Raw genomic sequence first — 56512 nt, 5'->3', positions numbered from 1 at the left:
AGCCTGCCAACACCCTGACCCTGATGCCGTCGAAACTGATCACCCGCGAGAATGTCGGCCAGTATCAGGGCTGGTCAGCGCCACGCTCCTGATGCATAGAATGTTTCACGGCAGCGCCGGATCTTCAGCCGGCGCTGTTTTCTATCGGAGCGAAGCATGATCCTGGTTTGCGGCGAGGCCCTGATTGACCTTTTCGTCGGAGCGCCCTCGCCGACTGGGCTTCAGGCGAACGCGGTCGCCGGCGGATCGCCCTTCAACGTCGCCATCGGCATCGGACGTCTCGGGCGTTCGTCGGCTTTCCTTTCAACCCTTTCCGACGATGCCTTCGGCACCTTCCTCACCGCAAAACTCGTCGCAGCCGGTGTCAGCACGAGCTATGTTCAAGCGTGCTCCAAGCGGACGACGCTGAGCGTTGTGGCGACGAATACCGCAGGGCAGCCACAATATTCGTTCTATGCCGAGGAGAGCGCCGACCGCGCCCTTACGCCTGAAGCCCTGCCCTCACATTTGCCGTCGGATGTGCGCGCCATCGCCGCTGGCTCGTATTCGCTCGGCGTCGAGCCGATCGCGAGCGCCATTGAAACGCTCATCCGTCGCGAAGCTGGAACGCGCGTCATCTCGCTCGATCCCAATGTCCGCCCCCGCGTCGTCGGCGATCTGGCTGCCTATCGCGAACGCTTCGAGAGGCTCCTGACGCAAGCGACCATCATCAAGGCGAGCGATGAGGATATCGAGCTACTCTATCCATCCAAGGACATCGTGATTTTAGCGAAAGACTGGCTGAGAAGCGGCCCGGAGCTCGTCATCGTCACGCGAGGCGCGAGGGGGCCGCTGGCGGTATTTAAGGACAGCACCATCGAGCGCCCCTCTCCCTCCATCGATGTCGTGGACACGGTCGGGGCTGGAGACACCTTCCACGCAGCCCTACTCGCGTGGTTTGACGCCAAGTCACAATTGACGCCTGAGGCGATTGACGCGCTGACTCAGGAGGATGTGACGGCGGCTTTGGATTTCGCCTCCACGGCGGCAGCCATCGTCTGCACAAGGCGGGGCGCCAATCCACCGTCATGGGAAGAGGTCATGCACTTCCAGGCGGAAAGTTCTTAGTGTTTCAACGCAAGTCGATGAAAGAGCCGGCCGATGCACGGGTATGGCCGGCTCTTGAGTTTTACAGACCAGCGCGAGGGTCGTGCTTTGCGACACGGGACAACAGATAGTCGATCTCGGCTTTGGCGGCCTGCGTGAGACCGCTAGCGGGCTTGCGCTGTGCATCGCTTGCAATCGCACCGCGCTTCTGGAGCACGTACTTGCGAACGGCGAGACCGACGCCCTGCTGCTGCTCGTAACGCATCAGAGGAAGATGCGCATCGAAGAGGTCATGCGCCTCATCGCGGCGGCCCTCCTTCTGCAGCCTCACCACGTCTCCCAGCATGTCGGGGAACGCATATCCGGTCATTGCACCGTCCGCGCCGCGTTCCATCTCGAAATCGAGGAACAGGCCGCCATTGCCGCAGAGAATCGAGATCGGCTTCATCTCGCCGGCTTCCTGATAGGCACGCAGGCGCGATATCTTTTCGAGTCCCGGCCAATCCTCATGCTTGAGCATCACGCATGAGGCATGATCCATCACGATGCGGCGGATGACGGCGGGCGTCATCACGACGCTCAGCGTCAACGGATAATCCTGGATCATGAAGGGAATGTCATCGCCAATGGCCTCGACGGCCTGGGCGTAATAGCCGACGATCTGGTCGTCCGTGCGCAGCGACGGCGGCGGCGCAATCATCACGCCCGCCGCGCCGATATCCATCGCATTGCGCGCGAGAGAGCGCATGGCGGCGAAGCCCGGAGCCGACACGCCGACGATGATCGGAACGCCTGCCCGCTTCACAACCTGTCGGGTAATGGCAAGGGATTCTTCCGGCTCCAGCTTGGGCGCTTCGCCCATGATGCCGAGGATCGTCAACCCAGTGACGCCACAGCCGACATAAAAATCGGTGAGGCGATCGACCGATTCCGTATCCAGACGTCCATCGGGATGAAAAGGCGTTGCCGCAATGGCATAGACGCCAGCGGCCGTGTGATCGAGCTTCATGCTCCCTGCTCCTTCTTGAAGGCTTCGTAGCGCGCCTTGGTCTCGGCGTTCATCGGGTAGAGACCCGGCAGCGGCACATCACGGTCGACCTCTTCCATGATCCAGGCTTCCATGCGCTCCTGCTCTGGCGCCTCGGTCAGAACCTCGCTCAGGAGAGCAGCCGGGATCAGCACGGCGCCATCCTCATCGACCACGATCACATCATCCGGATAGACGGCCACGCCCCCGCAGGCGATCGGCTCCTGCCAGCCGACGAAGGTGAGGCCTGCAACGGATGGCGGCGCGGCAACACCGTCGCACCAAACCGGAAGCCCGGTTCCAAGCACGCCCGCAACGTCACGAACAACGCCGTCCGTCACCAGTGCAGCGACGCCGCGCTTAGCCATGCGTGCGCAAAGGATATCGCCGAAGATGCCGGCATCGACCATGCCCATGGCGTCAACCACGGCGACCACGCCTTCTGGCATGGCTTCGATGGCGGCACGAGTGGAGATGGGGGAGGCCCAGCTGGCCGGCGTCGCGAGATCTTCCCGCGCCGGAACGAAGCGGAGAGTAAAGGCTGGGCCGACGATCCGCGGTTGGCCCGGCCTCAAGGGCTTCGCGCCGCGCATCCATACATTGCGCAAGCCCTTTTTGAGCAGGATAGTCGTGATCGTCGCAGTCGAAACCTGCTTCAGGGTTTCGATGGCATTCTTGTCGAGTGTCATGCGGAGGCCTTCTGAATGAAGCTGCCATCGAAGGTGATGGCGGAATCGGTGATGCAGGATGCACGCCGGTCGGTAGGAATGGCAACCTGTTGCCCAACGCGGAAACCAACCGGCCTCCCCTTGTTTCGCGGGCAAATTGCATCAAATGGCAAGAAAATAAAATCTCGACTTCGCTATTTTCAAAAGATAGTTTTTCTATCGATGCGCACGCTTTCTAGACGTCGCTGCGGGATTGATCCCGCCATCTTGGTCAAGCCGCAATTCTCTCTGCTTATGGCCTATGACCAGCATCTCTCAGTGACTGGCCGATAATGCCCGGATGAATTTCCGCTACCGGTGCGGCCGCAGCGAGATTCCCGCCGGGACCTTCAGCTCACCCTCGCCTTTCTCCAAGTCGATGAAGCGGCTGTTCCTTGGAATCACGAGCCCCTCGCCAAGGCGCGGCAGCTTGCTCAGGCTCGCGCATGAAATGGATGACGTGATGCCGGAGACAACCTCGCGCCCGACGAGCCCGGCCCGCGCCCGCCTTGTGGACCTGACCGATCCGGAAATTTCCATCTGCTGATCCGGGAAACTCCAGCTGAATCGCTCCTTGGACTGGGTCCAACGGCCGGGCCATTCACCCTCCCGGGTCGTGGATGCGTCGTAGATGTACGGGCTGACCTCACCCTTCTCCAACTCACCTCCACCGACCCCACCTCCCGGATAGAACGTAATTACGAATTGCGAACGATCCGTATCACGCGTGCATCGCCACAGCGAGCCAGCCAGACTTGGGCTATCCGCGAGCGCAGCCGAGGACATCAGCAAGAGCGCAGCGGTAAAGCTCGGGAGAACTCTCATGGCGCAGAATCCGCGAAGCGAAATGGACTGGGACAGCAGAGATAAGCCGAGAATCTTATCAAAAGGCAATCGGCAGGAAGATATCCGCAGAAGCAAGGCGCGGCTGGATACCTAAAAGGAGAGCGATGGGGCCCTGCTTCTAAACGCGGTCCTTACCGCTGGCGCTTGTGAGGCTCCGAAGATTGGGCATCAGGCGCGGCCTCGTCCCCGAAAATCGAGCGGCCTCCATAGGAGTGAGACTTGGCTCGCTCGTGGTCGATATACTCTTCCATCGACCATAGGCGTAGGTTTCGAGCATAGCTCACCACGACGCCCAGACGCGTCATGCGATCAGCGAGTCACTTGGGAACATACCCGCTGTGCAGCGGCAGGTCCGCGCTTCCTGCTCTTCGCACCATCGGGTAAATGCCTCATCGGAATCGGTCGCCGTCAATCTTCAGTCAGCAATATTCCATGACACATTGCCACGCCAGGCTTTGCGGGCACCGGCAGATTGCCGCAAGATCACCTACTGAACGGAAGGAGCATTGCCGCCCGTGGCCCGCTTCATGGCCTCATTCTCGCGAGCCATGATGAAAGTATCGACAGCCTTCAATCCGCCCTGCTCCAGGTTTCTTGAATACCCCTCGCCTTCCAGGCGCAGGAAATGTTTCGGTTCCGAAGCTGCCTGGACCTGACGCAAGTCTGATAGCAACGCATCGAAGCCCGAACAATGCAGAAATGAAAAGGGAGAGGACGCTTGCCCTCTCCCTCGTATCATTCCAAGTGGGGATCAGCTGCGCTTGGGCGGCGAAGCAGGCCAGCTCTTGATCAGCGTGTCATAATCCACCGTCTCGCCTTTCGGCTTTTCATTGGCAAGCTTGGGCTGCGGCGCGATGGTGCCCGCAGCTGCAGCTTTCTTGATCCAATCCGCCTCCGAGGTCTTCGGGTTCAACTTCGGACCACACTCGCCCTGCACGTTGGCGCGCTCCAGACGGCCCAGCACTTCATCCTGAGCAGCCGCCAGCGAATCCATGGCCTGCTGCGGAGTCTTGGCGCCGGATGCCGCATCACCGATGTTCTGCCACCAGAGCTGTGCCAGCTTCGGATAATCCGGCACGTTGTTGCCGGTCGGCGTCCACTGCACGCGCGCAGGCGAGCGGTAGAACTCCACCAGCCCGCCGAGCTTCGGCGCGCGCTCGGTCATGGAGGGAGCCCAGATGTCACTCTCGCGAATGAAGGTGAGGCCCACATGGCTCTTCTTCAGGGACACCGTCTTCGAGGTGACGAACTGAGCGTAGAGCCAGGCCGCCTTGCGGCGGTCCACCGGAGTGGATTTAAGAAGCGTCCACGAACCGGCATCCTGGTAGCCGAGCTTCATGCCTTCTTTCCAGTACGAACCGTGCGGAGAAGGAGCCATGCGCCATTTCGGCGTACCGTCCTGGTTCACCACCGGCAGGCCAGGCTTCACCATGTCGGCGGTGAACGCCGTGTACCAGAAGATCTGCTGAGCGATATTGCCCTGCGCCGGCACCGGTCCCGACTCGGAGAAGTTCATGCCGTTCGCCTGGGGCGGAGCGTATTTCTTCATCCACTCGAGATACTTGGCGATCGAGTAGACGGCAGCCGCGCCGTTGGTGTCGCCCCCGCGGTCGACCGAGGAGCCGACCGGACGGCAGCCTTCCATGCGGATGCCCCATTCGTCGACAGGCTTGCCGTTCGGAATGCCCTTGTCGCCGTTGCCTGCCATGGACAGCCAAGCATCCGTGAAGCGCCAGCCGAGCGACGGATCCTTCTTGCCGTAGTCCATGTGGCCATAGACTTTGACGCCATCGACCTCTTTCACATCGTTGGTGAAAAATTCGGCGATATCCTCATAGGCCGACCAGTTCACCGGAACGCCGAGATCGTAGCCGTACTTGGCCTTGAACTTCTCCTTCAGGTCAGGGCGCTGGAACCAGTCGTACCGGAACCAATACACGTTCGCGAACTGCTGGTCCGGCAGTTGATACATCTTGCCGTCGGGAGCCGTGGTGAAGGACTTGCCGATGAAGTCGTTGATGTCGAGCGTCGGCGAGGTCACGTCCTTACCCTCGCCTGCCATCCAGTCGTCGAGGGCGATCGCCTGCTTGTAGCGGAAATGGGTGCCGATGAGGTCGGAGTCATTCACCCAGGCATCGTAGATATTGCGTCCAGACTGCATCTGCGTCTGGATCTTCTCCACTACGTCGCCCTCCTGGATGAGATCGTGGGTGAGCTTGATACCGGTGATTTCCGAGAAGGCCTTGGCAAGAGTCCTCGCCTCGTATTCATGGGTCGTAATGGTTTCGGAGACAACATTGATGTCCATGCCGGCGAACGGCTTCGCTGCATTGACGAACCACTCCATTTCCTTCATCTGCTCATCTTTGGAGAGCGTCGATGGCTGGAACTCGGAATCGATCCAGCGGCGGGCTTCCTCCATGCCTGCAAGAGCGGCGTTCGATCCGAACGCCAGCGCAAGCGCGCTTGCGGAAACAAGCAGCTTCAGACGCGACTTTGGCAACATAGGTTCTTCCTCCCATTGTCGGCCGGCCCTTTCGCCGGTCAGTCTCGTCGGCCCGATTGGGCCGCAGAGTCGTCTTGAGCCTTGCTCTCAAACGAAGCGGAACACGCTCGCTGCGTAGACGAGGGAAAGGCCGAAGGCCCACCAGAGCTGTTCCGGGCCGAAGAGGCCGAGCCAGGCGAGATGGATGAAGGCTGCGCCAAGCAGCGAAACGAAAAGCCGGTCGCCGCGCGTGGTGGGAATGCGCAGCACGCCCACACGCTCGGTCTCGGGGTAGTAGATTGCCAGCATCGTCATCACCAGGAGAAGGCTGGCGATGCCGGCGAAGAAGAGCAATGTCTGCCAGGTCCAGGCCATCCAGGCGAAATCGGGCATCGGCGCTCCCCTCACACTCTTCCCAGGGCGAAGCCCTTGGCGATGTAGTTGCGGACGAACCAGATCACGAGCGCACCCGGAACAATGGTGAGCACGCCCGCTGCCGCAAGGAGTCCCCAATCCATGCCGGAGGCCGAGACCGTACGCGTCATCGTCGCGGCGATAGGCTTGGCGTTCACGGTGGTGAGCGTGCGGGCGAGAAGCAGTTCGACCCAAGAGAACATGAAGCAGAAGAACGCCGCGACGCCGATACCGGAGGCGATGAGCGGCATGAAGATCTTAATGAAAAAGCGAGGAAAGGAATAACCGTCGATGGCGGCGGTCTCATCGATCTCGCGCGGAACTCCGGACATGAAGCCTTCCAGGATCCAGACCGCCAGCGGAATATTGAACAGGCAATGCGCCAGGGCAACCGCCCAGGGCGTATCGAACAGGCCAATGGCCGAATAGAGATTGAAAAACGGCAGAGCGAACACCGCAGGCGGCGCCATGCGATTGGTCAGCAGCCAGAAGAATAGGTGCTTGTCGCCGAGGAAGCGATAGCGCGAGAACGCGTAAGCGGCAGGCAACGCGAAGGAAATCGACAGAACCGTGTTGATGACCACGTAGGTGAGCGAGTTGATGTAGCCCGAGTACCAGCTCTCGTCCGTGAATATCTTGATATAGTTGTCGAAGGTGATCTCGCGGGGCCAGAGCGTGAGCCCTGACGTGATCTCCATATTGGTCTTTAGGCTCATGTTCACGAGCCAGTAGATCGGCAGCATCAGGAACAGGAGGTAGAGCGTCATCACCACGGCCTTGCCGTTGACTCTCGGCCCTGCGATGGCGCGGTTTACTGCAGCCGGGGCCGCCTTGGTGTCGGAAGGGCCGATGGCGACGGTATCGGTCATGCCTCGACCCTTTCGCGCTCGGAATCCACGTTGGTCATCACCGTGTAGAACACCCAGCAGATGGCCAGGATGATCAGGTTGTAGACGAGCGACATCGCAGCCGCCTTGCCGAGATCGAACTGGCCAAGCGCAAGCTTCACCAGATCGATGGACAGAAACGTGGTGGCATTGCCCGGCCCGCCGCCGGTGAGCACGAAGGGTTCGGTATAGATCATGAAGGAATCCATGAAGCGCAGCAGAACCGCGATCAGCAGGACACGTCGCATCTTCGGCAGCTGGATCGTCCGGAACACCGCCCAGCGGGACGCACCATCGATTCGCGCCGCCTGGTAATAGGCATCGGGAATGGATTTCAAACCCGCATAGCACAGCAATGCCACGAGGCTTGTCCAATGCCACACATCCATGACGACGATGGTCGCCCAGGCGTCGAGCGCATCGCCCGTATAGTTGTAGTCGATGCCGAGATGGTTCACGGCCCAGCCAAGCAATCCGATGTCACCGCGTGCGAAAACCTGCCAGATGGTGCCGACAACGTTCCACGGGATGAGCAGCGGCAGCGCCATGAGCACGAGGCAGAGCGCGACCGTCCACCCCTCGCGCGGCATCGAGAGCGCGACGAGAATGCCGAGAGGAATTTCGATGGCCAGGATGATGGCCGAGAACAGGAGCGTACGCCAGAGGGCTTCGAAGAAGCGCCCGCCGAGTTCTTTCGATGGATCGAGCAGTTCCTGAAACCAGCCGATACCGTTCCAGAAGAACTGGTTGTTGCCGAAGGTGTCCTGTACGGAATAATTCACCACGGTCATGAGGGGCAGCACAGCCGAGAACGCCACGAGGGCGAAGACCGGGAGCACCATGAGCCAGGCTTTGTTGTTGAGGGTCTTGTTCATCGCGCCTGGCCTCCGGCAGGTTCGCCAGGCACCAGATGCCCATCCGCGTAGATGTGCACCTGGCGAGGATCGAAAACGAGCGCGGCCTCATCGCCTTCGACGGTCACGTCCTCGGGCACGCTTGCGGTGAGCGCGCGGCCGCTCATCTCGACACGAGCCAACCGCGTGCGGCCGATATCGTCGATACGCTTGATCCGCACGGGAAGCCCCGTCCCTCGCTGCTGCAGCCGCAGGAACTCGGGCCGGATTCCGAGTTCGATCCGCTCGGTCTGGGGAAGCGCCCGGTAGGCGCGCGACAATGCTATAGTCTCGTTGCCGATATAGGCCGTTGCGCCCTCTACCCGGCAGGGCAAAATATTCATGCCTGGTGAACCGATGAAATGGCCCACGAAGGTGTGGGCTGGTCGCTCGAACAACTCTTCGGGTGTTCCAGTCTGCACGACGGCGCCGTCATGCATGACGACCACCTTGTCAGCGAAGGTCAGCGCCTCGGTCTGGTCATGTGTCACGTAGATCATGGTGATGTCGAGCGCCCGATGGATCTCCTTCAATGTCGAGCGAAGCTGCCACTTCAGGTGAGGGTCGATGACGGTCAACGGCTCATCGAACAGGATGGCCGCCACGTCGGAGCGCACGAGACCGCGTCCTAGGGAAATTTTCTGCTTCATGTCGGCCGTGAGATTGCTGGCCTTTCGGTCGAGAACGCGCCTCAGATCGAGCAGGCGCGCGATCTCCTCCACTCGCGCCTTGGTGCGTTCACGCGGAACGCCCCGGTTTTTCAGCGGAAAAGCCAAATTCTCGCGCACTGTCATGGTGTCGTAAACCACCGGGAACTGAAACACCTGGGCGATGTTGCGCGCTTCCGTGGGAAGTTCGGTCACGTCCCTGTCGTTGAAGAGAATCCGCCCGCGCGTCGGATGCACCAGACCGGAGATGATGTTGAGGAGCGTTGTCTTCCCGCAACCCGATGGGCCGAGCAGCGCATAGGCGCCACCCTGGCTCCAGACGTGGTTGATCTCCTTGAGGGCGTAGTCATGCGTACCTTGAGGATCGGGATGGTAGGAATGGGCGAGATGGTCGAGGGTGATACGGGCCATCTCGCGCTCCTTAAGCAACCAGCCGGGCTTTATCGGCAGAGGCCAAGCGTCCCGATCCGTCGAAAAGGAAAAGGTGACGCGGATCGAGATAGGTCATGACGGAAGAGCCGGGTTCGAGGCGTTTAACGCCCGGCACAAGCGCGATGAGCCGATGCTCGCCCACGTCCAGGTGGACGAAGCTTTCCGAGCCTGTGATCTCGGCAACCGACACGGTCGCGGGAATGGCGAAACTGTTGGCGCTTGATGGTTCCAGGCCTAGATGGTGCGCCCGAAACCCCACTGTGTATTCACCGTCCGGAACATTGGTGAAACCATCGACGGCACGAATTTCGCGACCGACCATAAGACCCAGGGCACCCCCGGACTTGTGCGCTTCGAGTTTGTTCAAAGGCGGATCGGAAAACACTCCTGCCGTGATCATGTCGTGCGGCTGGCGATAGACCTGCGCGGTCGGACCGAATTGCGTGACACACCCCTCGAAAAGGGTCGCGGTGTTGCCGCCGAGAAGGAGCGCTTCCGATGGCTCGGTGGTGGCATAGATGAAGATGGCGCCGGAAGCCGCGAAGATCCGCGGCAGTTCCTCCCGCAATTCTTCACGCAGCTTGTAATCCAGGTTCGCCAGGGGCTCATCGAGCAAAACGAGGTCGGCGCGTTTGACGAGAGCCCGGGCGATCGCAGTGCGCTGCTGCTGACCACCGGAGAGATGGAGAGGCTTCCGTTCCAGATAGGGCTCAAGCTTGAGGAGTTTCGCTGCATCCTTTACCCGCGCCGCAATCTCAGTGGACTTCAAGCCTGCGACCCGTAGGGGAGAGGCAATGTTTTCGTAAACGTTGAGGGACGGATAATTGATGAATTGCTGATAGACCATCGCGACGCTGCGTCGCTGAACAGGCCAGCCGGTCACATCCTGACCGTTGACGAAAACCCGTCCGGTTGATGGGATATCCAGGCCTGCCATAAGCCGCATGAGCGAGGTCTTGCCGGCCAGCGTGGCCCCCAGCAAGACATTGAGCGAACCAGGATTCAAAGTGAGCGTCACGCCTTGGATATGCGTCTCCGCACCAACGGTTTTGCCCACATTTTCCAGAACAAGTGTCACCAGGCTACCTCCCTGGTCGAACCGGGGATAACCTGCTTCATCAGCCGCTTGGGACAGCCAGCGATGACTTCATGTGAGAGCTTATGCCGTGGTTCACGGAACTCTGCTCCCATGAGCTCTTCTCCCTAAAGCCTTATTTACTGGCGTTTTGGTTCTTAGCTTTAGGCCAAGCCTACGTTGGCCACGAAAGGAGCGCAAGTACTTGTCTGGAGCTGAAAGATTTTATTGAAGACCTTACGGACTGGAAGCCTAGCCTGCCGAGCTGCTTCTGACGTAACTTGGAATGAGCAAGCAGTCCGACCAGGCTGCGCTTCCGCCGAGTACAGATCCCTAAGAGGGGCTATGGCAAAGCCAAGTTGCAAAGCCTGAACCAAGAAAACGGGAAAGAGTTACCCCTTCCCCGCTGATACGCAGCGCTGCGCCCATGAAGAATGCCTGCGAGATTTTCCGAAGCTATGTGGACAGTCCGTCCGCCAATTGACGCCAGACCGGATCCTCCGGGCTCTGTTCTTCGCGAACGCCAAAGAATTGCGCAATAAGGCTCCTGTCTTCGGCGTAAAGCTCGACAGACGTAATGATGCCGTACCGAGTCGGCTTCCGAACCAACCACGCCCCACTGACCAGATCCTGCCGTAGGTGAAGGTTGAAACCCGGATCGAGAATGTTCAGCCATGGACCCATGATCTTGATGTTCGAGACCGGACCATGATGAATCTGGATGCAGCCTTGATTGCCGACGAAGCACATGATCGGCAGGGCATCAGCCGCCGCCCGCTCCAGAAGTTGACGGGGTGCGTCCTCACCCAAGCGGCGGACGAAGTCACTCTCGAGCACATTGATGCTCTGCCGCCGGCTGAGATTGAAGCGCCTCAGGAGAGGGAAGAATTCATGGATATCGCGCATGGCCTGGAACGCCCTCCGAAAGCCATCGACATCGATATCGCTTAGGGACACCTCCGGTCTTGGAAGCGGCTTTGGCGTCGTTGAAAACTCCAAGGCCGAAGCGGCAAATCGGGCCCGAATGGCGTAGAAGGCATCGACATTGGATGCCGGCTTCAAGTGAACCTTGATGACAGCCTCACCCGACGCGTCGAAAATCTGAATGCTGCGCCTGGAGCCCTTCTCATCTGGAATCTCGACGGCAAAAGCAAAACACCAATGGTCGAGAAACAGCCGCAGATCGATGGCATCGTTAAGGACGAGACCAGTCTTTCCGCTCAATGTGATGTTTCCAAATGTGCCGACCTTCTCATGAACGGCGGCTTCGTTCCGCGTGAGCGACATCACTTCGCCGAGTTCGGGCAAGGCCCGGATCAGATCGGACATGTCTCCCGCAAGCCGAACGACTTCAGGACCATAGTGACCGGCCAGCAATTCAGCTTCGGAAATTCCAAGTTCTTTCGCCAGATCGCGGCTACGCTTGCCGCTCGCATAGAACGGTTCCGGTGCGACGTGAACTCGCGCAACATTCGACAGACTCATAAGCACCCTCAATACCCGTAACGCGGCATAGACCGCACTTCCTTCGACACGAAGTTGTTGCCCATCCTTCGCGCAATCGTCAACGATAAAAACGCAGTTTATAATAATTCTATACTTTACATTGATCTAATAATTTCTACTTTGTAATAATTATAATTAAAATAAAGCTTATTCATTCAGCTTATAGCTTTTCTAATATTTACATAAACTATGGACTCTGCTTGCTCGCTTAAGTAAAAGCCCTCCGCAACGGGGTCGCGACTGCCGACCCCATTACCATCCATCGAAGTCCCGTCTTGCGCGGGCATGCGAAGCAGCAAAGGGAGCTGACGTGTCCACACCCAATTCCATCACCATCGATGCATCTTCGGGTTCGAGCGGCATCAATTGGAACACCTACCTCTCGACCTTCGTGTCCGGAGCAGGAACCGAAAAATTCTACGGCGGAACGGCGGACAACGTCTTCGGCAGTACGGTCTATATGAACGGCAGCCAGCTCGACTTCAGCATTTCAGGCACCAGCGCCCACGTCGTGCTGGATGGCAGCAATCTCGCATATGACTGGATCCATTACGGCCCGACCGCTCCTCACGCCCTGTCCGGCGGATTCCAAAAGATCATCCTGGGGAATTGGGTCGAAGGCGTAACCACCGCAACCGAAGGAATAGGCGCAGCGGGGCGGCTTCAAGGATTGGACACCCAGGTGCTGATCTCCGGCTTTGACATCAACGTGGCGGCTCGCACCGGCGCCACGCCCGGCAACACGGTCATGAATATCTACAGTGGCCTGAAGGCTGGCAGCGCCACCGTGCTCTGGGACCTGCAGGCGCAATATGCCCAGAACTTCATCGGATCAAACGGCGACGACATCTATACCGGCACCCAGTTCGATGACACCATCACGGGCGGCGGCGGTAACGACATCATCGATGGCGGCGCCGGCAACGACGTCGCGGTGCTCTCCGGTCGGCGCACGGACTACACTGTTGTCGACAATGGCGACGGCAGTTTCACGATCAACGACAAGCGTACGGCAGGATCGGAAGGGAACAATCGCGTTACTGGCGTGGAAAGTTTCCAGTTTTCCGACGCTACCATCACTTCCGGCGATGTTGCATCCCAGGGCGCAATCGTTATCGATGCCAGCGCTGCCGACGGCATGGACTTCGAAGCCTTCATCCGTGGCGGTTTCATCTCGAATGTCGATGGCGGCATGCCCACATTCGACAACCAAACCCCGAATCCAGGCGTTCCATCGACCATGGCCGGAGAGGAAATGTTTCTGGGCTACGGCGCTGGAGCTGCCGACAAGTACGTCCTTGCTCATGGCGACGTCCGATACAACTTCGCAACGCACACCGCTGCCGGCACGATCAACACCATCGAGTATGGAACGCGTGGCAGCGGAAGCTTCGACGGCAACGGCTATTTCGGTGGAGGCAATGCTCAATTGAGGATCACCGGCCTCGAACTGCTCAACGCGGTTCCGACCAATTCCACCGAAGAAGCCGAGATCGAGGCCAATGGGCCGGTTCACAATTTCACGGCAGCCTATATGGCCGGAAAGATGGCGGACGCGGCTCGGCTGAATACGTTCGCCAACGCTCTCGATCAGTACGCGCAGCACTTTATCGGATCGGCCAAGACCGACTTCTATACGGGAACGGCCTTTACGGACACGATCAGCGGTGGCGGCGGCGACGATATCTTCAATGCGACGCACGGCAATGACGTGATCGACGGCGGCGCGGATTATGATCAAGTCCTGTTCGGCGGCAGCAGTGCCGATTACACGATCACACGGCTGGACGATGGCCGCTACACAATCGCCCGGAAGGATGGAAAGGGCATTACGACCCTGAAGAACGTCGAGGCCGCGACATTCTCGGATGTGACCCTCGACACAGTCCGCAATGTCCAACTTCCGGGGGCCCCTCCCAAAGACGTGAAGCTGTCGGTCGCTTCGGTCTTCGAGAATGCGAAGGTGGGCGATGTCCTCGGGGACTTTTCAGCATTTGACCCTGAAGAGAAGGCGCTCACATTCAGCCTCGTCAACGATGCCGGTGGACTTTTCGAGATCGCCGGAACGAAGCTGCGCCTGAAAGGCAATCTGGACTACGAGACCGCCAAGAGCCATACGATCCGCGTCAAGGTCGCGGACGCTGACGGCCATGTGGTCTTCAAGGAATTCTCGCTGGCCGTCGGAGACGTGAATGAGGCCCCGGGAGGCATTACGCTCTCGAAAACCGTGGTCTCTGAGAATGCCGAGGTCGGCACGCGGGTCGGCATGCTATCCGCGACCGACCCCGAGGGCAATGCCATCAGCTATAGCCTGATCGGTAATCCCGGCGGCTATTTCAGGCTGACGTCCGATGGCAAGATCACCCTTGCGAAAGCGCTCGATTACGAGAAGATCCAGAGCCACACTCTCACCGTGCAGGCAGCGGATTCGAGCGGCCATGTGTCCAGCCAGCTCATCACCATCGCTGTCGGTGACGAGCTGGAAGCGAAGTCGGGAACGGCCAGGAACGATGTGCTGCGAGGCAATATCGGCCGCGACAAGCTGTCCGGCGGCGCCGGCAACGACAAGCTTTACGGCAATGGCGGCAATGACCAACTCCTCGGCGGCAGCGGCAACGACAAACTGCAAGGCGGCCTTGGCGCTGACCGTCTGACGGGAGGTTCGGGAGCTGATACCTTCATCTTCAAGTCGGTCGCAGAATCCACCATGGGAACCTCCGGCCGTGACACGATCCTCGATTTCTCGACGAGGCAGAAGGACAAGATCGACCTTAGCGGCATCGATGCCAACACGACGAAGGCCGGCAATCAGGCGTTCCTCTTCATCGGAACGAAGGCATTCGGCGGCCGGGCTGGCGAGCTTCGCTACGAGAAAGCGAAGAGCGACACGTACATCCATGGCGACGTGAACGGCGACAAGATCGCGGACTTCACGATCCACCTCGATGACCGCGTCAACCTCTCGAAGGGATACTTCTTCCTGTAATGCATGAAAGGCCGGAGGCGTCATCTGCTTCCGGCCTGCTCATCCAAAACCCGTCCCCTATACAAGGCCGCTCGTCCTGTGTCTTCGTTCCGTTTCAGCCGCATCGAAATACCGGTGGCTCTGGCCATTCTCATTGCATCACCCTCCTCAGCCACGGCGCAGGAGGTTTCACCAAATGCCGCGGGAAGCGATGCAGTCATCAATCTCGATGAGATCACCGTGACAGCAACCAAGGCCGGCGAGAGAGTGTATGATTCCCTGTCGGCATCGAGCGTCATAGGCCGGGATCAGATCGAGACGCAGATCCAGCCGAGCAGCGTGTCGGATGTTCTCCGGCTCATTCCCAGCGTAACGACCCAGTCGGCACCCGGAGATCCCGGCGTAGGCGTCAATGTCCGCGGATTGCAGGATTTTGGCCGCGTGAACATGCTGGTCGATGGAGCGCGGCAGAACTTCCAGCGGGAGGGACATTCCGCGAAGGGAACGTTCTACTTCGATCCCGAGATGATGAAATCCGTCGATGTGACGCGAGGACCCGCCTCGTCGATCTATGGATCGGGCGCCATCGGCGGTGTGGTCAGCTTCACGACAATCGATGCCGGCAATGTTCTTCCCGATGGCGTCACTGTGGGAGGCCGGATCAAGGGATCGTGGGAGACGAACGGCAACACCCCTCTCCTGCATGGAGCGGTGGCGGCCCGCCCGAGCGACAAGTTCGACATCATGGGAGCCGCGACCTGGCGCTCCGCCGGCGACTATTATTCCGGCGACGGCACGCTCATCGAGGACACGGCGCAGGATCTCCTCTCAGGCCTCTTCAAGGCCCGCATTCGTCCTGAGGCCGATCAGGAAATCACCCTGTCGGCCCTGCGTATCGGAAACGACTTCTCGAACGGCCTTGCGACGCTTTACCGGACAGAAGCCATCGCCGATACATTCACCGCCGGCTATCGGTGGACACCGGCGTCCTCGATCTGGGATCTGAGCGCCAAGGTCTATTACAGCGGCACGAATGTGAAGCAGAGTACGTTGGAAGGGTTCAACTTCGGAGCAACCAAGACCTTCGATATCGGCACGCTCGGCCTCGACATCTTCAACACCTCGCGCTTCGAGACAGGCCACATCCAGCACGAGATCACCTACGGAGGGGACCTGTTCCGTGACAATGTGGAAACAAAGGATTCCCTTGGCATCAGCGATCAGCTCACCCCCTCGGGGGAGCGCCTGGTCTCCGGCGTATTTCTGCAGGATCGCGCGACCTTCTTGGACTGGCTTGAGGTGATCGGCGCCCTGCGCTTCGACTCGTATCGCCTGACGGGCGATGATATCGAGAACGACGGCACCCGCCTTTCACCAAAAATCACAGTGGGAATCACGCCCTGGCAGCCTGTGACCTTCTACGCGAGCTATGCGGAGGGTTTTCGAGCGCCTGCATTGACCGAAACCCTGATCGACGGATTCCATCCGCCGCCGTTGAGCGCGGGTCGGTTCTTCCCCAATCCCAATCTGAAGCCCGAGATCGCCTATAACATTGAGGGCGGCATCAATCTGCGGTTCGACAATGTCGTTATCGAGGAAGATCGCCTGCGCATGAAGTTCGGCCTCTTTCAGAACCGTATCGAGGATTACATCGAACAGGTCTTCACGCGCTTCCCCATCCCCGGCGGATATCAGTATCAGAACATCACCGAGGGCATAATCACGGGCTTTGAGGCTGAGGGGATCTATGATGCCGGAACCTATTTCATGGGCCTTTCCGGCCATGTTCTTCATGGCGTGAACAGCCGCACCGATGAGACCCTCGTCAAGGTACCGCCAAACAGGCTGACGGGCACATTCGGCATTCGCGCCTTCAATAACCGACTGGAAGTCGGCACGCGCGTGTCGCTGGTCGGGACCAAGGACGAAGCGGAAAATTTCGGCTTTACCGGCGATGCCTACAGCCTGGTCGATTTGTTCGCGACCTGGAACGTCAATGAGCGCGTCACGGCAGGGCTCATCGTCGAGAATATTTTCGACAAGGAATACACCGTCTATCTGAACGGCAATCCAAGCCCTGGCCTGAATGCCAAGGCGTCGCTGTCGGTCAAGCTGTATTGAAATGCGATAGAGGAGGGAGCGATATGGCCATCACGATCAGACTGACTGCGGACAGCGCCAAAAAGGGCGTGAACTTCAACTCTTATATGAAAACCTATTTCAGAGATTTCTCCTTCGAGGGGTGGCCCTACATCCTGGGCGGCCCGGGCGAGTTCAAGGGAACGCAGATCGTCCTGCTCGACAACATGAACGGGCCGAAAACCAAAGTGATCGCCATGGACGGCGGTTCGATTTCCTACGAGCTTGCGAAGCATGTCGTGGATGGATCCTTGGCCACGGTACGCCTAGGAACTCTGGGCAACAGCTACAAGGGATCGGGCGAGTTCACCGAGGACGTTGCAGGACGCATCACGAACATCTCGGCCCAGGTTCAGATTTCCGGACTGGCGATTGCAGGAAACGAATTTCACTCACTGGTGTCCGGCCTCATGGGCAGCGTTGCGTCAAGCCGGAAGGCCAATCCGGCTGTCTTGAATGCCGCCATCGCCGATGAGGCCCACAAGCTCATCGGCTCGAACGGCAACGACACCTATACCGGAACGCGCTTCAGCGACCGGATCAACGGCAATGGCGGCAACGATGCTCTTTCAGGGGCCGCTGGGAACGACATCATCAAGGCCGGCACCGGCAATGACAGGCTGACAGGCGGGATCGGCGCCGACGATCTTTGGGGCAACGCCGGGGCTGACATCTTCATGTTCAGGTCGATCGCCGACAGCACGGTCGCAGCAGCCGGCCGCGACACGATCTTCGATTTCTCGCCTGCACAGAACGACAAGATCCATCTGGCATCCATTGATGCGAACACCCTCAAAGGCGGCAACCAGGCCTTCGGGTTCATCGGAACGAGGGGCTTCAGCAATTCGGCCGGGGAATTGCGCTACGAGCGCCAGCCCAGCGACACCTATGTCTACGGTGATGTGGACGGGGATGGCATTGCCGATTTTGCCATCCATTTCGATGACCCGATCCAGTTCACCGAGGCCTATTTCGTCCTGTAACGGACTTCATCGAAGGGCAGCTCGAGGGACCGCTCTTCAATTACCGCTCAAATCTGCGATATAGATGGCTCTATGGATATTCGGGGACACTTGAGTCTTCTCGTCAGATCCGAATAAGCGATGCACCGGGAGAAACGGTTTTGATCGAGAGAATTGGTTCGAAATCCTGGCGGGTTCAGGTTACTAACGACGGAGAAATCGTGGTCCTGGGCCTCCGAGCCGATACTGGCAGGGAATACGAGATCCTGCTCAGCACGGTAGATTCCACGCCCATCGTGACCGATCTGCTCAACGAAATGGTGCGAACCCATCAAGGAAAGCCACCCAGGATATTTTCCGAAAATACCGGGCCGAGCCATACTAAGAGCGTGCCCGTGCAGCCCTTGAGCACGCAGATCGACCATGACGGCGCAAAGCCTGTACTAGTCATGGATTTCGGCGGAACGGTCCTGAAGGTGGCCATCGATCCCGCAGAGCTCCAGCAGGCCCTGTCCACGCCCGAGGCATAGAGAGCCCATCCTTCAGAGCTGCCCGCCGTCGCCCCATTGCTCTAATAAGGCGCTATAGGCGGGATCCTGATAGCGGGAGAGCAGGAAGGCCGGCGCATAATCGGGCAATTCCGACTCCGTGATGTGGCGGGCGATGAGCTCTCCGCCCGCGCATGATGCCATCACTCCGAAACCGGAATACGCGCACGAGATATAAGCGCCTTCGACCGGAACAGGTCCGATCAGTGGGCGGTTCTCCTGCGTCCTCATGTAATAGCCGCCGTCGATGTAGGGACGCGGCACCTCACCGTTATAGACCTTGAGCCCCGGCACCATGGTCGACATGCCCCGCAGCGCGATCTCGGCGTAATATTCTGGCTCGGGCAGCGGGAAGACCGGATCGACCGCATCGCCGTGATGGTTGAAGAGGATGAGCGTCGCCGATGCCCCATCGGGGCGTCCATGCACACCTTCGGGAAATGGCCCGAGAAGCCATTGAGCCTCTTCATCGGCAGCGACCGCGGCACGCTCCTCGTCGTTCCAGGGCAGATGCTGCCCGTCGAGCCAGATCAGCATCGGAGCATTGCGCGGCATGCCGCCTAATGTGTCGGGGAAGCTGACCTTGAAATGGCGCTCGGCTCTGATCGGCAGCTCAACGCCGATCATGCGCGCCATTTCGACCTGCATCGGCCCGGCGGCCAGAACGGCATGCGTCGCCGCGATAGCCTGCCGCCCGCCCTCCTGTTCGACCTCGACCGCGCACACCCGGCCGCCTTGCGTGTCGATGCCCGTGACGCGGCCTTTCACGATCTGCGCGCCGTGCGCGCGGGCCTCCTCCAGCAACACCATTCCGAGTTGCTGGGCACTGAGCCAGCCGGCGCGCCGGGCATGCGCGAGCGCAACCGTCTCAGGCGCAAGAAAAGGAAAATACCGGCGGATCAAGCTTGTATCGGTGATGACGTCGGCGCCCGTCAACGAATCCTCGAAACCGCGCTCTGAGGACGGCGTGTAGGCGCTCTGCGGTGTATCGTGAAACCTGGCGGGGCCCCCGCCGCGCGCCTCGGCCGATTTCGCCATGGTTTCTAGAAAGGGAATCTTGTCCCGATCGGCAGTCGCGAACACGTATCCGCGGCGATTGAGGTTAATGCGATTGTCCGTCGCCCGCGCGATCTTCTCGATGAGATCGATACTGCGGTTCATGAAAGCGGTCATCGTCCAGTCAGGCCCTGGCCACCAGTTGCGGTAGGCCTCGGTCGACTTGTCCGATGTGAGCGAGAGCGGATTGCCCTCGTCGACCAGCACCACATGCTCAACGCCATGCTCGACGGCGAGAGAATAAGCCGCCGCGACGCCTGCAATGCCCGCACCGCAGATGACAACCCTCGCCTTCGAACGTGACATTGCGTCCCCATGGGTCAGGCCACTCAGCGCGGCCGGAGAATACTTCTCATATACCAGAGGGAGCGACAGGAGGGCAGCCGCCACTTTCGGATCATTGTAGTGCCAGGCACCGGAGCCACCATATCGTGGCCGCCACCTGCAAATTATCCATGCTCACGCCAAAGAGAGGCAGATGAGGTAAGTATCTTGAAGGTATCTCTTATCCCTTCAGGGCATTTCCATCCGCCTCCATCGTTCGGAAGCGCAATGAACACCGTTATGCGGCCTTTGCCGGGGGCGTCGGCTTACCAAGAGAAAGCATCAGGCGGTCGGCCGAAGGCCGCTTACACGAAATCGCTTACGAGCAACCTAATCATTTCAGAGCGCGCAAGCTGGGCGATGGAAGTGACGCCGACTGCGATAGCGGCAGTGACATTTCATAAGCCGAGCAGGATGAGGATGCTGAGCGATAGGAAAAGTTGAGAGATCAACAGGAGAACGTCGATGCCTTGCATGATGATGGCATTCGTCCTGCCCCTTGGTGTGCTGGCGATCAGGATAAGCGTCGGTCCGACCACGAGGCCGACGCTTACCGTCACGAACGATCCCAACAATAAGTTGCTGGCGCCGTAGATGATGCGCATCAGGAGATCACGCACGAAAGCATCGGTGCCAAGCTAATGCTCGGCCCTGGGCATGCGAAGCTTGCGGAGGCTGCGATGTGCTAATGCGAGAGGAAAGAAGAGCGAACGAAGTCTGTAAAGCGTGGGTAAAATAGCAAGAGCCGCTCCGCATTGAAGCGGAAACTATTTTAGATGAAATTCTTGAGATTCTAGCGGAAAGTTTTGGTGGGTGATGTAGGGCTCGAACCTACGACCCGCTGATTAAGAGTCAGCTGCTCTACCAACTGAGCTAATCACCCGTGACCAAAACGTTTTCAGCGGCGCGTTATCCGCTGAAGAGGCCGTGCGTGTAACAAACCGCACGGCCTCTGTCTAGCCCATTTGCAAAGGTTTTTGCGTCAGGCGGCGGATTTTGATTTCCCTCGATGATAACTGCCATCGCCGCGAGTAATAACGCGGTCCTCATCCTGGATTTCTCCGGGCTGAATCTCGACCTGTGTCGCCAACTCCTTCCACAGGGGGATCAGGGCCTCGACATCCAGGCTCGGCCAGGCTTCGACGCCGTCGAGCACGAAATAGGTCTCCTGGTAGTCATCGATCCGGTAGAGGGTGCGCATGACGCGGCCGAGATCGAAGGCGACCCGGTTCGGCGAGGGGCTCTCCAGCGCGAAGATCGTCTCGCCCGGCGAGGAGGCGATGCCGGCGCCGACGATACGCATGCCTTCCGGCGTCTGGGCCAAGGCGAACTCCACAGTGTACCAATAGAGCCGCGCCAAATACTTCAGAGCGCCATGCTCGGCGGCCACGAGGCCCGCCTTGCCGTATGCCTCAAGGTAGTCGGCATAGATCGGCTGCATGATCAGCGGCACATGGCCGAACACGTCGTGGAATATATCCGGCTCCTCGATGTAATCGACCTGCTCCGGTTTGCGGATCCAGAAGCCCGCAGGGAACTGGCGGTTCGCCAGCATGCGGAAGAAGGCGAGATCGGGGATGAGCCCCGGCACGGCCACCACCTCCCAGCCTGTCGCCGCCTTCAAGCGCTGATTCAGCACCCGGAAGTCGGGAATGCCCTCCTCGCCGATGCCGAGGCGGTCCAGCCCTTCCAGAAACTGGTCGGCAATGCGGCCCTTGAGAATCTCCCGCTGACGCTTGGCCAGGATGTTCCAGGTCGCATGGTCGGCTTCGGTGTAATTCTCAAAGCCCTGGTCGCGCATGTAATCGCGCGGGTCGTCGCTGCCGGTGGCCGTGTTCATGGTGTTTCCTCCGTCCTTATTATTGCGGTAGAATAGCACCCTGCCCCGGTCATTATCCGCCTGAACGCATCTGGAACTTGGCCGTGACAGTCATAAGATGACCTGGAAGCCATCAATGAGGTCATCCATGAAGCGCCCTCTTTCCCCATCCGACAGGCGCATCCTGCGCGTTCTCCAAGGCGAGGGGCGGATGCCCAATGCGGCCCTAGCCGAGAAGGTGGGGCTTGCCGCCTCCCCGTGCCTGCGGAGGCTCAAGGCGCTGGAGGAGGATGGGATCATCGAAGGCTATCGGGCGCTCGTGAACCGCAAAGCCCTGGGCTTCGAGGTGGAGGCCTTCGTGTTCATCAAGCTTGAGCAATCGGAGCCTGGCTGGCGCACCCGCCTCGTGGAACGCCTGAAGGGTTACGAGGAAGTCATTGCCTGTCACGCGCTCGCCGGCGAGGTGGATCTCATCGTCCATGTGGTCGCGAAGGACATCGAGAATTTCGGCGAGTTCACCATGAACCGCCTGCTCACCCTGCCCGGCGTCGCCGATGTTCGCTCAAGCTTCGTGCTATCGACCATCAAGCCTCAGAGTCCAATTCCGGTGATGGATTGAGAGAAGTTTCGGCGACACTTCTAATAATATGCGACGGCACTGCCCGGTTTCCGAAATGCTGGCAATGATGGGAGTGTCATTCCCAACCGGATCGAAGCGGAGGGGACGGGAATCCATCGCGCTACACTTGACCGTGGGTCCCCTTCCCTCGCTGAGGATGACACGGGTTTGTCTGTCAAAGAACAAGTGGGAACGGCCTCGCGGCGTGGTTCGCCCGAGGGTGTATCAGTCGAGGGAGGGCGCGAGGAGGCGTCCGGCTCGTGTGTGTTTGTGTTGAGAACCTGACGGCTCCCCGCGCACGGCTTTTTTAGGCGTACACCGCGTCTTGCAGCGGAGGGCCTCCCGTCAGCGGGCTTGCGACACCCACAGCAGGACCGTGCCCGATCCCACAATCACGACGCCTCGCGAGCGCGCCCCTCGGTGGATCAGGCTGTGCCCACCATAGCCAAGGTTAGGATCATTGTCAAGAACAAAGAGTGAACATAACGGTGCGCGCGTGTTCCCTCCCCCTCACGGGGAGGGCTAGGGTGGGGGTGGTCTGGCTGGGCGAGAGATCGAACCAGATTACTCTCACGTCATCACCGGCCTTGTGCCGGTGATCCCGATCATGGTGAGCGCTGCACTCTTCGCATCGGGATGGCCGGGACAAGCCCGGCCATGACGTGGAGAGTGTCAGCCCTACTCCGCCGCGTGCTGCGCGTGCAGGCGTCCGCCTCGGCTCATGAGCTTGTTCAGCGCGCCGAGATAGGCCTGCGCGGAGGCGACCAGCGTGTCGGGGTCGGCGGCGCGGGAGGTCACGCTGCGGTCGTCGGCGGAGAGGCGCACCGACACTTCGGCCTGCGCATCCGTACCTTCCGTCACCGCATGCACCTGATAGAGCTCCAACACAGCCTCATGCGGCACCAGCGCCTTGATGGCGTTGAAGGTGGCGTCAACCGGGCCGTTGCCCTCCTGCTCCTCAACGACGGTGTTGCCATCGACCGTCAGGCGCATGGTGGCGCGCTGCGGGCCGCGCGTACCAGCGACGATGGAGAGCGAGACCAGCTTGATGCGGTCATGCGCGGTGGCGATGTTCTGATCGACCAGCGCCTCGATGTCTTCGTCGTAGACGTGCTTCTTGCGGTCGGCGAGGTCCTTGAAGCGCTCGAAGGCATCCTGGAATTGGTTGTCGGACAATTGATAACCCAGCTCTTCCAGCTTGTTGCGGAAAGCCGCGCGGCCGGAATGCTTGCCCATGACCAGCGAGGTCTTGGACACACCAACACTTTCCGGCGTCATGATCTCGTAGGTCTGCGCATTCTTCAGCATGCCGTCCTGGTGGATGCCGCTCTCATGCGCGAACGCGTTCCGGCCCACGATGGCCTTGTTGTACTGCACGGGGAAAGACGTCGCAGCGGAAGCGAGCTTCGATGCGCGGGTCAGCATCGTCGCCTCGATACCGGTCTCGTAGGGCAGCACGTCGCCACGGGTCTTGATCGCCATCACGATCTCTTCCAGCGCCGCGTTGCCCGCGCGCTCGCCGATGCCGTTGAGGGTGCATTCGATCTGGCGCGCGCCGCCTTCCAACGCAGCCAGCGAATTGGCGACCGCCAATCCCAGGTCGTTGTGGCAATGGGCGGAGAAGATCGCCTTGTCCGCATTCGGCACGCGCTCGCGCACGGCCTTGAACATGGCGCGGTATTCATCCGGCGTCGCATAGCCCACCGTGTCAGGCAGGTTGATGGTGGTGGCGCCGGACTTGATGGCGGCTTCCACGCAGCGGCACAGGTAATCGATGGGCGTGCGTGTAGCGTCCATGGCGGACCACTCGATATCCTCGATGAGGTTACGGGCCTGCGTCACGGTGGTGGTGATGATCTCCAGAACCTCTTCTTCAGTCTTGCGCATCTGGTGCGCCAGATGGATCGGCGAGGTGGAAACGAACGTGTGGATGCGGGGCTTGGCTGCGTGGCGCACCGCTTCGCCCGCACGGGCGATGTCGGCGGAGATCGCGCGGGCGAGACCGGCGACGGTGGCGTTCTTCACCTGTTGGGCGATGAGCGAAACCGCCTCGAAATCGCCGTTGGAGGCGATGGGAAAGCCTGCCTCGATGACATCGACACCCATGGTATCGAGCAGGGCTGCAACCTCGAGCTTCTCTTCCAGGGTCATGGTCGCGCCGGGGCATTGCTCACCGTCGCGCAGGGTGGTGTCGAAGATGATGACGCGGTCCTTGGAGGAGCCGGAAATATTGGCGGTCATGGTCTTGTCCTTCTCGGGGGAGCGGGCCAGGGGTCGGTCACACGCTCAGGGTTGTTCCTGCTTGTCTCGTGTCCCCTGAGAGCCCAGGCGACAAAGCCCAGACGACCCTCAGGGGCGGCTAAGGAGAAGGAGGCCAAGGAGACGCGCGCGACCGGCCGCTGGAGCGGTGCCGTTCTTTTCTGCGCTGTGGGAGCCGATATTCATCGCTGCCCAATCCTCCAAAGGCCGCGGCCTTGCCGCGAACAACGGCCCGTTTGTAACGGGGTCGCCCCCGGAAGGCAAGCCTTTGAAACAAACGAAAAGCCAAGGCACGACTATTGTATGGGAAGTTTCCCGAATTCCATCAGGGCTGGAAGGACGGGAAATCGCACTAGATCAGGTCAAGCTTGGCTTATATTCATTTTCGACCATCCAGATCAAAGGGGCTTCCTATGAAACCATCCATCCGCCTGCTGTGCCTCGCCGGCCTCCTGGCTCTCCCGCTGGCCGCCTGTAATCAGACGGCTTCCACGGCTCCCGCTCCGGCCAGCACAAGCGTGACGCCCTCAAGCTTCAGCATGCCGACGGGCACGGGCTGCCAGGGCGAGGTGGCCCGCTACCGGGCTGTCATGAACAACGACCTCGCCATGGGCCATGTGGGCCAGTCCGTCTACAACCGTGTCGACCGGGAAATCGCCCAGGCCGAGGCCGCCTGCAGCGCCGGGCGCGATGCGGATGCGGTGCGCATGATCAACGCGACGAAGCGGCGTCACGGCTATGTGTGAGTGAACATCCACTCGAAGAAGGATTGCAGGAAAAGCGGCATCGTCTCGCAGTCGATATCGTCGACGCTCCGAACGATCAGCACATCCTGCAATTCGGGCTCTGCCTCCTTGGCAATGTTGGCGCGGATGATCGCCGCGCCCTCCTCCGCCGCCACGGGCATCGTCACCATCCGCAGCAGGGYGATGGTCGGCCAGCGCTGAACAATGATCCATTCGTCATCGACGTGGAAGTCGGCTTCGGTAAGGCCCGTTTCCTCGGTCAATTCACGGGTGAGGCTCGTCGCGAGATCGACGCTGCCGTCTGGTCTCAGATCCGAGAAATCAGGCGTGCCCGCCGCGAAATAGACGCGCCCCGCATTCGCCGTATGCGCCGCCATCACGCCGCAGATGAAAGCACCGTCCGAGCCGCGCAGGGCGCCCATGGCGAAACCATTCGCGATGCTCTTGTCGGGATAGCCCTTGTCGATCCACGCAATGAGGTTCGCGTAGTTCGTCTCAAAATAGGTGTTGCGGCAGACGTCCTGCCCGAACTCCAGATCGCGCAGCAGCAACACGCGCCCGTTGAACATCTTCGGCTTGTCCGCAACACGCCGTTGCCAGTTCGCATCGATGAGATCGCGGTTCCGCTCGGCCCATTCCCATTCCATGGGAACGCAGCGCGCCTCGACACGCGAGACGCGCCGGATCTCCACTTCGGAACTCATACCAGAAGCTCGCTGCGGCTTATCATGATGGCGCTGCCGCCGATTTCGGCGGAGACCAGCGCGCCGTTCTTAATGGTCATCTGCAAGCGGATCTCGCTCGGCCGTCCCATCTCGATGCCCTGCTCGATGAGGATATTGTGCTCGCCATCGCCCAGCGGCTCGCACTGCATGAGAGCGCCGGCGAAGGCTGCCGCAGCGGAGCCTGTCGCCGGATCCTCGATGATGCCCATGCCCGGCCCGAACATGCGTGCGCGGAAGCGCAGACCTTCCGCTTCATCCATGCGCGCATAAACATAAGCCGATGGATGATCGCTGTCCGCGAACGCCTTGTCGAAGGCCTCGCCCTGCGGATAGGCGCGGGCGAGTGCATCGAGAGAAGCGACGGGCACGAGATCGTAAGCGACACCCGCCGAATGACGGCTCGGCACATGGCGCGCGAACCCGATTTCCTTCGGATCGAGACCGAGCGCCCACGCGCAATCGGCGCTTTCCTTGCCCTCGCCCCAGGAGGACGGCAGGCGCGGCAGGCGGAAGCGTGCTTCGCCGCTCATCGCATCCTTCACCTCGACGGCACAGGGAACGATTCCGACCTTTTCCTTCAAGCCGAAGGCAACGGCGCCTGCCTCTCCGCTCCGGTCGAGAAGAGCCAGCAGCACCGCCGTTCCTACTGTTGGATGACCCGCGAAAGGCAACTCGCGCTTGATCGTAAAAATGCGGATATCGGCCCGCTGATGCGCATCGGCGGGCGGAAACACAAAGACGGTCTCCGAGAGATTGAACTCCTTCGCGATGGTCTGCATCGCGGCATCGTCGAGCCCTTCCGCATCGAGCACGACAGCGAGAGGATTGCCTGCGAAACGCTGCGCGGTGAACACGTCCAGGGTGATGAAACGGCGGGCCATATGGATCAAACCTCTTCAACGGTGAATCGATGGGTGGGCGAGACGAACTCGTCCTGCGCGGCGATGGTGAGGATTTCGCGAGAGCCTGCCTCTTCCGTGCGCTTGAGCAGACCGTAGACGGAAGCTGCAGCCTCTGCGAGCGCCATGGGCGCGGAGCGGGAGCGCGCGTAATGCACGAAGAACAGTGCCGCGATGGCATCGCCTGCCCCGTTGACGCTCAGCGACAGCTTGGGTGTGCGCACGCGCCAGAAACGGCCAGCCTCGCCGGCGATCATGTCCACTGCATCCTCAGGCGTTTCCCGCGTCTCCACGGAGGTGACGAGCACGGCCTTGGGACCGAACTGCTGAACGGTGGAAACCCCGCGCTTCACCTCGTTCAGGCTATCCGTCGTCAGGCCCGACAGGTAATCGAGCTCGAATTGGTTGGGCGTGATGATGTCGGCGGCAGGCAACGCCTGATCGCGCATGAATTCCGGAATGCCGGGACGCACGAAAACGCCCCGCCCCACATCGCCGATCACCGGATCGCAGCAATAGAGCGCCTGCGGATTCAGCGCGCGTACGCGCTCGACGGCGCCGAGGATCGCATTGCCGATATCGGCGGAGCCCATATAGCCCGAGAGCACCCCGTCGCAGCGCTCCAGCACGCCGCGCTCGGCGATGCCGTCCACCAACTCTTCGATTGCAGGCCCATCGAAAACGCGACCCTTCCAGGAGCCGTAGCCGGTATGGTTCGAGAACTGGACCGTATGGATGGGCCACACCTCGACCCCGAGGCGCTGCATCGGAAAGACGGCGGACGCATTGCCCACATGACCGTAGGCGACGTGAGACTGGATCGAGAGAATGTTCATGGCTTGGCCCCTCCCCTACCTGGGTTATCGCATCGAAGCCCAAGCTTCAAATCATGTGATGTGATCATTGGCATCAATGGGGAGGGAAACGTGGCCTCAGGCTCCCGCGTTCGCTAGAACAGGCGCCAACAGGAGGATTCGCGTGTATCTGGAGAGCATCACCAACACCGTGCTGGATTTCATCCGGGCCCATCAGAACTATGCCCCTCTGATCGTCGGGCTGATGACCTTCGGCGAGTCCCTGGCCTTCATCTCCCTCGTTCTGCCGATGATCACCATTCTGATCGCGGTGGGCTTCGCGCTGGCAGCAGCGGATATTCCCTTCTGGCAGGTCTGGCTAGGCGGATCGGTCGGGGCTTTCCTGAGCGCCTGGATCTCCTTCGAGATCGGCAGCAAGGCCAAGAAGCGGGCCTATGGCATCTGGCCGCTTTCCAAGAATCCCCAACTCGTCGAACGCGGAGAGCGGTTTTTCCAGCGCTTCGGTCCTTGGGCTGTATTCCTGGGCCGCTTCTTCGGCCCGACCCGAGCCGTTCTGCCGCTGATCGCCGGCATCTTCTTGATGCCGCGCTTCCTCTTCCAGGCCGTCAACATGGCATCCGCCTCTGTCTGGACCTTCGCGCTGCTCGCCCCCGGCGCGGGGCTTGCGCATTACCTGATCTGGTAATTTGATCGGAACCGCCACCACGAGGGGTCATCACCCTCCATCGGCAATGGAGGTCCCTCATGGGCAAAGGCAAGATGAAGAACCGCAACGACCCCGGCAAGCAGGACAACAACAAGGCTCAGAATACGAAAGACAACCGGCAGTAATCCTGCATTTCGACCGTTTTTCCTCTCTGTTCCCATAGGTGGCAACAGGCTTCCGTAATGATATTTGCCAATATATATCATTACGGAAGTGAATTATGCCGCAGAAGCCTTGGCGGTCTTACGCCTATTTCGACACGGACGATTCCCTCGACGAACAGGCTCCGAAGGACCCGACCATGGCCGGGTTGCCGGAAACCTGGCGCAATTACGGCTGGACGAGTACGGCCGTTCTCTTCGCGGGTCTCTGGATTCTGGAAAGCCTGACATCAGGCGCCCTGCTCGATGGCGTGACGAGTCTCAATCACGTTGCCAGGGGCATCTGGGCGCTCGTGTTCGTGCTCACGGCCGGCATGGGCCTTTTCCATTTCTGGAAGCGCCGCAAGCCCAGACTGGGCCATTCCCTATGCTTCCTCATTGCCGTCACGGCCCTGTTGGGCTACGCGGCCTGAAGGCTGCCGATTTTTCCTTCAACTGACCCAATCACAAAAAAAATAAGGGGCGGAATGATCCGCCCCTTTTTGCTGTCTGCTGTCAGACTTAGTTCCGGCTCTTGTCGACCAGAGCCTTTTCCTTGATCCACGGCATCATGTCGCGAAGGCGGGTGCCGACATCCTCGATGGGGTGCGCGGCATTGCGGGCGCGCACGGCCTTGAAAGAGGTCTGGTTGACCTTGTTCTCGAGCATCCAGTCGCGGGTGAACTTGCCGGACTGAATGTCCTCCAGAACGCGCTTCATCTCGGCCTTCGTCTGGGCCGTGATGATGCGCGGACCCGTCACGTACTCACCGTATTCGGCGGTGTTCGAGATCGAGTAGTTCATGTTGGCGATACCGCCCTCGTAGATGAGGTCGACGATCAGCTTCACTTCGTGCAGGCACTCGAAATAGGCCATCTCGGGAGCGTAGCCCGCCTCGGTCAGCGTCTCGAAGCCGGCCTTGATGAGCTCGACGAGACCGCCGCAGAGCACGACCTGCTCGCCGAAGAGATCGGTCTCGCACTCTTCCTTGAAGGTGGTCTCGATGATGCCGGCGCGGCCGCCGCCATTGGCGGAAGCGTAGGACAGCGCGATGTCATGGGCGTTGCCCGTGGCGTCCTGGTGGATCGCGATGAGCGTCGGCACGCCGCCGCCGCGCTGATACTCGGAACGCACCGTGTGGCCGGGGCCCTTGGGGGCGACCATGAGCACGTCGAGGTCCTTGCGGGGCTCGATGAGGTTGAAGTGGACGTTGAGGCCGTGCGCGAAGAGCAGCGCCGCGCCCTGCTTCATGTTGTCGTGCAGGTCGTTGCGGTAGATGTCGGCCTGCAGCTCGTCGGGGGTGAGCATCATGACCACGTCGGCCCACTTGGCGGCCTCGGCCACTTCCATGACCTTGATGCCGGCCTTCTCGGCCTTGGCCGCGGAGGGCGAGCCCTTGCGCAGGGCCACGACCATGTCCTTCACGCCGGAATCGTTGAGGTTCAGCGTATGGGCATGGCCCTGGCTGCCATAGCCGACGATGGCGACCTTCTTGCCCTTGATCAGATTGATATCGGCGTCGCGATCGTAATACACGCGCATGATGCTCTAGTCCCTTGTGTCTGGGGGCTTCCGCCCCGTCTTCGTTGGCATTGCACGGAGCCTGAGGCCTTTGCGCAACATTCATCTTGTTCAACGCCGCTTTTAGCGAACAAAACTGCGCTGGCAAGTCGTCCTTTATAGGAAAAGAACGGCAATCGCCCGAAATGGCTCTGTGCCCTGCCTGATCCTACAATCGCTCCGAGGGTGGAGAGTGCAAACCGCCCTCCAACGCTCTAGTTTGGTATCCAGCACTCACTTCCCGAAGGACAAGCCGTATGGAACGCCTCGCCACCGCCGATGAAGTCCTTGCCTTTTGGCGGGAAGCCGGACCCGAGAAGTGGTTCTCGAAGGATGAAGCCTTCGACCAAACCTGCCGGGACCGTTTCCTGCCGACCTACGAGGCCGCCGCGAGGGGCGACCTCAACGAATGGGAGCTTACCCCGGAAGGTGCGCTCGCCGTTATTCTTCTTCTCGATCAGTTCCCGAGAAACATGTTCCGGGCGCAGCGCGAGACCTACAAGACCGACCCCGTCGCCGTAATGGTCGCTGACCGCGCCATCGAGAGAGGGTTCGACCATAAGGTGGAACCGGAGTTCCGCCGTTTCTTCTACCTGCCCTTCATGCATTCCGAGTCCTTGCAGGCCCAGGAACGCTCGGTGACCCTCAACGAATCCCTCAACGAGGATTCCGCCAAGTGGGCGCGCCACCATCGCGACATCGTCACCCGCTTCGGCCGCTTCCCCCATCGCAACGTCATCCTTGGAAGAGAGACGACACCGGAGGAGGAAGCATTTCTGCAAGAAAACGACTTCAGGGGATAACGATCACACCCCCTCGGCGCCGCGCGCCATGGCGGCGACGCCGGTGCGCGACACTTCGACGAGACCGACCGCCGTCATAAGCTTGATGAAGCGCTCGACCTCATCCGTCGTGCCGGTGAGTTCGTAGACGAACGAGGTGAGCGTCGCGTCCAGCGTGCGTGCGCCGAAGGCGGAAGCAAGCCGCATCGCTTCGACGCGGTGATCGCCTTTGCCGACAACTTTCACGAGGCACAGCTCGCGCTCCACCGCTTCGCCGGTCAGCGTAAGATCGACGACGCGGTGTACGGGAACGAGGCGCTCCAGCTGACTCTTGATCTGCTGGATGATGCTGTCCGTTCCCGTGGTCACAACGGTGATGCGGGAAATATGCGCTTCATGCTCCGTCTCGGTGACGGTGAGGCTCTCGATGTTGTAGCCGCGTCCCGAGAACAGGCCCGCGATGCGGGCGAGAACGCCCGGCTCGTTATCGACGATGATGGCGAGCGTGTGCCGGTTGACGGGCTCGACGCGGGTGGCATCGGGGTAATGTGTTTTCATCTGCAGCATGGTGTTGTTCCCGAATGATCCTTGGCCTCAAGGTGCCTTGCGATAGTTCTCGATTGCTTCCTCATCGACCTCGTCGGCATCGACGATCCAGCTTTCCTTCAGCGCGGCAGCACGCCATTCCTTGAAGGCCGGAAGCGAGAGGATCGTGTCCACGTAGGTTTGCGTGGTTGCATCGAGTTCGATGGAATAAGTGTCGAGCCGCGTCACGAGCGGCGCAAACATGGCATCCGCCGCCGAGAACTGGCCGAACAGGAACGGCCCATTCGTCCCGAAGCCCTCACGCGCCTGGCGCACGATTTCGGAGAAGCGTGCCACATCCCGCGCTACAGCCTCGCCGCGATCCTTGCGCGCATATTTCTTTCCGAGATTCATCGGGCAGGCATTGCGCAAGCCCTGAAAGCTCGAATGCATTTCAGCCGCGACCGAGCGCGCCATGGCGCGCGCCTTGGAATCCTGCGGCCAGACAGGTTTGCCGAGCGCATCGCCCACATACTCCATGATCGCAATGCTCTCCCAAACCGTCACATCGCCGTCGATGAGGATCGGCACCTTGCCGGCAGGCGAGTGCTTGAGGACCTTCTCTTTGGTGTCGGGAAGATCGAGCGGAATCGTGATCTCGTCGAACGCGACCCCAAGCTGCTTCAGCAGCAGCCAAGGACGCAGCGACCAGGATGAGTAGCACTTGTTGGCGATGACGAGGGTTAACATAGTCAGACGCTTTCCCCCTCTCCCGTGTGGGAGAGGGGCCAGGGGTGAGGGAATGAGGTTTCAGAAGGCACCACAGCCTGCGCGATCCTCATCAGAACAGAATCCAAATCGTTCATCACATCATCATTGGTGACTCGAATGATCGCAAAACCATGACGCTCGATCTCTTCAGTCCTGCGAGCATCATATTCTGCGTACCAGTCATGCTGTTTGCCATCGACCTCGACGATCAGTCTCCGCTCCACGCAGAGAAAATCGACGGTGTAGTTCAGGAACGGTACCTGCCGCTTGAACTTGAGGCCTTGGAAACGCCTCCCACGCAGAGCCTGCCACAGCACATCTTCCGCAGACGTGAGCGTCTTGCGAAGGCTGCGTGCGAATTGGCGCGGCTCTCTAACCATGAAGCGGCATTCCCTCACCCCTGCCCCTCTCCCACAAGGGAGAGGGGTTCTCCTCTTTAAACCAACATCTTACCCTTCTCGTCGATGACCGAGCCGAGATCGGCGCCGGTCTCGCCGAGATAGTCGTTGAGCAGCATCTCGTTATGCGCCTTGCCCGATGGGATCATCGGGAAGCAGTTCTCGGTCTTGTCGACGAGGCAATCGAAGATCACCGGGCGTTTCACGTTGATCATCTCGAGGATCTTCGCATCGAGTTCACCCGGGTTGTCGCAGCGGATGCCGACGCCGCCATAGGCCTCGGCGAGCTTCACGAAATCGGGCAGCGATTCCGAATAGCTCTGCGAGTAGCGCCCGCCATGCAGCAGCTCCTGCCATTGGCGCACCATGCCCATGTACTCGTTGTTGAGGATGAACACCTTGATCGGCAGGCCGTATTGCAGGGCCGTCGACATTTCCTGCAGCATCATCTGGATCGAGGCTTCGCCGGCGATGTCGATCACCAGCGCATCGGGATGTGCGAGCTGCGCGCCGACGGCTGCCGGTAGGCCGTAACCCATGGTGCCGTGGCCGCCAGAGGTCATCCAGCGGTTCGGCTCATCGAACCTGTAATATTGGGCCGCCCACATCTGGTGCTGGCCGACTTCGGTGGTGATATAGGTCTCACGATCCTTGGTGAGTTCGTAGAGACGCTGGATCGCGTGCTGCGGCTTGATGGTCTCCGTCGAGTTGCGGAATGCGAGGCAGTTGCGCGAGCGCCAGCCCTCGATCTTGTCCCACCATTCCTTGAGCTCGACCTTGTCAGCTTGCTTTGCGCCTTGGCGCCACAGGCGCACCATGTCTTCGAGCACATGCGCGCAATCGCCGACGATCGGGATGTCCACCTTCACGGTCTTGTTGATGGAAGACGGGTCGATGTCCACGTGAATGCGCTTGGAATACGGCGAGAACGCATCGAGACGTCCCGTGATGCGATCGTCAAAACGCGCGCCGATATTGATCATCACGTCGCATTCATGCATCGCGTTATTGGCCTCGTAGGTGCCGTGCATGCCGAGCATGCCGAGCCATTCCTTGCCGGACGCGGGAAAAGCGCCGAGGCCCATCAGGGTCGAGGTGATGGGAAAGCCCGTGAGCTGCACGAGCTCGCGCAGCAGCGCCGCGGCATTGGGGCCGGAATTGACGACGCCGCCGCCGGTATAGAACACCGGACGCTTGGCATTCGCCATCAACTCGATGGCGGCGCGGATGTGCTCCATGTCGCCCTTAACGGTCGGGCGATAGGTCTTGTGCTGGTTGCTTAAAGGACGCGCATAAGTCCCGGTCTTGAACTGAATGTCCTTCGGCAGGTCCACGACCACCGGGCCGGGACGCCCGTTCGAGGCCACATAGAAGGCCTCGTGCAGAACGCGCGGCAGGTCCTCTATGGATTTGACCAGATAGTTGTGCTTCGTGCAGTGGCGGGTGATGCCGACCGTGTCGCATTCCTGGAAGGCATCCGTGCCGATGAGATGGGTCGGCACCTGACCGGTGATGCAGACGAGCGGGATCGAGTCCATCATGGCATCGGCCAGGCCCGTGATCGCGTTGGTAGCGCCGGGGCCCGAGGTCACCAGCACCACGCCCGGCTTGCCGGATGAGCGGGCATAACCTTCCGCCGCGTGAACCGCGCCCTGCTCGTGACGGACGAGGACGTGGCGCACTTTGTCCTGGTGGAAGAGCGCATCGTAGATCGGAAGGACCGAGCCACCCGGATAGCCGAAGATATGCTCGACTCCCTGGTCCTGCAGGGCTTGGATCACCATTTCGGCGCCGGTCATCGTCTCGCTCATGGTCTTCGCTCCGTCGGGTCTTTAAGTGCTTAGTGTCTGCGTTGTTCTGGTAATTTGGGCAATAAAAAAGGCCCCTGAGGGGGCCTGTGCGCCATCGCCGGACCTGCGGGGATCAATCCCGCTCCGTCGATGGCGTTCGTACTACGAGAATAAGCTTGCGCATTTTGGCGGTTCTCGGTTCAAAAGTTGCGCAGAAGCTATATGATCCATTTCAACCGGTCAAGCGGGGTCTGGTTGGCAGAATGAAGCCTAGCTTATAAGGTATGCACCCTATTTTAGTCGCATGACCATGTCCGATACTCTCTCCTCGACCGGCGTTCCGATGCAAAATCAACGCCTTACCGCCCGCGCCCTCCTGCTGGGGGACCGCCTTGATGTAGCCGGTCTGGAGCGCAGCGACGTTCTCTCCACCACCCCCCTCGCCTTCCGGGCCGGGCAGGAAGGCTTCGTGGCCCTGTTCCGCTATGGCGTGGCAGTGCTGGTGGGCCTGACCCCAATCGAGGAAGACGAGGTCATCAGGGGCCTGCGCCAGCGCATCAAGGGCGAGTTCGCGCGGCATGAGGAAGAAACTGCGATCATCGAAATCTCGCCCGAGCGTGACGATCAGATCCCTCCGGGCGGCCCGATCTACGTCAAGAAGCTCTCCACCGAGCGGCTGATCGTGATTGCCGATGCCCTATCGAAAAGCGCGACGCTCGCCCGCGACGAGCGCGAGGCGACGGCCGCCTTCGAGCTGGTAGAGCCCTCGGTTCAGCACCTTGCCCAGAACGGCCGTCGTCCGCGCGACCGGCGCCGGATCATGAAGCAGGTTGGCCATGCTCTCCTCGTGCGCCAGCGCATGTCTGGCGGCGTCGCGGTGGAGGAAAAGCCCGACGTGCTCTGGGATCGCCCGGATCTCGAGCGCCTTTATGCTCGCCTCGAGGATGAGTACGAGTTGAAAGAGCGCGCCACAGCCCTTCACAACAAACTGGAAGTGCTGGGCGATACGGCCCAGGCGCTTACCGACATCATCGATACGGAGCGCTCGCTGCGCCTCGAACTGATCATCGTGCTGCTGATCGTGTTCGAGATCTTCATCACGTTCTACCAGATGTTCACGGGCGCTCCGGGGCATTGATGGACGCCGTCGCGTTCAACTAACGGATCTTTTCTCTCCTGGTGTCGAACAGTATAACCGACGCCATGAAGAAGATATCCAGACGCACGTTCCTGGCCTACGGCGGAGCCGCAGCCTTAAGCCTGGGCTCGCCCAGACGCTCCTTGGCAGAGCCGCGCCTCGTGCTCAATGATGCAAGCCAGCTCAATCCCACCCCGGTTGCCAAGCACTGGAGAGCCCATTCGCAAGAGGCGTCCTTTATCGAGCGGCTCCGCATGGAATTGAAGGAGGCCGCCGCTACCCGCAGACCTCTCGCCGTAGGCGCAGCGCGGCACTCGATGGGTGGCCAAAGCCTCCCGCGCAACGGCACCGCCATCAGCCTTGCCCCAGCGGCCTGCACGCCTGACACGGAGCGCCGTGTTTTCAGGGCGGCCGCGGGAACACGCTGGAGCGATGTAATCGCGGCGCTCGATCCTATCGGTTTCTCTCCCGCCGTCATGCAATCCAACCATGACTTCGGCGTTGCCAGCACCTTTTCCGTCAATGCCCACGGCTGGCCCGTGCCATACGGCCCCTTCGGCTCCACCGCCCGGTCCATTCGCCTTATGCTCGCGGATGGCACCCTGCTGACCTGTTCCAGAGAGGAAAATCAGGAATTGTTCGCGCTGTGCATGGGCGGCTATGGCCTATTCGGCGTCATCGTGGAAGTGGAAGCGGAGATGGTTCCCAATACCCTCCTGAAGCCTTCCTTTGCGGCTGCCACGAGCCGGGACCTCGCAGAGCGGTTCCTGCTGGCGGTTAAAGACCCCAAGACCCGCATGGCCTATGGCCGCATCTCGGTGGCGCGCTCCAACTTCCTGCAGGAAGCACTCGTGGTGTCCTTCAGTGAGCAGCCTTCGCAGGGCTCCAATCTGCCCCGTGCCGAAACCGGCGGCGGCATGGCGCTCCTGACGCGCGAGATTTACCGGGCGCAGACCGGATGGGAGACCGGCAAGAAGATGCGCTGGTTCGCTGAAACGGTGGCCGCGCCGGCCATCGCGTCAGGAACGTTTACGCGCAACGCACTGCTCAACGAGCCGGTGTCCAATCTCGCCAGCAACTCCCAACGGCGGACGGATATTCTCCACGAATATTTCATTCCGCCCGAGCGCCTTTTCGATTTCCTCGAGGCCTGTCGCGATGTGATTCCGCGCTCCGAGCAGGAACTGCTCAACATCACCTTCCGCTATGTGGATGCGGATCGCGGGAGCGTACTGGCCTTCGCGCCGACCGCCCGGATCGCGGCGGTCATGTCCTTCGCGCAGGAGCTGCGGCCTGGTGCGGAAGCGGACATGATGCGTATGACGGAAGAACTCATCGACAGAGTCATCGCCATTGGCGGCAGCTTCTACCTGCCCTATCGCCTTCACGCGAGGAAAGATCAGTTGGAGGCAGCATATTCTCGCTCCCAGGAATTCGTGGCCCGGAAGCGGCATTACGATCCGGGGCTTCTCTTCCGAAACCTCATGTGGGACACATACTTCGCCTAAGGCCTTACCTTTAGAATCTGCATTGCTGCCTCATAACCCTTTTCCGGCGCCACCCATTCCCAATCCGGCAATTGGTGGCGGAACCAGGTAAACTGGCGTTTGGCATAACGGCGCGTATCGCCCTGCCCTTTGACGACGGCTTCATCCAGGGAAATCTCACCGCGCAGATAGCCGAGCAGGCCAGGCACGCCATGGGCCCGCATGGCCGGCAGCATGGGGTCGAGATTTCGTTCGCCGAGCGCGCGCACCTCATCGAGGGCCCCCTGCTCCATCATCGATAGGAACCGGTTGTCGATGCGGCGGCGCAGCTCGTCCCGCTCGGGCGAGAGGAAGAGCTTGATCAGACGCTTCCCGTTCAAGGGACCCGGCTGGCGGCTTCCGTGGAAGGAGACGAGCGGCTGGCCCGTCGCGGCGAAGATTTCCAGCGCGCGTTGGATGCGCAGGCGGTCGGAGGGACGAAGGGTTCGGGCGGTTTCCGGGTCGCGCTCCTCCAGCAGCCGGTGAAGTTCGGGCGTTTCCAGTCCCTCGCTCTCACGGCGAATGTCTTCGCGGATCTCATCCGGCACCGCCGGCATGTCGGAGAGCCCATCCGTGAGCGCCTTGAAGTAGAGCCCTGTCCCGCCCACGAAGATCGGCAGTCTTTTTCCTTCGATCTCGTTCAGCAGGCCAATGGCGTCAGTCATGTAGCGCCCGACGGAGAAGTTCACGGCGGCGTCTACATGGCCATAAAGTCGGTGGGGAGCCTGGGCTTCCTCATCGGGCATGGGGCGGGCGGTGATGACACGAAGGTCCCGGTAGACCTGCATGGAATCGGCATTGACCACCACGCCGTTCAAGGCCTGCGCCAGTTTGATGCCCAATGCGGACTTGCCTGAAGCGGTCGGTCCTGCAATGAGAACCGCACCGATCCCATCGTCACTCACAATCCGGTCTCCTCATGGCGTCCTCCCAGAATCTTCTCGTTGCGACCCTCGTTGCGAACCCGGATATCGGGCTCGACCCGGCAAGAATAGACCTTGCAGCAATGCTGCTCGGACCAGAGACAAAACGCTCCGTTCTGGCAAGCGGAATCGCAGAGGACCTGATCTTCCCCGATCCGGGCTCCATCAAGGGCGTCTATAACCTGCTTGAGGCGCCCTTCGGCGACCAGCAGGTCGATATCGTGGTGCAGCCCCTCGCCCACCGGCGCAAGCGCCTGTTCCTGGCGGATATGGATTCCACCATGATCGGGCAGGAATGCATCGACGAGCTCGCCGATTACGTGGGGCTCAAGGCAGAGGTTTCGGAAATCACCGAACGCGCCATGCGGGGCGAGATCGCCTTCGAACCGGCCCTGCGCGAGCGCGTGGCGCTTCTGAAGAACCTCCCGGTTGGCGTCGTGGACGAGATCATCGAAAAGCGCATCACGCTGACCGAGGGTGGCACGGAACTGGTGCAGACCATCCGCGCCAATGGCGGCTATGCGTGCCTCGTCTCGGGCGGCTTCACCCTGTTCACCGGCCCCATCGGCGCGAAGATCGGCTTCAACGAGCATCGCTCGAACCACCTGATCTTTGACGGCGAGAAACTCGCAGGCACTGTCGAGGAACCAATCCTCGGCCGCGAGGCGAAGCTCGCGACGCTGGTCGAGCTGCGCAAGGAGCTCGGCCTCGCCGCGCCCGACACCATGGCCGTTGGCGACGGCGCCAACGATCTCGCCATGCTGGGAGAAGCGGGTTTGGGTGTCGCCTTCCGCGCCAAGCCTGCTGTCGCTGCGGCGGCTCATGCCAAGATCGAGCACACCGATCTGTTCACGCTGCTTTACGCGCAGGGCTATCGCGACGACGAGATCGTCAGGCCCTTGCCTCGGCCTGAATCCGCCTGACGATTTCCGCAACCACCGCCGGATCGGCGACGGTGGATGTGTCGCCGTGGTTCTCGTAATCGCCTGCGGCGATGCGGGTGAGAATGCGGCGCAGGATTTTGCCGGAACGGTTCTTCGGCAATTGCGGCGCCCATTCAATGCGGTCGGGCGTGGCAATGGGGCCGATGCGGGTGCGCACGGTCTGAATGAGATCGCGACGCAGCCCATCCGTTTCGGAAATACCTTCCTTCAAGGTGACGAAAGCGAAGATGCCCTGGCCTTTGATCTCGTGCGGGAAGCCTACGACGGCGGCTTCCGCGACGGATGGATGAGAAGCGATGGCAGCCTCCACCTCCACGGTGCCAAGACGATGGCCGGACACGTTGATGACATCGTCGAGACGTCCCGTGATCCAGTAATAGCCGTCCTCGTCCCGGCGCGCGCCGTCGCCGGTGAAATAGTAGCCCGGAAATGCGCTGAAATAGGTTTTCAGGAAGCGCTCGCGATCCCCTAGGATCGTGCGCGCCTGACCGGGCCATGAATCGGCAAAGCACAGATTTCCCTTGCCTTCGCCTTCGACGACGGTGCCATCGCTTTCAAGCAATGCCGGGCGCACGCCGAAGAACGGCTTCGTTGCGGAGCCCGGTTTGAGGCTCATCGCGCCGGGCAGTGGGCACAAGAGCACGGCGCCGGTTTCCGTCTGCCAATAGGTATCGACAATGGGGCAGCGTCCGCCGCCGATAACATCGTGATACCAGAGCCAGGCTTCAGGATTGATCGGCTCGCCCACCGAACCCAGCACGCGCAGGCTCGACAGGTCGTGCTTGCGCACGGGCGCTTCGCCGTCGCGCATCAATGAGCGGATCGCGGTCGGTGCAGTGTAGAAGATGTTGACCTTGTAATGCTCGATGATCTGCCACCAGCGCGACATGTCGGGCCATGTGGGCACGCCTTCGAACAGCACGATGGTTGCGCCGTTCGCGAGCGGACCGTAGATCAGATACGTGTGAGCAGTGACCCAGCCCACATCCGCCGTGCAGAAATGGATGTCGCCGGGGCGATAATCGAACATCGCGCGGAAGCTCGCCGCCGCATGGACGAGATAGCCACCCGTGGTGTGCAGCATGCCCTTCGGCTTTCCGGTGGAGCCGGAGGTATAGAGCACGAAGAGCGGATCTTCCGCGCCGACCGCGGAAGGCTCACATTCCGCATCCACTTCGGCGAGCGCCTCGTGATACCAGCGGTCACGTCCCTCAGTCATCGGCACATCGACGCCCGTTCGGCGCACGACGAGCACATGCTCAACAAAGGGCAGATTCTGCAGCGCGGCATCCGCGTTCTTCTTGAGCGGCACATGCTTGCCCGCGCGCAGTCCCTCATCGGCGGTGATGAGAACCCGCGAGCGGCAATCCTCGATACGGCCCGCCAGAGCTTCCGACGAGAAGCCGCTGAACACCACCGAATGCACCGCGCCGATGCGGGCGCAGGCGAGCATCGCGGCAATCGATTCATGGATGACCGGCAGATAGATGCTGACGAAATCGCCCTTCTTCACGCCAAGCTTTTTGAGCGCATTGGCAAGCCTCGACACCTCGGCGTGAAGCTCCTTCCAGGTGATGCGCTTGCGATCTCCGGGCGTGTCGCCTTCCCACAGGATCGCGGCATCGTCGCCACGCTCGGCCGCATGGCGGTCGAGGCAGTTATAGGAAGCGTTCAGCTTGCCGTCCGCGAACCACTCGATAGCGACATCGCCCGGCGAGTAGCGCGTGTTCTTCACTTGCGTGAAGGGCTGCGCCCAGTCCAGGATCGAGGCCTGCTCACGCCAGAAGCCTTCCGGATCGTCGATGGAGTACCGGTATAGCTGCTCATAAGTCTCGGCATTCACACGAGCGGAGGATTTCAGAGCGTCAGGAACAGGAAAGACAAGCTGCGACATGATGATCCATGAGGATTTGCGGCGACCCAAGCGAAGCCGCATCAGGATTGGCCTCCCTCACATGACGAACGAATACCTTTATGTCAATCGAAACGTTCTTTATTTAGAACGGTGGCGTAGCGACAAAAAAGGCGGCCCGAGAGCCGCCTTCTCTGATTGGCTGTAGAAGCTTTTACTCGATCGTCAGGGCCACGAAGCGAACTTCGCCCTGCGGGTTCGACACCAGCAGTAGGGCGGACTTGCGGCCCTGCGACTTCAGGTCGTCAATCCGCTTGGTCACGTCGGCAGGGTTCGTCACCGGCTCCTGGTTGACCTCGACGATCACCTCACCGGCCTGGATCCGCTTGTCGGAGGCCGAGGAATTGGGATCGACGCGGGTAATCACCACGCCCTTCAGGTCGTCCTTAAGGCTGTAGCGGCGACGGAGCTCGTCTGTCATGCCGGACATGTTGAGGCCGAGCGCCTGACGGGTCACCGTGGGTGCTTCAACTGGTGGCTGCTGCAGGCTGGCCTGCTTCTCGCCGTCCTCAAGGCGGCCCAGGGTCACCTGCTTCGTCTGCGGTTGGCCCTTGCGGACGATATCGACGGAGACCGCCTTACCGACCGGTGAGGACGCCACGATGCGCGGCAGATCGCGGGAATCCTTCACGTCCTTGCCGTCGAACTTGACGATCACGTCGCCGACCTCAAGGCCCGCCGGCTTGGCAGGTCCCTTGTCGTCGATGCCGGCGATGAGCGCGCCACGGGCCGAGCCGAGATTCAGAGCCTCGGCAGTCGCATCATCCACGTTCTGGATGCGCACGCCGAGCCAGCCGCGGCGGGTTTCGCCGAACTCGCGAAGCTGATCGATGATCGGCACCGCGGTCGAGGCCGGAACGGCGAAGCCGATACCCACAGAACCGCCGGTGGGCGAGAGAATGGCCGTGTTGATGCCAATCACCTCGCCGTTCATGTTGAACAGCGGACCGCCCGAGTTGCCTTTGTTGATGGAGGCATCGGTCTGGATGTAGTTGTCGTAGGGACCGGACTCGATGTTACGGCCGCGAGCGGAGACGATGCCCGCCGTGACGGAGCCGCCGAGGCCGAACGGGTTGCCGATGGCCATCACCCAATCGCCCGCACGCAGAGCGTCGGAGTCGCCGAACTTCACCGCCTTGAGGGGCTTGTCCGACTTCACGCGCAGGACCGCCAGATCAACTTTGGAATCTTTTCCGACGATCTCGGCCTTGAGGCGCGTGCCGTCGGAGAAGATCACGCTGATGTCGTTGGCGTCTCCGATCACGTGATTGTTAGTGACGACGATGCCCGAAGGATCGATCACGAAGCCTGAACCCAGCGAGTTCGAGCTGCGCGGGCGGGAGGGGGCGTTGTCATTATTGCCGCCCTGGCCACGCCGATTGAAGAATTCCTCGAACAAATCCTCAAAGGGCGTGCCAGGAGGCAACTGAGGCAGGGTCCGGTTCTTGGCCTCGACGGTGGTCGAGGCGGAGATATTGACCACGGCGCCGGTCACCTCATCCGCCAGATCGGCGAAGGATTCCGGGGCCGAACGGGCAAGGGCAGGCAGCGGCATCGCTGTTGCGACAATGGTGAGGACCGCAAAGCAGGATGCGGCCAGTCGGCGCAAGGGACGCTGAAACGGCGCAGTCCCGGAAAGCGCCAGCGCGTTCGTGGCTTGATTCATCGAAGATCCTCTCTTGGAGAATGGAATATAGATTGTCGCTCTTGCTCGCCATTCAAGCGCCGAATGCGGCGGAAGCGGGGCCGTGGCCCCGATCCGAGGATGCGCTCTCAACCAAGCCAGCGCGCCAGCCAGATGATGCCGACGCCAACCAGCGCGGAAAGGATGCCTACGAGCCGCATGCGGTCGCTAGGGCTGTGGGCGGCCTCATACATGGCGCGCCGCATGCCGTCTGGGAAGGCTGCAAACAAAATGCCCTCGACCGCGAGAGCGAGGCCGAGGGCTGCAATCAAGTCCAACATCAGGTCTTACTGTGCAGGAGCCGGCTGCGGAGCCGGGGTTGAAGGGGCTCCGCCGTTGGGCCTGCTGACCGACCCGTTGAAATAGCGGAAGAATTCGGAATCCGGGCTGATCACCAAGCGTGTTCCCGTTCCCTTCAGGCCGGCTTCATAGGCCTGCATGGAGCGGTAGAAAGCGAAGAACTCGGGGTCCTTACCGAAAGCCTCCGCGAGGATGCGGTTGCGGTCGGCGTCGCCCTGACCGCGCAGCTCTTCGGCCTGGCGGTTCGCCTCGGCACGGATGACCGTCGCCTCACGCTCGGCGCGAGCGCGGATCGTCTGCGCCTGCTGGTTGCCGTTTGCACGAAGGTCGGCCGCCTCGCGCTCACGCTCGGTATTCATGCGCTTGTAGACCGCTTGGCTGTTGGCGTTGGGCAGATCGACGCGGGTGAGACGCACATCGATCATTTCGATGCCGAGGCTGGTTGCCTGCCGGTTCACATCCTCCTGGATACGATCCATCAGCTGCGGGCGCTCGGTGCGGACGATAGCATCGCGCGAGGCGCTGGCGAGCACGTTACGCATGGCCGAGTTCGTGAAGCTCGAAAGGCGCTGATTAGCGAGGGGAATGCTGCCCACGGCCTGATAGAACCGCAGGGGATCGACGATCCGGTAACGGGTGAAGGCATCCACCTCGAGGTTCTGACGGTCAGCCGACAGGAGCGTCTGGACCGGCAGGTCGAGATCGAGCACGCGCTTCTCGAAATAGGTGACGTTATCCACGAGCGGCAGCTTGAACTTCAGGCCGGGCTCGGAAATGGCCGATTGCACCGCGCCGAACCGCAGCACCAGCGCATACTGGGTCTGCTGCACAATGAAGATCGAGGCGTAAAGGGCGATTGCGACCAGACCCACAAGGATCAGGAGGCCGGTGCGAAGGGTCGTGCCGTTCATCGCGTGGCTCCCTGATTATTGGTGTTGGTATTCGGGCTGCCTTGAGGCTGGGACTGAAGCTGGCCGAGCGGCAGGAACGGAACGATGCCCTGCCCCTTCTGATCCACGATGATCTTTTCGGTTCCGCCGAAGACGCGCTCCATGGTCTCCAAGAAGATACGCTCGCGGCTGATGTCGGGAGCCTTGCGGTATTCTTCATAAACCTGGCTGAAGCGCGCGGCCTGACCGGTGGCATCGGCCACTGACTGCTCGCGATAGCCTTCCGCCTGCTGGACGGTGCGAGCCGCTTCACCGCGAGCTTGAGGCACGACTTGGCTCGCGAAGGCGCCTGCTTCGTTCTGCACGCGTACCGCGTCCTGCTGGGCCGCGTTCACGTCGAAGAAGGCCTGGCGTACATCCGCCGGCGGCTGCACAGCCTGGAGCTGAACCACATTGATGAGAATGCCGGCACGATAGGTATCAAGCGCATCCTGCATGATCTGGCGCACTTCCTGGGAGATGCTGGCCTGCTCGGTGGTCAGGATGGCCTGGATGTTGCGGCGGCCGATGACCTCGCGCATGGCGCTTTCGGCCACGGACTTGATGGTGCCGTCGGGATTCTGAAGGTTGAACACGTAATCCTGCGGACGTGCGGGATTGATCTGCCAGACCGCATCGAAATCGATATCGACGATGTTCTCGTCGGCGGTGAGCATCAGGCTCTCCTCGATCACGTCGCGGGCACGGCCCTGGCCCGTCGCCGTGGAGCGATACCCCACTTCCACGCGTTGCTGCCTAGTCACATCGGGCTTGAGTACCCGGCCGATCGGGTAAGGATAGTTATAGCGAAGGCCTTCGCCGCTGGTGCTGGCATACCTGCCGAACACCATGTTGATGCCGACCTCGTTGGGCCGCACGGTGTAGAAGCCCGTCAGCAGCCACACGGCGATGACGCCGAGCACGAGGATGATCAGCCCCTTGCCGCCCATCGAGCCGCCGGGGATGAAATCCTTCAGGCGATCCTGGCTGCGGCGGAGAATGTCTTCAAGATCCGGGGGCGTTCCGTTGCCCTGCGGGCCGCCGGAACCCCAAGGGCTCTTACCGCCACCGCCAGATCCGCCACGTTGCCCCCACGGGCCACCGCCGCCGCTTTGGTTACTCCAAGGCATAGGATGCCATTCCTCACTTACGAAAGTCCGGCCGGAAAAGCCGATGGAAACTCAAGACGGTTGTCGGTTGTGCCTCTTCCGCCTGTCAAGCCTGCGAATTGGGGATTCGAAGAGCTTTCGTCAAGCTTAACCGGGCGATCAACGCCTTTCGAGATCAATAAAGGTAAACGCGTGCTCGTCATCCGCGCTCTTGCCATGGTCCACCCGAGACTTTTCTCGAAAAAGTGAACGATCGACAGAAGGAAATACTGCATCGCCTTCGGGTGCGGCATGGACTTGCGTGAGGTATATCTTCTGCACTTGGGGAAGCGCCAGCCGATAAATCTCCGCTCCACCCACGACGGCGACCGCATCGGCCTTCATTTGGCGCGCCAGTTCCTCGCCCTTCCCCACCGCCTCATCCCAGCTGTGGACAACATGCACGCCCGGCGACGAAAAGCCCTGGTCCCGGGTGATCACGATGGTCTCGCGCCCCGGAAGCGGCTTGCCGATCGATTCAAAGGTCTTGCGGCCCATGATCATGGGCTTAGCCATGGTCAGCTCGCGAAACCGCTTCAGGTCCGTCCTGATCCGCCAGAGAAGCTGGTTGTCCCGACCGATCACACCGTTCTCTGCGGCGGCGACGACGAGGATGAGGGGAAGGGTCATTAGATTACCGTGGCGACGAATTGCGCTCAATCCATATCGCGAACTCTTCCTCGGTCATAGCACCGGCGGCAAGGGCGATCATGGTCTGGTAGGCATCGGGCTGCGACGCCATGAGATTGAAGCCGTTCAGCTTGAGGAAACCGACATAAGCGATAAAAGCAGCTCGCTTATTTCCATCGATGAAGGGATGGTTCTTACTTAGGCCGAAGGCATACGCCGCTGCCAGATATGGGATGCGGGCTTCGCCTCGATAAGACCATGCATTAACCGGTCGTGTGAGCGCGGAGTCGAGCATGCCCTCATCCCGCAGCCCTTCAGCGCCACCGAAAAGACGAAGGGACTCGGCATGCTTGAGAAGCAACGCCTGCCGATGGACCCACCTGGGCTCGGTCGTCATTTGGAGAGAGCTTCAAGCGTCTCGCGATACTCGACGATAACCTCATCCATGGCACGCAATTGCTCTTGAATCTCAGGATCGAGCGGCGTCAGAACGATGCCACTCGGCGTCTCGACAACATGGAGATGATCGCCCTTCCCGACCTTCAAGCGCTCCAGCACAGATTTCGGAAGCACGACTCCCAAGGAGGAGCCAACTTGGGTGACCTTGACCTCAACAGACATAGGAAGCCTCCGCAGCAGAAATGATTATAACAATTATTATAACTACCTAAGGCTCAATATCTACCCCTCAGCCAGCTTCTCCAGCGCCTCGCCTGTCACCCGCAGCACAGTCCATTCGTTCATGGGAACTGCGCCAATGGAACGATAAACCTTCAGGGCCGGCTCGTTCCAGTCCAGCACCCACCATTCGAGCCGTGGCAGGCCCTCCGCGATGCAGCGTTTCGCGAGATGCTGCAGCAGCGCCTTGCCGAGCCCTTTCGAGCGATATTCGGGCCGGATGAACAGGTCTTCCAGATAGATGCCGTGGCGGCCCCGGAAGGTGGAGAAATTGTAGAACCAGAGGGCGAAGCCAGCGGGCTCGCCGTTCCATTCGGCGATGTCGGCAAAAACCCGTGGCTGCGGACTGAAGAGTGCCTTGGCGATGTCGGCCTCGGAGGCATCGACCTCATGGGCCAGACGCTCGTACTCGGCGAGCTCGCGAATGAAGGATAGGATGAGAGCGGCATCGCGCTCTTCGGCTTTGCGGATGGTGAGGGTCATGAGACGCTTGTGACCGAAGCGAAAGGGCCTGTCGAGATCACTCCGTCTCCTCCTCGGGCTCGACGCGGCGGGGAGAGCCCCATTCATCGAGGATGGCGTTCATGTCTTCGAGAACGAAGAAGCGGGCGCTGTCCACATCATAGCCCTCGTCGAGAAGGCTGTCGTAATCGGTCAGCCTGTGCCGGATATAGGCCGTGATCGAGAGCCAGGCTGCGGCTTCTGGGGATGCGGTGTGGAGGCCACGGCTTCCCAGGGCGTGGTCGGTGACGGATTCGAACTCATGGCGCGGGATGCGCGGGGCGAGTATCCGAACGGCGCTTTCGATAGCCTCACGCCTGTTCATGAAGACTACACCGCGACAGGAGCCTTGATGGCGGGGTGCGGATCATAATCCTCAATGGTGATGTCGTCGTAGGTGAAGTCGAAGAGCGACCGCACGGTGGGATTGAGGCGCAGCTTCGGCAGCGCGCGCGGCTCCCGCGAGAGCTGGAGGCGCGTCTGCTCCAGATGGTTCAGGTAGAGATGCGCATCCCCGAATGAATGCACGAAGTCGCCCGGTTGAAGGCCGGTGGCCTGCGCCATCATATGGGTGAGCAGCGCATAGGACGCGATGTTGAACGGAACGCCCAGGAATACATCCGCCGAACGCTGATAGAGCTGGCAGGAGAGCCTGCCCTCGGCCACGTAGAACTGAAACAGGCAATGGCAGGGTGCGAGCGCCATCTTGTCGAGATCAGCCGGATTCCAGGCGGAGACGATGAGGCGGCGGGAATCGGGGTTGCGGCGGATCTCATCGAGCACCCACTTGATCTGGTCCACCGTGCCGCCGTCGGGCTTTGCCCAGGAGCGCCACTGCTTGCCATAGACAGGTCCGAGATCGCCGTGCTCGTCGGCCCATTCGTCCCAGATGGAGACGCCGTGCTTTTTCAAGTAGCGGATATTGGTGTCGCCCTTCAGGAACCAGAGCAGTTCGTGGATGATGGAGCGCAGATGCAGCTTCTTGGTCGTCACCAGCGGGAAGCCCTGGCTGAGGTCGAACCGCATCTGATGCCCGAATACGGAAATCGTCCCGGTCCCGGTCCGGTCGTCCTTGCGGACGCCCTCGTCCATGATGCGGCGCAGAAGGTCGTGATAGGCTTGCATGAGGTGCTCCTGAACTAATTATAGGGCAGCGGTTTCCTCGCTCCGAGTCGGAATTACCTCCGGCTGGGGTTATCCCCGCTCTTTCAAATTCCGTCCGCGCCACCTATATTGGGTATGCCGGTCGCAAGATCGGCTATGGCGATAAACGGCTATCGGAATAAACCCATCGGACCCGGGGGCGGTACCCGGCGCCTCCACCAAAACCTAAGCTGAGCCTTGGGTTTCGGCGGGGGCGAAATAGGATCGACGAGGGCGTAAAGGGTAGACTTTTGCTCGGCATGGTTCCGCCGATATCGGGCCGATTCAATAGTTGCCAACGACAACTATGCTCCGGTTGCAGTGGCTGCGTAAGCGGTCCCTAACACCGACTCAAAGTCCTAGCGGGTAGCACTGTTAGGCGGGGTCCGGAGGCACCTGGCAACAGAAGCCTCCACTTTTGTTTCTGCAAGGGCTCGCATATGGCCGGTAAAGACCTGATCCGCTACGATCTTCTGGTGCAAGAGGCGCTGAAGGGCGTCGTGCGCAAAGTACTGATCGACTGCAAAGACGGGTTGCCCGGCGAGCACCATTTCTACATCTCCTTCCAGACGGATTTCCCTGGCGTTCGCCTCTCGAACCGCCTGCGCGAGAAATATCCTCAGGAGATGACGATCGTCCTCCAGCACCAGTTCTGGGACATGAACGTCACCGAGCACACCTTCGAGGTCGGCCTCTCGTTCTCGGGCGTGCCCGAGCGGCTGCTGATCCCGTTCGATGCGCTCACCGGCTTCTTCGATCCTTCAGTCCAGTTCGGCCTCAAGTTCGATGGACAGGAAGAGGATGAAGGCGACGACATCATCGAGGCGCCGCCGGCCCCGCAGCCGATCCGTGGCGGTTCCGAGCCGGTGGAGTTGAAGCAGCCCCGCAAAGCCGCGCCTGAAAAGAAGCCTGCCCCCGAAAACGCCCCAGCTCCTGCGGCGGAGATGTCCGACATGGAAATGTCCGACGATTCAGATGAAGACGCCGAGGACACAGGCACGCCCGGCACCGCCGAAGTCGTCAGCCTCGACGCGTTCCGCAAGAAGAACTAATTCCATTCATAGAGCGCCAAGGCCCTCCCTCTCGTCCCCTAATTTTGCCTGGCTTGCTCCAGTGCAATGCGTTCACTTATCCCTTTCCCCTAGGCCCTCATCCGTTTACGCTGCGATATAAAATATCACGGAGCTAAGGCGTGGGCAGCCTTTGGGATATGATCAAAGAATTCAGCAAGCCTGTTCCTTCGGAAGATCAGGCCCAGCAGCGCTCATGGTATGGGATCACAGCATCCGTCCTGATCCTGGCCTTCTGGATGCATCGACAGGGCCTATTTTCTAACATTATGCCGCTTGTCATGTGCGCGGCCTTGGCCATCGCCTTCTGGAGAGGCGAGCGCGGGATTCATCCTTACGACGGGCGTCATCGAGTCGTCAGCAAAGGGGCCTTTTCGCTAACGGCGATTATCTTTCTGGGAATTGGGGTCGCCCTTCTGAATGCAGCACCTGCGCGATGGTATCCCACAGCCGACCCTTTTTGGATCGTCATCCCCTATATCGCATTCGTCTTGCTCTCGGCAGTGAGAGGTTGGCGCATCGACTGGTGGCACAGCAAGTGAAGTTGAGATCCTATTCAGTGAACCAACACTTCATGATAAGCCGCGCCCCGATAACCTCACTTATACAAGTTGCTGAAGATCCGTACCCCGCCGCCTCCTCAGCCGCATCGGGATCCCCGTCTCCGGCCTCAACGTGATCCGGTGCAGGGGCCGAACCTCGTGGCCCTCCTTCAAATCCAACCGGACGGACCGCACGATGCTTGCCAGCACGATCACCGCTTCCTGAAGCGCGAAGCTCGCGCCGATGCAGACCCTTGGCCCTGCTCCGAAAGGCAGATAGGCGAAGCGGTCGATCTTCGCTTTCTCTTCAGGCAGGAAGCGTTCGGGCCTGAAGGCATCGGGTTCATCCCAGAGTGTCCTGTGGCGGTGGAGCACGTAAGGAGAGACGGTGATCATGGTCCCGGCCGTGATGTCGAGCTTGCCGATCCGGTCGTCCTTGATGGCCGCGCGGCTTAAGAATGGCGCCGGCGGGTAGAGTCTCATGGCCTCGTCGAGAACGGCCCTCGTATAGAGGAGGCGCTCCACATGCTGAGGCTCGAAGGGCCTGTCACCCAGAACCTCGTCCACCTCCCGTTCGATCCGTGCGCGTGCCCGCTCGTCCTGCGAAAGGAGATAGATCGACCAGGACAAGGCATTGGCCGTGGTTTCATGGCCTGCCCCGATGAAGGTGACGATATTGGCGCCGACCTCAACGTCGCTCAGCCCCTTGCCTGTCTCCGGGTCCGCCGCCTCCAGCAGCAGGGTCAGGAGATCGCGCGGCGCAGGCTCGCCCTTCGCGAGCAATTCCTTGCGGTTGCGGATGAGCTCGCTCACCAGATCCTCGAAGAAGCGGATGGCAGGCTTTGCCCGCCAGCGCCCGATGCGGGGCACCCAATCCGGCAGGCCGAAGATGTCGACGGGATCGACCCGGCCCAGGCCCTCGAAATAGCGCGTGATGGCACGGCCCAGGGCATCGGGATCGCGGGCCACGCCTTGCGTGAAGATCGTCCGCTCCAGGACGTCCAGGGTCACGCGAGTCATCTCCACGGAAATATCGACCTCCCGCCCCTCGGGCCGCCTTTGCCAGCGGCGGATGAGGCGCTCGGCCGCCTCGACCATGGCGGGGAAGAAGCCTGCGACAGTCCGGGGCGTGAACAGGGGCGCGATGGTGCGGCGCTGGAGGCGCCACTCCTCCCCTTTCGCCGTCAGCAAACCTCTGCCCAAGCCGGGCGCGAGCACACGGAGCTGAAGGTCGTCCTTCCGGTAATTGGCGGCATTGTCGAGGAGCACATGGCGTATGATGGCAGGATCGTTCACCACCATCATGCGCCCGAGCACTCCCTCGCCCTCGATGACGGGCTCGCTGAAATGGCGCTCCGTCCAGGTGGTCAGGGGGTTTCGGCGCACGGCGCGGAGGAAGGAAAACAGCCCCGGCGGCTCCTGGAGCGGCTTGGGGACGGGCGGGCGAAACAAGGGAGCATCGAGTAGGTCGCTCATCCGATTTTACATAGCCTCCATGCGCCTTCGATGTTGCGAGCGCCACCATTTGAGATAAGAACACCCAACTCCATCGAAAGAGGTCAGGATGTCGCCCACCCGTACCGAAACAGATACCTTCGGCCCCATCGAAGTCGCCGCCGACAAACTATGGGGCGCCCAGACGCAGCGCTCCCTGCAGAACTTCAAGATCGGCACCGACCGGATGCCGCTGCCCCTCGTTCATGCGCTGGCCATCGTGAAGCAGGCTGCCGCCCTCGTGAACAAGGACCTGGGCAAGCTGGACGCGAAGCTGGCCGAGGCCATCTCGGCCGCCGCTGCCGATGTGGTGCAGGGCAAGCACAACGATGAGTTCCCGCTGGTGGTCTACCAGACCGGCTCGGGCACCCAGTCGAACATGAACATCAACGAGGTTCTCTCCAACCTCGCCATCGAGCGCCTGGGCGGCGAGCGCGGCAGCAAGAAGCCGGTTCACCCGAACGACCACGTGAACATGGGCCAGTCGTCGAACGACGTGTTCCCGACCGCCATGCACATCGCCGTGGCGCGCGAGATTGATGCCCGCCTGCTCCCCGCCCTCAAGCACCTGCTGAAGGCGCTCGAAGCCAAGCAGGAAGAGTTCAAGGACATCGTGAAGATCGGCCGCACGCACCTTCAGGATGCGACGCCCGTGACGCTCGGCCAGGAATTCTCCGGCTATGCGACGCAAGTGAAGCTCGGCATCGCGCGTATCGAGCAGACGCTGCCCGGCATCTACGCCCTTGCTCAAGGCGGCACCGCCGTCGGCACGGGCCTCAACGCCCATCCGGAATTCGCCGACCGCTTCGCCGCGAAGGTGGTGGAGCTCACCGCTCTTCCCTTCACCTCGGCCACCAACAAGTTCGAGGCGCTCGCCTCCAACGATGCCCTCGTCTACACGCACGGCGCGCTCGCGGCCCTGTCCGTGGGTCTGTTCAAGATCGCCAACGACATCCGCCTCATGGGCTCCGGCCCGCGCTCCGGCATCGGCGAGATCTCGCTACCAGAGAACGAGCCCGGCTCGTCGATCATGCCCGGCAAGGTGAACCCCACCCAGGCCGAAGCCATGACGATGCTGTGCTGCCAGGTGGCCGGCAACCAGACTACGGTGACCTTCGCAGGTTCCCAGGGCCATTTCGAGCTCAACGTGTTCAAGCCAGTGATCGTGAACGCGGTGCTGCAGTCGATCCGCCTGCTCGCGGACGGTGCGATCAGCTTCACGGATAACTGCGTCGTCGGCATCGAGCCGAACCGCGAGCGCCTGCAGGACCTGATGGGCCGTTCGCTCATGCTCGTGACCGCTCTCGCGCCGACCATCGGCTACGATAAGGCGGCCCACATCGCGAAGACCGCGCACAAGAATGGCACGACGCTGAAGGAAGAGGCCCTCAAGGCCGGCGTTTCGTCGGAAGACTTCGACGCGATCGTCCGTCCCGAGACGATGCTTCAGCCGGGCGAATAAGCTACACTTGCGCCATGGCTGAGATCATAAATTTGCGCCAGGCGCGCAAGAACAAGACGCGGGCCGATAAAGAGGCCCGCGCCGACCAGAACCGCATTTCCTTCGGCCGCACCAAGACGGAGAAGGAACTGACGAAAGCCGAGCGCGAGCTGGAACAGCGCCGCCTCGACTCCCATAAGCGCGACGACGGCGAGACCCCTTGATGGGCGCCGGTATCGTCAAGCGCTCCGTCTCGATTGCCGGCCACCGGACCAGCATTTCTCTCGAAGAGCCGTTCTGGGAAATTCTCCGTACCATCGCCGGACGCGAAAATATTTCCCTTCAATCCCTGATCGGGCGCATCGACAGCGAACGCGGCGAGCAGAACCTCTCTTCCGCCATTCGCGTCTTCGTGCTCATGGATGTTCGCGACCGCCAGCAGAGCAGTGTCCAGGTTTAGCGATTGGGCACATTCGGAGACGCCGAGGGCGGCGTCATGTTGAAGGGCGGAAGCGTGGGTGGCAGGGTGTTCGGCGCAGGCTCTTCCTCCGTCTCGTCCGGCGCATTCCGCTGCTCGGATTGAAGCCGCTCGGCATCGCGGCGCGCGCGCTCCGCTTCGGCCTGCGCGCGGGCCTGCCGCGCCGCCTCTTCAGCTGCCGCTCTCGCGCGCTGGCGCTCGGCCTCCTGCTGCGCCTGAATCTGACGTTGACGCTCGGCGGCCGCCCGCTCGAAGGCCTCGATCTTCTCTAGCTCGCGCTTGAGCACGATGGCGGCAAGGCCGTTGCGGAACGGGCCTGCATCTACCTCGCGCACCGGAGCCGCCAACGAGCCGCGCCAGTTCAGGCCGATGGAGGGTGGAGCGCCGGTCCAGCCCTGAGGCGAGGTTTTGGAGACAAGAAATCCACGGACGTCGAGCTGCAGGGTCTTGAGATCGTAGACAACGGCACCCTGCCAGTTCGCGGGGCCAGCTTCGACGACGAAGGGCGAGAGCCTTAAGACTCCGCCGACGAGGGCCGCCGACGTGGTGACGGCCGGGGCCGCAAGCGGTGCCTTGCCCAGCTCCGTGCCGATGATTGTTTCCGCCTTGCCCTCCGCAAGAGGCTCGTTCTCAGAAAGCGCGCGCTTGAGCGCCCTGTCGAAAACGGAAGGGTCCGCCGAGGGAACGCGCAGTTTCGTCACGCGCCAATCGCCGGCGCCGCCGAGCCCTGAGACAAGCTCGGACACACTTGCGCCCGCCGAACCGAACTTGAGCGAACCCGACAAGGTCGCCTCGAAGGGCGTCGCGCCACCGAGAGCCCAGAGCGGCACATCCTGCAAGGCGCCCTCGCCCACCACGGTCGCCAATTCGCCCTGGCGCGTGATGGTCGTGGCGCCAGTCATGCGACCGTTGCCGATGCTGGCTTCGAGATCGCGGATCGAAATGCCGTCCGACTGCGCTTCGACCCTGAAGCTCGCCCGCGTGCCCTGAAGGCCGCGGCCCAGATCAAGCGTCCCGACGCGGAACGTCACCTGCCCACCGCTCACCAGACGCCCGCTCTGGCCGAATTTGTTCGTGGACCAGATCGAGGTAGCGGCGGGATCGCCGGGAATGTTGAGAGCCAAAGCCGCCGTCAGCCACGGCAGGGACAGCTTGTCGACGGAAACCTCGCCGCCGATCTCCGAACGTGAGCGGGCATTGAGCGCAGCCTGCACATCGTAGCCGCCGATCTTGCCTGTGACGTTGAAGGAGCTCGAATCCCGCACGCGCCCCAGCACCACACGGGCATTGACGGGCACCGGCGGCTTGACGCCCGCGCCGTCGCCGAGCAGGAGCAGGAAGGGCGTGAAGTCGGCGGTCGCGATTTCCGCCTCGCCGCTATCCACCACCTCATCGCTCTCGCTCAACGCGAAAGGCCGCTGGGTGGTGATCCGAACGCCGGCCACATCGCCTGCCATGGTGACGTTGAAAAGGCCCGAGCCGACGCGCGTGCCGCGCAGCGTCACCTGGGACGGCTGGTTCAAGCCGGCCACATTGGGCCGGTTGACCCAGCGCCCGGTGGTCTGTGTCGCGAGCGTCAGGTCGAGGCTCTGCGTGCGCCCATCCACGGAATCGACCCTGCCGTCGATGGAACCGCCTGCGGCCGTTCCTTTCGCGGTCGTGCGAAGCCGAACCTCGGATGAGCCGGGCGGCGGGGCGACGCGCTCGGTCGTCACCTGCACATCGAGCGCGCCTTCCCGCAGGAAGTACGGCACGAGCTTGGATACGCCACCGATCCAGACGCTGCCGATGAGATCGACGAGAGGTGCCGCGCGCTGCGCCGTCACCTTGCCGGTGATGCTCCCCGAGCCATCCGGCGCGATACGGCCGCTGACGCGGGCATTGGCGCCCGCAAGGTCCACGATGTCGAGGGCTTCGACCATAAGGGCCGTACCATCCGAGAGGACGCGGGCCGATATACGTCCTGTTTGCTGGCTCTTGCCGGCGCTGACGCCGCGCGCTTCGAGAATGAAGCCCACATCCGTGTTCTGCGTGGCTGCGAAGACACTAGAGAGGTGCGGCAGCTGATCGAGGTTGAGGCTCTGAATTGCGACCTGCGCTTCGAGCTTGCCGCGCTCGTTGCCCTCCGGCGCGGTGTAGCGGGCATTGCCGGTGGTGACGGCATCCCCGAGCTTCAGGCGCATGCGGTTTAAAGAGAGGATTGGATTGCTGAAAGCGATATCCGAGGAAATCTCCACCGGGCGCCCATCCAGCACCGCGAGGAAGGGCGAGCGGATGTTGATACGGTCGAGATAGCGCGCCAGCCGGTCGGATGCGTTGGAGGCGAGCGCCACCTTGCCTTCGATTCCGCCCTGCGTGGTCAGGCCGAGTTCGCCCTCCAGACCCACCCGCGTCTCGCCGGGAGCATTGAACTCGATCCGCTCCAGACGTGCCTTGCCGCGCTCCAGCGACAGGCGGAGATTGGCGTTGGTCAGGTCTTCCTGGCCCAGACCGATGCTGTCGATCTTGAGATCGAGATCGATGGGCACGCTGATCGGCGGCAGCGACCATGCCTGAAGGCGGGTTTTGAAGTCCTGCCCGTTCGAGGACAGGATGAAACTGTCCGCATCGAGCCGCCGCCCTTCGAGCTTCAGGGCGATGCGCGGCGTGTCGAGGCCGATGCTGCCCTCGCCCGTCATGCGAAGGCTCGCCCCGCCCTCGCCCGCCTCCATGCTGACCGGAGACAGGACGACCGCGCCACTCTGCGTCTTGAAGTCGGTTTCGACCGTAATGGGGATCGGAATGCCCGCTGCGGCAATCTGCGCCGGTGGGCCGAACAGCACCTTCGCCTTGCCTGTCACGACCGGCACCGTCGTGTCGCCGGTTGTCTCATCGAGGGCAAGACGTGCATCGATATCGAAGCGCGGATAGATATCGCCGCCGCCGGACAGCTTGACCTGGACCTGCTTGTCCTCGGTCAGCTCGCCCGTGACGAGGCGAAAGGGAACGCCGGACGTGGTGCCCTCCACGCGCCAGGGGCCGATCAGCTTCTGCCCCTCGATATGCACGTTCTCGGCAAAGGCCTGGTTGGTGCGGCCCGTGTCCGCCGTCTGGGTGGTGACGAGAAGCTGGCCGACGCTCAGGCTCTCGATGGCCCATTCGCGGCTGCGTCCGCTGCCCGCCACGAGATCGGGAGGCAGGCGCCAGCTGCCGCTGCCGGAAACCGGCACCCGGATATCCGCGCGCCCGATCCTGGTTTCCGTGAAGCGCACCTCGCCACTCATGAGGGGCGTCAGAGCGATCTCGGCATGGACACTGTCAGCCGTGAGCGTCGGAGAATCCGGCGTCTTGCCGCCGAGCCTCAGACGATCCAGCACGATCCTCGGCTCCGGCAGAAGCCGGATGCCGATGGCGCCTTCGGTCCGCGCCTCAGTGCCCGACGCGCGCGAGATCATCCCATCGATCGTCTCGCGGTGGT

Annotated in this window: 55 protein-coding genes, 1 tRNA gene and 1 other RNA gene (2 of these 57 only partly in view); 20 read left to right on the top strand and 37 right to left on the bottom strand. The window is 61.2% G+C overall.

Annotated elements, in window-relative coordinates; all coding sequences use genetic code 11:
- Both AB4Y85_RS05250 and AB4Y85_RS05245 read left to right on the top strand, forming a co-directional pair.
- Window positions 1–92: the end of an ABC transporter substrate-binding protein gene (locus AB4Y85_RS05250; protein ID WP_441983810.1), read on the top strand. 847 nt of this gene lie to the left of the window's left edge; the window shows 92 of its 939 coding nt (coding positions 848–939); the start codon falls outside the window, past its left edge; the stop codon is at window positions 90–92.
- A 64-nt stretch (window positions 93–156) separates the two neighbouring features.
- Entirely contained in the window at window positions 157–1107 is a 951-nt protein-coding gene (locus AB4Y85_RS05245) for a carbohydrate kinase family protein (RefSeq protein WP_441983809.1), read from the top strand.
- A 61-nt stretch (window positions 1108–1168) separates the two neighbouring features.
- On the opposite strand, the gene AB4Y85_RS05240 is transcribed toward AB4Y85_RS05245, so the two are convergent.
- The 10 genes from AB4Y85_RS05240 to AB4Y85_RS05195 all read right to left on the bottom strand — a co-directional run bounded on the left by AB4Y85_RS05240 (window position 1169) and on the right by AB4Y85_RS05195 (window position 12005).
- A complete protein-coding gene (locus AB4Y85_RS05240; protein WP_441983808.1) occupies window positions 1169–2095 on the bottom strand; it encodes a dihydrodipicolinate synthase family protein in 927 nt (308 codons plus the stop codon).
- Entirely contained in the window at window positions 2092–2802 is a 711-nt protein-coding gene (locus AB4Y85_RS05235; RefSeq protein WP_441983807.1) for a ribonuclease activity regulator RraA, read from the bottom strand. Before AB4Y85_RS05235 ends, AB4Y85_RS05240 begins: the two co-directional genes overlap by 4 nt.
- A 330-nt stretch (window positions 2803–3132) precedes the next feature.
- Window positions 3133–3645, bottom strand: a complete 513-nt coding sequence (locus AB4Y85_RS05230; protein ID WP_441983806.1) for a hypothetical protein — start codon at window positions 3643–3645, stop codon at window positions 3133–3135.
- A gap of 772 nt (window positions 3646–4417) precedes the next feature.
- A complete protein-coding gene (locus AB4Y85_RS05225) occupies window positions 4418–6172 on the bottom strand; it encodes an ABC transporter substrate-binding protein (RefSeq protein WP_441983805.1) in 1755 nt (584 codons plus the stop codon).
- An 87-nt stretch (window positions 6173–6259) separates the two neighbouring features.
- On the bottom strand, window positions 6260–6544 hold the full coding sequence (locus tag AB4Y85_RS05220; RefSeq protein WP_441983804.1) for a DUF2160 domain-containing protein: 285 nt from the start codon (window positions 6542–6544) through the stop codon (window positions 6260–6262).
- An 11-nt stretch (window positions 6545–6555) separates the two neighbouring features.
- Entirely contained in the window at window positions 6556–7332 is a 777-nt protein-coding gene (locus AB4Y85_RS05215; protein WP_441984011.1) for a carbohydrate ABC transporter permease, read from the bottom strand.
- Window positions 7333–7430: 98 nt separating this feature from the next.
- On the bottom strand, window positions 7431–8327 hold the full coding sequence (locus AB4Y85_RS05210; RefSeq protein WP_441983803.1) for a carbohydrate ABC transporter permease: 897 nt from the start codon (window positions 8325–8327) through the stop codon (window positions 7431–7433).
- A complete protein-coding gene (locus tag AB4Y85_RS05205) occupies window positions 8324–9424 on the bottom strand; it encodes an ABC transporter ATP-binding protein (protein ID WP_441983802.1) in 1101 nt (366 codons plus the stop codon). Before AB4Y85_RS05205 ends, AB4Y85_RS05210 begins: the two co-directional genes overlap by 4 nt.
- A gap of 10 nt (window positions 9425–9434) precedes the next feature.
- A complete protein-coding gene (locus AB4Y85_RS05200; RefSeq protein WP_441983801.1) occupies window positions 9435–10523 on the bottom strand; it encodes an ABC transporter ATP-binding protein in 1089 nt (362 codons plus the stop codon).
- 453 nt (window positions 10524–10976) lie between these two features.
- Complete coding sequence (locus tag AB4Y85_RS05195; RefSeq protein ID WP_441983800.1) at window positions 10977–12005, bottom strand: hemin-degrading factor; 1029 nt, start codon at window positions 12003–12005, stop codon at window positions 10977–10979.
- A 331-nt stretch (window positions 12006–12336) separates the two neighbouring features.
- Between AB4Y85_RS05195 and AB4Y85_RS05190 the strand changes: the two genes are divergently transcribed.
- The 4 genes from AB4Y85_RS05190 (at window position 12337) to AB4Y85_RS05175 (ending at window position 18622) form a co-directional block, all read left to right on the top strand.
- On the top strand, window positions 12337–15012 hold the full coding sequence (locus tag AB4Y85_RS05190; protein ID WP_441983799.1) for a cadherin domain-containing protein: 2676 nt from the start codon (window positions 12337–12339) through the stop codon (window positions 15010–15012).
- Window positions 15013–15090: 78 nt separating this feature from the next.
- A complete protein-coding gene (locus AB4Y85_RS05185) occupies window positions 15091–17112 on the top strand; it encodes a TonB-dependent hemoglobin/transferrin/lactoferrin family receptor (protein WP_441983798.1) in 2022 nt (673 codons plus the stop codon).
- Between the two features lie 23 nt (window positions 17113–17135).
- Entirely contained in the window at window positions 17136–18113 is a 978-nt protein-coding gene (locus tag AB4Y85_RS05180; protein ID WP_441983797.1) for a calcium-binding protein, read from the top strand.
- Between the two features lie 140 nt (window positions 18114–18253).
- Window positions 18254–18622 (top strand): hypothetical protein, encoded by a 369-nt coding sequence (locus AB4Y85_RS05175; RefSeq protein ID WP_441983796.1) that lies wholly within the window; start codon window positions 18254–18256, stop codon window positions 18620–18622.
- A 12-nt stretch (window positions 18623–18634) separates the two neighbouring features.
- Here the strand turns inward: AB4Y85_RS05175 and AB4Y85_RS05170 are convergent, their stop codons facing one another.
- The 4 genes from AB4Y85_RS05170 to phhA all read right to left on the bottom strand — a co-directional run bounded on the left by AB4Y85_RS05170 (window position 18635) and on the right by phhA (window position 21860).
- Window positions 18635–20002, bottom strand: coding sequence for an NAD(P)/FAD-dependent oxidoreductase (locus tag AB4Y85_RS05170; protein WP_441983795.1), 1368 nt, complete (start codon window positions 20000–20002; stop codon window positions 18635–18637).
- Between the two features lie 416 nt (window positions 20003–20418).
- On the bottom strand, window positions 20419–20640 hold the full coding sequence (locus AB4Y85_RS05165) for a hypothetical protein (protein WP_441983794.1): 222 nt from the start codon (window positions 20638–20640) through the stop codon (window positions 20419–20421).
- A 187-nt stretch (window positions 20641–20827) separates the two neighbouring features.
- Window positions 20828–20903: transfer RNA gene (locus AB4Y85_RS05160), tRNA-Lys, on the bottom strand.
- Window positions 20904–21002: 99 nt separating this feature from the next.
- The gene (gene phhA / locus AB4Y85_RS05155) at window positions 21003–21860 is read right to left on the bottom strand and encodes a phenylalanine 4-monooxygenase (RefSeq protein ID WP_441983793.1); all 858 of its coding nucleotides are present in this window, start codon (window positions 21858–21860) and stop codon (window positions 21003–21005) included.
- A gap of 127 nt (window positions 21861–21987) precedes the next feature.
- On the opposite strand from phhA, the gene AB4Y85_RS05150 reads away from it, so the two are divergent.
- Window positions 21988–22458 (top strand): Lrp/AsnC family transcriptional regulator, encoded by a 471-nt coding sequence (locus tag AB4Y85_RS05150; RefSeq protein ID WP_441983792.1) that lies wholly within the window; start codon window positions 21988–21990, stop codon window positions 22456–22458.
- Between the two features lie 678 nt (window positions 22459–23136).
- Here AB4Y85_RS05150 and AB4Y85_RS05145 read toward each other — a convergent pair.
- Window positions 23137–24699 (bottom strand): 2-isopropylmalate synthase, encoded by a 1563-nt coding sequence (locus AB4Y85_RS05145; RefSeq protein WP_441983791.1) that lies wholly within the window; start codon window positions 24697–24699, stop codon window positions 23137–23139.
- Window positions 24700–25130: 431 nt separating this feature from the next.
- Between AB4Y85_RS05145 and AB4Y85_RS05140 the strand changes: the two genes are divergently transcribed.
- Window positions 25131–25463: a hypothetical protein gene (locus AB4Y85_RS05140; RefSeq protein WP_441983790.1), complete on the top strand. Its 333-nt coding sequence runs from the start codon at window positions 25131–25133 to the stop codon at window positions 25461–25463.
- Here AB4Y85_RS05140 and AB4Y85_RS05135 read toward each other — a convergent pair.
- The 3 genes from AB4Y85_RS05135 to pdxY are packed head-to-tail and all read right to left on the bottom strand — an operon-like array spanning window position 25454 to window position 27923.
- The gene (locus AB4Y85_RS05135; protein ID WP_441983789.1) at window positions 25454–26167 is read right to left on the bottom strand and encodes an NUDIX hydrolase; all 714 of its coding nucleotides are present in this window, start codon (window positions 26165–26167) and stop codon (window positions 25454–25456) included. The two genes, AB4Y85_RS05140 and AB4Y85_RS05135, sit on opposite strands and share 10 nt — an antisense overlap.
- Entirely contained in the window at window positions 26164–27069 is a 906-nt protein-coding gene (locus AB4Y85_RS05130) for a PhzF family phenazine biosynthesis protein (protein ID WP_441983788.1), read from the bottom strand. The genes AB4Y85_RS05135 and AB4Y85_RS05130 overlap by 4 nt, the downstream gene beginning before the upstream one ends.
- Window positions 27070–27074: 5 nt before the next feature.
- Window positions 27075–27923, bottom strand: coding sequence for a pyridoxal kinase PdxY (pdxY, locus tag AB4Y85_RS05125; RefSeq protein WP_441983787.1), 849 nt, complete (start codon window positions 27921–27923; stop codon window positions 27075–27077).
- Between the two features lie 142 nt (window positions 27924–28065).
- On the opposite strand from pdxY, the gene AB4Y85_RS05120 reads away from it, so the two are divergent.
- Together AB4Y85_RS05120 and AB4Y85_RS05115 are read left to right on the top strand one after the other, a co-directional pair.
- Window positions 28066–28587: a DedA family protein gene (locus AB4Y85_RS05120; protein ID WP_441983786.1), complete on the top strand. Its 522-nt coding sequence runs from the start codon at window positions 28066–28068 to the stop codon at window positions 28585–28587.
- Between the two features lie 241 nt (window positions 28588–28828).
- The gene (locus tag AB4Y85_RS05115; RefSeq protein ID WP_441983785.1) at window positions 28829–29182 is read left to right on the top strand and encodes a hypothetical protein; all 354 of its coding nucleotides are present in this window, start codon (window positions 28829–28831) and stop codon (window positions 29180–29182) included.
- An 88-nt stretch (window positions 29183–29270) separates the two neighbouring features.
- Here the strand turns inward: AB4Y85_RS05115 and ilvC are convergent, their stop codons facing one another.
- Entirely contained in the window at window positions 29271–30290 is a 1020-nt protein-coding gene (gene ilvC, locus AB4Y85_RS05110; protein WP_441983784.1) for a ketol-acid reductoisomerase, read from the bottom strand.
- Window positions 30291–30565: 275 nt separating this feature from the next.
- Here ilvC and AB4Y85_RS05105 point away from each other — a divergent pair, with 275 nt between their 5' ends.
- Window positions 30566–31111, top strand: coding sequence for a DUF924 family protein (locus AB4Y85_RS05105; RefSeq protein WP_441983783.1), 546 nt, complete (start codon window positions 30566–30568; stop codon window positions 31109–31111).
- A 3-nt stretch (window positions 31112–31114) separates the two neighbouring features.
- Here AB4Y85_RS05105 and ilvN read toward each other — a convergent pair whose 3' ends face one another.
- From ilvN to AB4Y85_RS05085, 4 genes are read right to left on the bottom strand one after another with little or no spacing between them, the layout of a single operon-like run.
- Window positions 31115–31657, bottom strand: coding sequence for an acetolactate synthase small subunit (gene ilvN / locus AB4Y85_RS05100; protein ID WP_441983782.1), 543 nt, complete (start codon window positions 31655–31657; stop codon window positions 31115–31117).
- A 27-nt stretch (window positions 31658–31684) separates the two neighbouring features.
- Complete coding sequence (locus AB4Y85_RS05095) at window positions 31685–32365, bottom strand: glutathione S-transferase family protein (RefSeq protein WP_441983781.1); 681 nt, start codon at window positions 32363–32365, stop codon at window positions 31685–31687.
- Window positions 32366–32367: 2 nt separating this feature from the next.
- The gene (locus tag AB4Y85_RS05090) at window positions 32368–32766 is read right to left on the bottom strand and encodes an endonuclease domain-containing protein (RefSeq protein ID WP_441983780.1); all 399 of its coding nucleotides are present in this window, start codon (window positions 32764–32766) and stop codon (window positions 32368–32370) included.
- Between the two features lie 56 nt (window positions 32767–32822).
- Complete coding sequence (locus AB4Y85_RS05085) at window positions 32823–34595, bottom strand: acetolactate synthase 3 large subunit (protein WP_441983779.1); 1773 nt, start codon at window positions 34593–34595, stop codon at window positions 32823–32825.
- 289 nt (window positions 34596–34884) lie between these two features.
- Here AB4Y85_RS05085 and AB4Y85_RS05080 point away from each other — a divergent pair, with 289 nt between their 5' ends.
- Both AB4Y85_RS05080 and AB4Y85_RS05075 read left to right on the top strand, forming a co-directional pair.
- Window positions 34885–35712: an RMD1 family protein gene (locus tag AB4Y85_RS05080; protein ID WP_441983778.1), complete on the top strand. Its 828-nt coding sequence runs from the start codon at window positions 34885–34887 to the stop codon at window positions 35710–35712.
- Window positions 35713–35777: 65 nt separating this feature from the next.
- Window positions 35778–37220: an FAD-binding oxidoreductase gene (locus tag AB4Y85_RS05075; protein WP_441984010.1), complete on the top strand. Its 1443-nt coding sequence runs from the start codon at window positions 35778–35780 to the stop codon at window positions 37218–37220.
- On the opposite strand, the gene miaA is transcribed toward AB4Y85_RS05075, so the two are convergent.
- Window positions 37217–38143 carry a tRNA (adenosine(37)-N6)-dimethylallyltransferase MiaA gene (gene miaA / locus AB4Y85_RS05070; RefSeq protein WP_441983777.1) on the bottom strand — a complete coding sequence of 309 codons (927 nt, stop codon included), beginning with the start codon at window positions 38141–38143 and terminating at the stop codon, window positions 37217–37219. The genes AB4Y85_RS05075 and miaA overlap by 4 nt on opposite strands.
- A gap of 14 nt (window positions 38144–38157) precedes the next feature.
- On the opposite strand from miaA, the gene serB reads away from it, so the two are divergent.
- Window positions 38158–39084, top strand: a complete 927-nt coding sequence (gene serB / locus AB4Y85_RS05065; RefSeq protein ID WP_441983776.1) for a phosphoserine phosphatase SerB — start codon at window positions 38158–38160, stop codon at window positions 39082–39084.
- Here the strand turns inward: serB and acs are convergent.
- The 11 genes from acs to AB4Y85_RS05010 form a co-directional block, all read right to left on the bottom strand.
- Window positions 39053–40999 (bottom strand): acetate--CoA ligase, encoded by a 1947-nt coding sequence (gene acs / locus AB4Y85_RS05060; protein ID WP_441984009.1) that lies wholly within the window; start codon window positions 40997–40999, stop codon window positions 39053–39055. The two genes, serB and acs, sit on opposite strands and share 32 nt — an antisense overlap.
- Before the next feature lie 172 nt (window positions 41000–41171).
- Complete coding sequence (locus tag AB4Y85_RS05055; RefSeq protein WP_441983775.1) at window positions 41172–42683, bottom strand: DegQ family serine endoprotease; 1512 nt, start codon at window positions 42681–42683, stop codon at window positions 41172–41174.
- 107 nt (window positions 42684–42790) lie between these two features.
- Window positions 42791–42982: a DUF2065 domain-containing protein gene (locus AB4Y85_RS05050; protein ID WP_441983774.1), complete on the bottom strand. Its 192-nt coding sequence runs from the start codon at window positions 42980–42982 to the stop codon at window positions 42791–42793.
- Between the two features lie 6 nt (window positions 42983–42988).
- Window positions 42989–43912 (bottom strand): protease modulator HflC, encoded by a 924-nt coding sequence (hflC, locus tag AB4Y85_RS05045; protein WP_441983773.1) that lies wholly within the window; start codon window positions 43910–43912, stop codon window positions 42989–42991.
- Window positions 43909–45060 carry an FtsH protease activity modulator HflK gene (hflK, locus tag AB4Y85_RS05040; protein ID WP_441983772.1) on the bottom strand — a complete coding sequence of 384 codons (1152 nt, stop codon included), beginning with the start codon at window positions 45058–45060 and terminating at the stop codon, window positions 43909–43911. The genes hflC and hflK overlap by 4 nt, the downstream gene beginning before the upstream one ends.
- Before the next feature lie 138 nt (window positions 45061–45198).
- Window positions 45199–45708, bottom strand: coding sequence for a dihydrofolate reductase (locus AB4Y85_RS05035; RefSeq protein WP_441983771.1), 510 nt, complete (start codon window positions 45706–45708; stop codon window positions 45199–45201).
- A gap of 4 nt (window positions 45709–45712) precedes the next feature.
- A complete protein-coding gene (locus AB4Y85_RS05030) occupies window positions 45713–46105 on the bottom strand; it encodes a type II toxin-antitoxin system death-on-curing family toxin (RefSeq protein ID WP_441983770.1) in 393 nt (130 codons plus the stop codon).
- Entirely contained in the window at window positions 46102–46329 is a 228-nt protein-coding gene (locus tag AB4Y85_RS05025) for an AbrB/MazE/SpoVT family DNA-binding domain-containing protein (protein WP_441983769.1), read from the bottom strand. The genes AB4Y85_RS05030 and AB4Y85_RS05025 overlap by 4 nt, the downstream gene beginning before the upstream one ends.
- Before the next feature lie 60 nt (window positions 46330–46389).
- A complete protein-coding gene (locus AB4Y85_RS05020; RefSeq protein ID WP_441983768.1) occupies window positions 46390–46869 on the bottom strand; it encodes a GNAT family N-acetyltransferase in 480 nt (159 codons plus the stop codon).
- A 37-nt stretch (window positions 46870–46906) separates the two neighbouring features.
- Window positions 46907–47212: a DUF2293 domain-containing protein gene (locus tag AB4Y85_RS05015; RefSeq protein WP_441983767.1), complete on the bottom strand. Its 306-nt coding sequence runs from the start codon at window positions 47210–47212 to the stop codon at window positions 46907–46909.
- Between the two features lie 5 nt (window positions 47213–47217).
- Window positions 47218–48012: a thymidylate synthase gene (locus tag AB4Y85_RS05010; protein WP_441983766.1), complete on the bottom strand. Its 795-nt coding sequence runs from the start codon at window positions 48010–48012 to the stop codon at window positions 47218–47220.
- A 77-nt stretch (window positions 48013–48089) separates the two neighbouring features.
- On the opposite strand from AB4Y85_RS05010, the gene ssrA reads away from it, so the two are divergent.
- The 3 genes from ssrA to AB4Y85_RS04995 all read left to right on the top strand — a co-directional run bounded on the left by ssrA (window position 48090) and on the right by AB4Y85_RS04995 (window position 49642).
- Window positions 48090–48447: a transfer-messenger RNA gene (gene ssrA / locus AB4Y85_RS05005) on the top strand.
- A gap of 23 nt (window positions 48448–48470) precedes the next feature.
- Window positions 48471–49082, top strand: coding sequence for an SspB family protein (locus tag AB4Y85_RS05000; protein WP_441983765.1), 612 nt, complete (start codon window positions 48471–48473; stop codon window positions 49080–49082).
- Window positions 49083–49240: 158 nt separating this feature from the next.
- Complete coding sequence (locus AB4Y85_RS04995) at window positions 49241–49642, top strand: hypothetical protein (protein WP_441983764.1); 402 nt, start codon at window positions 49241–49243, stop codon at window positions 49640–49642.
- Between the two features lie 60 nt (window positions 49643–49702).
- Here AB4Y85_RS04995 and AB4Y85_RS04990 read toward each other — a convergent pair whose 3' ends face one another.
- Window positions 49703–51118: a cytochrome P450 gene (locus AB4Y85_RS04990; RefSeq protein ID WP_441983763.1), complete on the bottom strand. Its 1416-nt coding sequence runs from the start codon at window positions 51116–51118 to the stop codon at window positions 49703–49705.
- Window positions 51119–51206: 88 nt separating this feature from the next.
- On the opposite strand from AB4Y85_RS04990, the gene fumC reads away from it, so the two are divergent.
- From fumC to AB4Y85_RS04975, 3 genes are read left to right on the top strand one after another with little or no spacing between them, the layout of a single operon-like run.
- Window positions 51207–52598: a class II fumarate hydratase gene (gene fumC / locus AB4Y85_RS04985; RefSeq protein ID WP_441983762.1), complete on the top strand. Its 1392-nt coding sequence runs from the start codon at window positions 51207–51209 to the stop codon at window positions 52596–52598.
- A gap of 14 nt (window positions 52599–52612) precedes the next feature.
- Window positions 52613–52801, top strand: coding sequence for a DUF4169 family protein (locus AB4Y85_RS04980; RefSeq protein WP_441983761.1), 189 nt, complete (start codon window positions 52613–52615; stop codon window positions 52799–52801).
- Window positions 52801–53037: a ribbon-helix-helix domain-containing protein gene (locus tag AB4Y85_RS04975; RefSeq protein ID WP_441983760.1), complete on the top strand. Its 237-nt coding sequence runs from the start codon at window positions 52801–52803 to the stop codon at window positions 53035–53037. Before AB4Y85_RS04980 ends, AB4Y85_RS04975 begins: the two co-directional genes overlap by 1 nt.
- On the opposite strand, the gene AB4Y85_RS04970 is transcribed toward AB4Y85_RS04975, so the two are convergent.
- Window positions 53034–56512, bottom strand: the 3' portion of a protein-coding gene (locus AB4Y85_RS04970) for an AsmA family protein (RefSeq protein ID WP_441983759.1). It continues 88 nt past the right edge of the window; only the last 3479 of its 3567 coding nucleotides appear in the window; its start codon lies beyond the right edge, outside the window; its stop codon occupies window positions 53034–53036. The two genes, AB4Y85_RS04975 and AB4Y85_RS04970, sit on opposite strands and share 4 nt — an antisense overlap.

The sequence above is a fragment of the Microvirga sp. 2YAF29 genome, from assembly GCF_052114605.1.
In the GTDB taxonomy this organism is placed as follows: Bacteria; Pseudomonadota; Alphaproteobacteria; order Rhizobiales; family Beijerinckiaceae; genus Microvirga.
This window is presented reverse-complemented; position numbering and strand designations above follow the sequence as displayed.

Coding starts and splice junctions, on each gene's coding strand:
- AB4Y85_RS05245 (WP_441983809.1), top strand. CDS start 157: ATGATCCTGGTTTGCGGCGAGGCCCTGATTGACCTTTTCGTCGGAGCG.
- AB4Y85_RS05240 (WP_441983808.1), bottom strand. CDS start 2,095: ATGAAGCTCGATCACACGGCCGCTGGCGTCTATGCCATTGCGGCAACG.
- AB4Y85_RS05235 (WP_441983807.1), bottom strand. CDS start 2,802: ATGACACTCGACAAGAATGCCATCGAAACCCTGAAGCAGGTTTCGACT.
- AB4Y85_RS05230 (WP_441983806.1), bottom strand. CDS start 3,645: ATGAGAGTTCTCCCGAGCTTTACCGCTGCGCTCTTGCTGATGTCCTCG.
- AB4Y85_RS05225 (WP_441983805.1), bottom strand. CDS start 6,172: ATGTTGCCAAAGTCGCGTCTGAAGCTGCTTGTTTCCGCAAGCGCGCTT.
- AB4Y85_RS05220 (WP_441983804.1), bottom strand. CDS start 6,544: ATGCCCGATTTCGCCTGGATGGCCTGGACCTGGCAGACATTGCTCTTC.
- AB4Y85_RS05215 (WP_441984011.1), bottom strand. CDS start 7,332: ATGACGCTCTACCTCCTGTTCCTGATGCTGCCGATCTACTGGCTCGTG.
- AB4Y85_RS05210 (WP_441983803.1), bottom strand. CDS start 8,327: ATGAACAAGACCCTCAACAACAAAGCCTGGCTCATGGTGCTCCCGGTC.
- AB4Y85_RS05205 (WP_441983802.1), bottom strand. CDS start 9,424: ATGGCCCGTATCACCCTCGACCATCTCGCCCATTCCTACCATCCCGAT.
- AB4Y85_RS05195 (WP_441983800.1), bottom strand. CDS start 12,005: ATGAGTCTGTCGAATGTTGCGCGAGTTCACGTCGCACCGGAACCGTTC.
- AB4Y85_RS05180 (WP_441983797.1), top strand. CDS start 17,136: ATGGCCATCACGATCAGACTGACTGCGGACAGCGCCAAAAAGGGCGTG.
- AB4Y85_RS05170 (WP_441983795.1), bottom strand. CDS start 20,002: ATGTCACGTTCGAAGGCGAGGGTTGTCATCTGCGGTGCGGGCATTGCA.
- phhA (WP_441983793.1), bottom strand. CDS start 21,860: ATGAACACGGCCACCGGCAGCGACGACCCGCGCGATTACATGCGCGAC.
- AB4Y85_RS05150 (WP_441983792.1), top strand. CDS start 21,988: ATGAAGCGCCCTCTTTCCCCATCCGACAGGCGCATCCTGCGCGTTCTC.
- AB4Y85_RS05145 (WP_441983791.1), bottom strand. CDS start 24,699: ATGACCGCCAATATTTCCGGCTCCTCCAAGGACCGCGTCATCATCTTC.
- AB4Y85_RS05140 (WP_441983790.1), top strand. CDS start 25,131: ATGAAACCATCCATCCGCCTGCTGTGCCTCGCCGGCCTCCTGGCTCTC.
- AB4Y85_RS05130 (WP_441983788.1), bottom strand. CDS start 27,069: ATGGCCCGCCGTTTCATCACCCTGGACGTGTTCACCGCGCAGCGTTTC.
- pdxY (WP_441983787.1), bottom strand. CDS start 27,923: ATGAACATTCTCTCGATCCAGTCTCACGTCGCCTACGGTCATGTGGGC.
- AB4Y85_RS05115 (WP_441983785.1), top strand. CDS start 28,829: ATGCCGCAGAAGCCTTGGCGGTCTTACGCCTATTTCGACACGGACGAT.
- ilvC (WP_441983784.1), bottom strand. CDS start 30,290: ATGCGCGTGTATTACGATCGCGACGCCGATATCAATCTGATCAAGGGC.
- AB4Y85_RS05105 (WP_441983783.1), top strand. CDS start 30,566: ATGGAACGCCTCGCCACCGCCGATGAAGTCCTTGCCTTTTGGCGGGAA.
- ilvN (WP_441983782.1), bottom strand. CDS start 31,657: ATGCTGCAGATGAAAACACATTACCCCGATGCCACCCGCGTCGAGCCC.
- AB4Y85_RS05095 (WP_441983781.1), bottom strand. CDS start 32,365: ATGTTAACCCTCGTCATCGCCAACAAGTGCTACTCATCCTGGTCGCTG.
- AB4Y85_RS05090 (WP_441983780.1), bottom strand. CDS start 32,766: ATGGTTAGAGAGCCGCGCCAATTCGCACGCAGCCTTCGCAAGACGCTC.
- AB4Y85_RS05085 (WP_441983779.1), bottom strand. CDS start 34,595: ATGAGCGAGACGATGACCGGCGCCGAAATGGTGATCCAAGCCCTGCAG.
- AB4Y85_RS05080 (WP_441983778.1), top strand. CDS start 34,885: ATGTCCGATACTCTCTCCTCGACCGGCGTTCCGATGCAAAATCAACGC.
- AB4Y85_RS05075 (WP_441984010.1), top strand. CDS start 35,778: ATGAAGAAGATATCCAGACGCACGTTCCTGGCCTACGGCGGAGCCGCA.
- serB (WP_441983776.1), top strand. CDS start 38,158: ATGGCGTCCTCCCAGAATCTTCTCGTTGCGACCCTCGTTGCGAACCCG.
- acs (WP_441984009.1), bottom strand. CDS start 40,999: ATGTCGCAGCTTGTCTTTCCTGTTCCTGACGCTCTGAAATCCTCCGCT.
- AB4Y85_RS05055 (WP_441983775.1), bottom strand. CDS start 42,683: ATGAATCAAGCCACGAACGCGCTGGCGCTTTCCGGGACTGCGCCGTTT.
- AB4Y85_RS05050 (WP_441983774.1), bottom strand. CDS start 42,982: ATGTTGGACTTGATTGCAGCCCTCGGCCTCGCTCTCGCGGTCGAGGGC.
- hflC (WP_441983773.1), bottom strand. CDS start 43,912: ATGAACGGCACGACCCTTCGCACCGGCCTCCTGATCCTTGTGGGTCTG.
- hflK (WP_441983772.1), bottom strand. CDS start 45,060: ATGCCTTGGAGTAACCAAAGCGGCGGCGGTGGCCCGTGGGGGCAACGT.
- AB4Y85_RS05035 (WP_441983771.1), bottom strand. CDS start 45,708: ATGACCCTTCCCCTCATCCTCGTCGTCGCCGCCGCAGAGAACGGTGTG.
- AB4Y85_RS05030 (WP_441983770.1), bottom strand. CDS start 46,105: ATGACGACCGAGCCCAGGTGGGTCCATCGGCAGGCGTTGCTTCTCAAG.
- AB4Y85_RS05025 (WP_441983769.1), bottom strand. CDS start 46,329: ATGTCTGTTGAGGTCAAGGTCACCCAAGTTGGCTCCTCCTTGGGAGTC.
- AB4Y85_RS05020 (WP_441983768.1), bottom strand. CDS start 46,869: ATGACCCTCACCATCCGCAAAGCCGAAGAGCGCGATGCCGCTCTCATC.
- AB4Y85_RS05015 (WP_441983767.1), bottom strand. CDS start 47,212: ATGAACAGGCGTGAGGCTATCGAAAGCGCCGTTCGGATACTCGCCCCG.
- AB4Y85_RS05010 (WP_441983766.1), bottom strand. CDS start 48,012: ATGCAAGCCTATCACGACCTTCTGCGCCGCATCATGGACGAGGGCGTC.
- AB4Y85_RS05000 (WP_441983765.1), top strand. CDS start 48,471: ATGGCCGGTAAAGACCTGATCCGCTACGATCTTCTGGTGCAAGAGGCG.
- AB4Y85_RS04995 (WP_441983764.1), top strand. CDS start 49,241: ATGATCAAAGAATTCAGCAAGCCTGTTCCTTCGGAAGATCAGGCCCAG.
- AB4Y85_RS04990 (WP_441983763.1), bottom strand. CDS start 51,118: ATGAGCGACCTACTCGATGCTCCCTTGTTTCGCCCGCCCGTCCCCAAG.
- fumC (WP_441983762.1), top strand. CDS start 51,207: ATGTCGCCCACCCGTACCGAAACAGATACCTTCGGCCCCATCGAAGTC.
- AB4Y85_RS04980 (WP_441983761.1), top strand. CDS start 52,613: ATGGCTGAGATCATAAATTTGCGCCAGGCGCGCAAGAACAAGACGCGG.
- AB4Y85_RS04975 (WP_441983760.1), top strand. CDS start 52,801: ATGGGCGCCGGTATCGTCAAGCGCTCCGTCTCGATTGCCGGCCACCGG.